This is a genomic window from Glaciimonas soli (genome assembly GCF_009497155.1).
GTDB classification, from domain to species: Bacteria; Pseudomonadota; Gammaproteobacteria; order Burkholderiales; family Burkholderiaceae_D; genus Glaciimonas; species Glaciimonas soli.
Map to the genome: position 1 here is coordinate 115,343 of NZ_WINI01000003.1, position 57,671 is coordinate 173,013.

Below are 57,671 nucleotides of genomic sequence, written 5' to 3' on the forward strand. Positions count from 1 at the left end.
TCAACCATCTTCCAGCTCGCCAGATTGTCGAGCGCAGTTCCCCACAATAGCGCTTTTTTACCACCCGCATTCATGGCGATATTGCCGCCTATACAGGATGCTTCGGCGGAAGTCGGATCAACCGCAAACACGAAACCAGCTTTTTCAGCAGCATCGGAAACACGTTTGGTAACGACACCCGCACCAGAAAAAATAGTGGCGTATTCAGTCTCCAGACCCGGCAAGATTTTCATCTCCACCGCGCCTAATTGCTCCAGTTTTTCAGTATTGATCACCGCAGATAACGGTGTCAGCGGAATCGCGCCGCCGGTGTAACCAGTGCCGCCGCCGCGTGGGATGATGGTCAGCCCAAGCTCGATACAGCCCTTAACCAAGCCCGCCATTTCATCTTCACCATCCGGTGTCAACACCACGAACGGATACTCAACCCGCCAGTCAGTGGCATCCGTCACATGCGAAACACGCGACAAACCGTCAAACTTGATATTGTCCTTAGCGGTGTAACGGCCCAAAATTCTGTTGGTACGTTTACGTAAATCGTAGGTTTGCTTGAATTCATCAGCAAACGAGGCAATCGCCTGGCGCGCGGCCTTCAGCAGTGCTTCCACCTTGGCGCTACGAATATGCCCGTCAGCATCGTCGCCTTCGGCCAATTCGGTATCCATCCGTCGCTTATCGACTTCCGCCAGACGATGGTTAAGCGCATCGATCAAGGCCTGACGACGCTTAGGATTATCAAGCAAATCATCTTGCAAATACGGATTACGCCGCACCACCCAGATATCGCCCAACACTTCATACAACATGCGCGCCGACCGACCGGTCTGGCGCTTGCCGCGTAATTCATCGAGTAATTTCCATGATTCCTCGCCGAGCAAGCGGATCACGATTTCACGATCGGAAAACGACGTGTAGTTATAGGGAATCTCACGCAAACGCGTAGGAGTGGCGCCGTTAGGGGCATCAGACATCAGGGCTGGAATTTGTACGGGGGCGTTCATGAGTTTGAGATGGTGGAATACCGCTAAAAACGCATTTTAGCGCATCGCAACAATTTGCGATGACAAGGTGTTATTTACTGCGTCTTTTTTGAGTGAATTTATCAGAATTACTTAAAAAGCATCAATTAAAGTCGTTACATTCGAACCCGGCATAACTAACATCAGAAAGTTACACACAATCATTTGTTTTTATAACAAAATTTCCAATTGGCAATTATACTGCCGGCCTCTCAATAGAGTCATGGCTTACATGACCAAATTATAAAAAAGGGGATTTTATGCAAAAACTGTTGTCGGTACTTTTGATTACGTTATGTCTCACTGCTTGCGGCGGCGGGGGTGGTGGAGGTGGCTCGGCGTCCTCAGCTTCAGCAAACAATGCAGCAGCAACCCCGGCATTAACATTTTCGCCAGCCAGTATCACACAAACTGTGCCGGAAGGCGCCACAAGTACGATCAATATCTTAGCCACCGTAAATACGCCCTCAAATTTTAGCGGCGCTACTGCAGTTTATGCTTATGTCGTCGACGGTACAGGTGTACTGCTTCCGACTACCCAAATCATTCAGAATTCACCAACGCAATACAGTGTCATTCTGCAAACGGCTGCAACACTGGCACCAGGCGCTCACCAAGGTAATTTTACGGTTGAGTTGTGTAAAGACAGCAAATGCGCGAGCCAATTTCCCGGTTCCCCTATGCAGTTGCCTTATGCGATTCAAGTCACTTCAGCTTCCGCGCCTTTTAGTGCCAGCGCGGCTATGCCTGCCAACGCTTTCATGAGTGAAGGCGGCGCATCACCTTCCCCGACAGTCATCAACGTCGCAACGACCGGTCTGACATGGACAGCCACCAGCACTCTTAACTGGGTATCAATAACTAACCCAACAGGATCAGGCAACGGCAGCTTCACCTTACATTATGACGGCTCGCAATTGGGCGCGGGGCAGTATAGCGGCGTCGTGACGGTGACCGCTAGCGATGGACAGGTTTCTACGATCCCTGTCGCACTAACGATACAGGGTGGAGAACTCATTACAAACAGCTCCAGCGTCTATTTCAACGCTATTAACGGTGCCCCGATTCCATCGCAAAACATCACTTTTGGCCTCGCTGATGGCGCTGCAGATAGTTGGACGATAAGCAGCGACTCAATTTGGCTTACAGTTACCCCGCAGACAGGCTCAATGCCTGGACTTGCTACATTCAGTGCCAATCCGACTTTGGGCAAGCTCAGCAGTGGTACTTACACCGGAAATGCGCGACTAAGCTCATCAGCAAGCACATCAAGTCTGATACCGGTTCAGTTGCAATTGACTAAACCTACACTGTCGTTATCAACTAACAGTGTGGCATTGGGAGGAACTTATGGGCGAGACTTCACAACACCACAATCGCTCACATTGGGCTTAAACACTGCCACCAATGCATGGCCTTGGACCTTATCTCAATTGCCACCATGGGGCAAAGCCAGTGCATCAAACGGGACGGTTAATCAAGCAGGTTCAAGTGTGAATTTCACGGCGAATGCCAGTGCTCCAGTGGGAACAACGACGGCGATATTCAATGCGGTTGTTGCGGTCAATGGTGACACGCTAAGTACACCTGTCGCATTGACGATCAACAAAGATCAGCACAAGATTCTAGCGTCACAAACAGGCGTTGCATTTGCATCGACACCGACATGGTCGCGTCTGACAAAGTCCCTGACAATCAGTGACAATTATGGGCAAACGCCAAACTGGAGTGCTACGTCGAATCAATCTTGGATAAACATTAGCCAGAGCGGCAATACCCTTACGCTTAGTGCTGATCCGACCAGTCTGCCTATCGATACGACTAACTATGCCACGATCACACTTAGTTCTAGCGATTCGACGATTAGTGCGCCTGAACCTATCAAAATTGCGTTGTGGAAGGGATCAACAACACCAACGGCGATGACGCAAATACAGCAGGCTTACACCAATATCATTGCAGACCCAATACGGCCATTTGTATACGTAAATAATGGTGGCAATTCCGTAGATGTTTATAACATTTACACAGCGCAAAAAACTGCTACCGTCAGTGCCCTTGGAACATCCCTAGACAATATGACCATCAGTTCTAACGGCGATCATCTTTATGCTTTAGACACCAGCAGCAATAATCTGATTGTAGTTAATCTAATGACCCCGACACCGACCAAAATCAATTCCTGGTCTTTGAATAGCTCTTTACCCGGTCAGGCGGTGAATATGGCGCCAAATCAAATACTGTCGATTAGACCGAATGGCGTTGAAATCATATTAACGAATAGTGGCACTGAGTATCTGGCATCAAGCGGAAAACCTCTCGCCACTATCAACACTAATCCTAGTAGCGCTTGGTACGATATGGCCGCGTCGGCGGATGGTAAACGCGTTTATCTTCAGGGGGATACATCACCTCAAATCAGCACTGTGAGTTCCTTTGTTTATAATCTTGATTACTCTGAGATGGGCGGGGGTACTCTGTTTTTTGCACAGGAAGCGGCTATTGCTTATGACGGATCGGACATTGCAGTTAGTGCCGACGGCAGCCGTTTATACTCTACCGCTGGCGGCACAAGTCAATGCCATCAAATTGTCCCGGACGATCTACTTCTTGTAAGTTCACTGCCTTCTACTGGAGGTACATCTCCAAACAATGTCAAAGTTGGCAGCGATGGTAGGGTCTACTGTGGCATCACTAGCTCTGGCAATACTGCAACTGCCATCTGGGTCTTTAGTATCAATGGCACCTTATTGACAAGCTTCAACATTATTGGGCATGGTGATTTGCTTGATCGGCAAATGGCTGTATCGGGAGACGGCTTAATTGTGACCGCCCTTGCCGGCAATTCAGTTCTGAGCATCATCCCAGTTGGCCCTTAAACCGCTTCTGACTAGTCTCTAAAAAAATAGCGTACGCATTGCGTACGCTATTTTTATTTGCAGCGATCTTGCCGTTGAACTCTATCGTTTTTTACTCTTATCCATCAACAATCAAAATCCCCCCAGCACCCAAAACTGCCATCCAAAAAACACCGCCAGCCCAACCGCAATCGTCAACAACTGCCGATGCGTTACAGCGCAAATCAATATCGCCACGCTAGCTGCAATCAATTGCGGATTACGCCAGGTCAACTCCAATCCCGTACCATGCGGCGACAAGATCATCGGAACGATAATCGCGGTCAGCACCGTTACCGGCACGAAAGCGAGTGCGTGTTTCAATAACGGTGGTAGCACCACGCGTTCACCCAATACGAAGATTGCGGCTTTGATGGCAACGGTAATCAGTGACATGCCAATAATCATTAACGTGTAGCTCATTTCGCCACCTCCTCTTTATTTTTCCAGCGCGACAATATCACCCCAACAATCACGCCTGCGAACACCGCAGCCATCAAGCCTAACTTGTACGGCAAATCTTGCAGCAGATAAGCACTGGCACCGGCGACTAAAGCTGCACCCAGTTGCGGCATCTGTTTGAGTTGCGGAACGATGATGGAAATGAAAGTGGCAACCATCGCAAATTCCAGACCTAATGATTGCAGTTGCGGGAAAGCGATGCCGAACAATAATCCGATCAAGGTCCAGAACTGCCAGTTGGCGTACATCGCGACGCCCGATCCCAGAAAATACCAGTGACCTAACGGTTGATGCGGATGTTTGACGTAATGACTATTAACCACCGCGAAGGTTTCGTCGGTCAATAAAAAACCCAATCCGAAACGCCAGCGCAAAGGCAATTGCGCGACATGCGGCAACAGCGTCGCTGCGTACAACATATGGCGCAAATTGACGATCAGGGTCGCCAACAAAATCACCGGCAGGCTCGCTTGTGCAGCGACCATGCCGAGCGCAATAAACTGACTGGAGCCGGCAAACACCGACAGCGACATCAATTGCCCCTGCCATGCTGCCAGATTGGCGCTCACCAGCGAACCAAAAATCACGCCGAATGGTGCAGCGCCAACCAGCATAGGAATCGTATCGCGCGCACCGGCGGAAAATTGCGACATTCGTGTGGGTTCTGACATGAAACTATCTCTCGTTAAAGATTATTGATATGGATGCAAATACTCTATTCACAACCATTCCGTATGGTCGTGCACTATGCCAGCCACTGCCCCACCTGATGCCAAAATCCATCAGGCACTTTAAGGAGCAACCAGACCATCGCAACATAACGCAAGAATTTACCTATCGCCATATAACCCACGCAAGGCCAGAATGGCAACTTTAACCAGCCGCCCAAACTGCACATCGGGTCGCCGATTCCCGGCAACCAGGCAAGCAACATCGATTTGGCGCCAAACCGCTCCAACCATGGAAACCAGCGGCTATGTCGTTCTTTGGCGAATACTTGCTTGGCACCATAACCCATCCAGTAATTGACCACACCACCTAAGGTATTGCCAATCGAAGCAACGACGATCACCGCCCAGAACATGGCAGGATTTGCTTTGATCACGGCGAAGACAGCGGGCTCCGATCCCATCGGAATCAAGGTGGCTGCGACGAAGCTGATGATAAAAACAGAACTCAAACCCACTGTTGGAATAGCGAGTGTTTTCAATAACCAAAGGACAGCAGATTCAAACATTAGGAGCAATTCGTGAGGGTGTCGGTGATAATCAGAGCGCTTTATTATAATGGAGTGCATATTTCGGTTATATTTCTATAACTTAGAAACACTTATTTCCAACCCTGTTACGCGCATCTTCTCCCAAGCTGATCATGACCATAGATTATTTACAGAAAATATTAACCGCCCGTGTCTACGATGTTGCAGTTGAGTCGCCCTTAGAACTGGCGCCAACGTTGTCACAGAAAATAGATAACCAAATATATTTGAAGCGAGAAGATATTCAAGCCGTATTCAGCTTCAAGCTGCGCGGTGCGTATAACAAAATGACCAGTTTGACGCCTGCACAGATGAAGCGCGGTGTGATTTGCGCATCGGCGGGCAATCATGCACAAGGTTTGGCGCTGTCTGCCGCAAAACTGGGTTGCCGTGCCGTGATTGTGATGCCAACGACTACCCCGCAAGTCAAAGTCGATGCAACCCGCGCACGTGGCGGTGAAGTGGTGTTATTCGGCGATTCGTATACCGACGCCTACAACCATGCGTTGACACTGCAGAAAAAACACAAGCTGACCTTTGTCCATCCATTTGATGATCCAGAAGTGATCGCCGGGCAAGGTACCGTCGGCATGGAAATTTTGCGTCAGCATGCAGAACCGATACACGCGATTTTTGTACCGATCGGTGGCGGTGGTCTGATTGCTGGCGTGGCGGCGTACGTAAAAGCAGTGCGTCCGGAAATCAAAATCATCGGCGTGCAAACCGTCGATTCCGATAGCATGGCGCGCAGCTTAAAAGCCGGTCGCCGCGTCACGTTAGGTGATGTTGGTCTATTCGCAGATGGCACTGCCGTCAAACTGGTAGGCGAAGAAACTTTCCGCCTCGCCAAGCTGTACGTCGATGAAGTCATTTTGGTCGATACGGCGGCAGTGTCTACGGCAATCAAAGATGTATTTCAAGATACCCGTAGCATTTTAGAACCATCTGGCGCGCTGGCCGTGGCTGGTGCCAAGGCTTATGTAGAACGCGCCAAAGGCACACGCAAACCCATCAAAAACCAAGCGCTGGTGGCGATTACATCTGGTGCCAACATGAATTTTGATCGCTTGGGTTTTGTGTCAGAAATGGCCGATCTCGGGCAATCACGCGAAGCCGTTTTTGCAGTGACGCTACCCGAAGAGCGCGGCAGCTTCCGTCGACTTTGTGAGTTAATTGGTGATCGTAATGTGACCGAATTTAACTATCGCATCAGCGATGAAAATGCGGCACATGTTTTCGTCGGCCTGCAAACAGCGACGCAAAATGAGTCAACGCAGATTGCGAAGAATTTCGACAAGCATGGCTTTAAAACACTGGACCTGACGCACGATGAACTGGCAAAAATTCATATCCGTCACCTGGTTGGTGGTAAGAGCCCGTTGGCGAAAAATGAATTACTCTATCGTTTTGAATTTCCGGAGCGCCCAGGCGCGTTGATGCGCTTCTTGAATAGCATGGCACCAAATTGGAATATCAGTCTGTTCCATTACCGCAGTCAAGGTGGCGATGTTGGAAAAATTTTGATTGGCTTGCAAGTGCCGAAAAATGAAATGAAAGTCTTCCGAAGTTTTCTGGATGGATTGGGTTATCGCTATTGGAATGAGAGCGACAATCCAGTGTATAAATTATTTTTGGGGTAACACGAAAAAAGACGCCATTTCTGGCGTCTTTTTTTACATCAATTTAAATTTCCGATATCTTATCTTCAGCGCACAACCATGTAAGTAAACGGCACCACATATGCTTGCAGCATCACCACAAATCCTACCAGCGATGCCAGTGCGATCGAGTGGAAAAACACATAACGCAAAATTTCTCCTTCATGGTTCACCCAGCGTGTCGCGGTAGAAGCTACCACGATAGACTGCGCATCGATCATCTTGCCCATCACACCCCCAGAACTGTTAGCTGCGCCCATCAAGTTGTGGGATAAACCCAATTGATCTGCTGCGACCTTTTGCATGCCGCCGAACAGAACGTTGGATGCCGTATCCGAGCCGGTTAACGCGACCCCCATCCAGCCCATCATGGTCCCGAAAAACGGATAGAGCCAACCCGTATTCGCAAAAGCCAAACCAAGCGTAGAGTCGCTGCCGGAATAACGGGTTAATGTCCCGATACCAAGCATTAACGCGATAGTCAGTAACGAAAAACGTACCAGCCAAATCGTGCCGCCAAAATTCTTGACCAGCTGCCATGGACTGTACTTCATGATCAAGCCGCCAACGAACGCTGCCAGCAGAATACCGGTACCGGTAGCTGATAACAGACTGAAGGAATAGACCGCATCTTCAACTTTCGGCATTTTGACTACTGGCGGCATTTTTTGTACCAATTGATGCAAACCGTGAATCGGAAATGCCGGTGAGAACAGGCCGTTTAACCACACCTTCACGGGAGGCAAACCCCAGAGAAAAACGAATACCGTCAAAATGAACCATGGCGTCCATGCACGTATCAGCGCAGCGCTATCATGCTTCTGCGGAGCGCTAACTGACTGCGCGGACTCTCCTTCGTGATGGCGTCCCTTGAGAGAGACTGAAGTCCAAATCGTTTTTGGTTGCCAGATGCGAAGAAATAGCACCAGCGCAGACATAGACACGAGAGAAGAAATTACATCGACCAATTCCGGCCCAATATAGTTGGAAACCAAAAATTGTGAAATGGCGAAGCTGGCACCAGTAACCAAAATAGCGGGCCAGACATCCCACATACCTTTGCGTCCGGCAAAGGCCCAGATCAACCAGAACGGAATCAGCAACGAAAAAAACGGCAATTGACGTCCTATCATCGCCGATAGCGCCATGACATCGTAACCATGTACTTTCGCCAGCGTCAGCACCGGTGTGCCGAGCGCGCCAAATGCGACTGGCGCAGTGTTGCCGATCAACGACAAACCGGAAGCGGCCAGAGGCGAAAAACCGAGTCCGATTAAGATCGCTGCCGTCACCGCAACCGGCGTGCCGAAACCAGCTGCGCCTTCAAAGAAAGCCCCGAAGGCAAATGCAATCAATAACAATTGCAAACGCCGATCTTGTGTAACCCCGGCAATGGAATCCTGGATGATTTTGAAATTGCCGTTTTTCTCGGTAAGTTGGTATAGAAAAATGATGTTGAGGACAATCCAGCCTATCGGCAACAAACCGGTAAGTATCCCCAAAAATGCAGCATTAGCAGCCAACCCCGCTGGCATGCCATAGGCAAAAATGGAGATCACCAGTGCCGTTATCAATCCGGCAGCGGCAGCGATATGGGCCTTCCAACGCAAAAACCCCAAACCGACCAAAAGAACAACTACCGGCAAGGCGGCCAGCAAGGTCGAAATCACCATATTATGAAATGGGTCGTATATTTGTTGCCAAATCATGATTGTCTCCTTGTTTTTCCTTCTTTATTATTTCTTGTTGGAAACTATAGATTAGCCCTATTTCGCATCTTTCACACGGAATTTGCAGCCATCCTTCATAAGAGCGCGTCTCGCCAGATCGGTGTGGGGTAAGCCTCTTTTTTGTTGAAAAAAACTGACTAGCGCAAAACATTCACGGCAATCTGGCAAAATACGGTCTTTCCGCAAAAAGCCATCCATCATGACCGTTCCTCACACTCCCGACGCTTCGCCACTGGGCAAACCGGCAACTTACATTGCGCAATATGACCCCTCTCTATTGTTTCCGATTGCCCGTTTAGGTAAACGGACAGAAATCGGCATCACTGGAACCTTGCCATTTTTTGGTGTGGATATCTGGAATGCATATGAAGTGTCATGGTTGAATTCGCGTGGGAAACCGCAGGTCGCGATTGCGACAATTACAGCCCCGGCAGATTCGCCCAACATCATTGAGTCGAAGTCATTCAAACTCTATTTGAATTCATTCAACCAAACTAAATTAGCCAGCCCGGAAGCACTACTGGAGTTGCTGCGCACAGATTTATCCGCAGCTTTCGGCGGGCCTGTCCAAGTTGTATTAACCGGGGCTGACGCCTTTGTCAACATGCAGTTAGAAGAACCGGAAGGTTTGTTGTTGGATCGACTGGATATTGAGGTAAGTGACTATCAACCTATGCCGAGCCTGCTCAGCACCGATCGCAATGCGGTGCCAGTCGAGGAAACGCTGGTGTCGCATTTGCTTAAATCGAATTGTCTGGTAACCGGCCAGCCCGATTGGGGTAGCGTACAAATTCACTATGTCGGCACACCGATTAATCAAGAAGGTTTGCTGAAATATTTGATCAGTTTCCGTGATCACAATGAATTTCATGAGCAATGTGTGGAGCGTATCTTTATGGATATTATGCAACGCTGCGCTCCGCAGAAACTGGCTGTGTATGCACGCTATACACGCCGCGGCGGTCTTGATATCAATCCTTGGCGGAGCAATTTTTCGACTGGAAAGCCGCCGTCAAATGCGCGCCTGGCGCGCCAATGATGGCTCAATCAATCTGACAAAATAGCTTGTTTTGATGTTTTTATTGTAACAATACGTGTAAATCAAGGAAAATATGGCCCAAATCGTCATACTTCCTTGAGTAAGCACCGTACCTCTTCAATGAGGTTCACACATTTTCTTCTTAATAAGCCCATATTTATAAGCCCATATGTCCAGAACTACCTCTTCTTTCTGCGCAGCTTTTATTGCGGCAGCCTTAGTTTCAGTAAGCGCTTATGCGCAGACCTATACCAGCGTAGATACCCAGCAAAGCAGCACCGCCACTGCACCACCATCCGCACAACCGGCCACTTATGGGCCGCTAAACACCAGCACGGATAGCAACGTTAATCCGGGCTGGTGGAAACAAACCACCAACAGCATTCTGGATCGCCTGGACTACATTACGAATAACGGCTCGATGGAATTATATGTTCCGGGCTATTCTTATCATGGTCGCGGCACCTATACCCGCGAACGAATCGACGAACTGAATGAAGAAGCTTGGGGTATCGGTGGCGGTCGTACTATCCGTAATGCTAGCGGCAATGATGAATCGGTCTACTTCCTCGCCTTCGCAGACTCTCATTCAAAGCCTGAGCTACATCTTGGCTATGCTTATGAATGGGTATTTGGCATTCCCAAAACTCCGCTTGAAATCAGCGCTGGCTATACGGCGATGTTGATGAGTCGTGCCGATTACTTCCATCATTTCCCGTTCCCAATGGCACTGCCACTGGCAGGTATCGGTACGAAAAAAGCAAAATTAATGTTCAGTTATGTGCCTCGCCTGTCTAAAAACAAAGGCAATGGCGATGTATTGTTTATCTTTACACGTTTCCAGGTTGATTAAGCCAGATCAGCAAGGTATCTTTCCATGCTGACAATCAAGTGTTGCACTTATGAATTAGGCCTATAATTACAGGGGTCAGGATACGGATGACAAATATCCAGTAGTCAGCCCAGCTGATTACTAAACTTACCCTTTGATTATTGGCCTTCATATGGCCTGCCATTTTCATGGTGCTCAACGCAAATTTGTATAATGACTAATCTTGCAAAAATCCTGCCGGCACAAAATGTCGTTCTGGATCTGGATGTTTCCAGTAAAAAACGTGCCTTCGAACAAGTTGGCCTGATCTTCGAAAACAACTGCGGCATCGCCCGCTCCACCGTCTCTGACAATCTGTTTGCGCGTGAACGTTTAGGCTCTACCGGACTGGGTCATGGCGTCGCAGTGCCGCATGGCCGCGTCAAAGGTTTAAAAGCGCCATTAGCCGCATTTGTACGCTTGGCCGAACCCATCCCATTTGAATCGCCGGACGGCGAACCAGTGAAATTATTGGTGTTTCTGCTGGTTCCTGAACATGTCACCCAGCAGCATCTGGAAATTTTGTCTGAAGTGGCAGAAATGTTTTCCAGCGATGCCTTCCGGGAGGTTCTGAAAACAGAAACCGATCCGCTATCTGTTCATGCGAAATTACTTGAATGGCAGCCAGACAATGCCGAGCATACACATTGATGCAGATGGTGTGTCGTTACGCAAGTTATGGCGTAATCTCCACCAGGTGCAACGCTGACCGCTGGTGAATAGAGAGAGCCACATAATCCATGCTCATTGCGATCCATCCTACTTTTCTTTACCTATAAGCGCCATCAGCGCCAGACACTATGCCCTCATCCACGCCGCTATCGATTCAACAGCTTTATGAAGACAATCGCGAGTCGCTGCAGCTCGGCTGGTTTGCTGGTTTCCCTGGCGGCGAACGCTTGATTTCTGGTGATGCAGCATCCGCCGCCGATCAGGTTGGCCATTTAAATTTGATACACCCCGGACGCATTCAGGTTTTCGGTCACCAGGAAACGCAATACTACAAACGTTTATCAGAAACATCGCGCGCCTATCAAACCGCGGAATTGGTCGGCGGCGAGCCACCGGCATTTATCATCGCGCAAGGATTGGAAACGCCAGCCGACATTCTCGATATTTGCGACGCCAAAAATATTCCGCTGTTTTCGACACCATTGCCTGCTGCGCAGGTGATTGATTATTTGCGCGTTTATTTGTCCAAAAAACTCGCTCAGCGTATTACCATGCATGGCGTTTTTATGGACGTGCTGGGAGTTGGCGTTCTGATTACTGGCGAATCCGGTTTGGGTAAAAGTGAACTTGGGCTGGAATTGATTTCACGTAGTCATGGATTGGTCGCTGACGATGCCGTTGAATTCGCTCGCATTGCGCCGAATATGATCGAAGGCCGTTGTCCGTCACTGCTGCAGAATTTATTGGAAGTACGCGGCCTTGGTCTGCTCGATATCAAAACCATCTTCGGTGAAACCGCGGTACGACGCAAAATGCGTTTAAAGCTCATCGTCCATCTGGTTCGCCGCGCAACGCTGGAAGAAAATTATGAGCGACTGCCGCTAGATGCACATTACGACGATGTGTTGGGACTGCCGATACGCAAAGTGATTATTCCAGTTGCCGCAGGTCGCAATATTGCGGTTCTGCTTGAAGCAGCGGTACGCAATACGATTTTGCAATTACGCGGCATTGACACACTAAAAGACTTCATTGCACGACAACGTGCAGCGATGGATTACGATAGCGATGCATGATTTAGTATCTATGCAAAATTGTCATTAGAGCGTCATGATGACGTGACAATACTTACGGTATTATCTGTCTATGCACATAATTCTTATCACTGGTATATCTGGCTCTGGCAAATCGATCGCTCTTCGCGTGCTCGAAGATGCCGGTTACTTTTGCATCGACAATTTACCGCCGAAACTGTTACGCGCTCTGGTTACTAACAGCCTGCAAGACGGCGTAGAAACGCTGGTGGTCGCCACCGATGCGCGCAGCGCAGATTCACTCGCAAGCCTGCCTTCCGACATTGCACAACTCAAAGCCGAAGGACATGATGTCAAAGTACTATTCTTGACCTCATCCACCGAAGCACTGGTTGCACGCTTTTCAGAAACGCGTCGTAGCCACCCACTATCGCATCGTATTCGCCCGGATCAAAATCCGGCTGATCGCCTGACCTTGATTGAATGCATACAGGCTGAACGTGAACTATTGGTTGAGATTGAGGGTTTAGGCCATACCATAGACACGTCGGATCTAAGTACGAACAAATTGCGACGTTGGGTCAAAGATCTGATCGATACGCAACATGCATCGCTGACATTGATGTTCGAATCATTTGCTTTCAAACATGGCGTTCCATTGGATGCTGATTTGGTGTTTGACGTGCGTACGCTGCCGAATCCACATTACGATCCACTGCTACGTCCGTTCAGCGGTCGCGATCAGCCTGTCATCAATTTTCTGAATTCTCAACCACAAGTGGCGGATCTGCTAAACGATATCAGTACCTTCGTTGCCAAATGGCTGCCGTCTTTCAAACAAGACAATCGCAGCTATCTCACCGTCGCCATAGGTTGCACTGGCGGACAACATCGTTCTGTGTATATGGTGGAACAACTGGCAAAACAATTCGCGGAAACAGAGCAAGTGGTCGTCAGGCATCGTCAGTTGAATTATTGAATTCTTCCGTCTCCCATCAGCAGGGAGCAGAGCAAAACGCCATCACTTGCCAAACAGCCCCAGCAATAATTTCTTAACTGGCGCTGGCAACGGCGCATCAGCCAATTTATCTACGTCATACCAAACATGCGACGATTGCGCGATCATGGCAAATCGTCGTTCCAGATGAACCTGAAACGGCGAAATATGCAATTTGAAATGCGTAAAAACATGCGAGAACGACGGCAAAATGTCGCATGCAGCAAGATTGCCAAACATGGCGGTAGCTCGCGTCAATTCAATATCCAGATCTGCGGTCATGTCGATTTCCGGCAACGACAACAAGCCGCCCCAAATACCACTATCAGGTCGCTGCTCCAGCAACACTAGCCCTTGATCGACAATGATCAGCATACCGGTTTGCTTCTCCGGAATCGCCTTCTTAGGCTTACGAACCGGCAGTTGCGCCACTCTGTCAGTGGCCAGGGCGACGCAGCGCTTTGCCAACGGACATGCGTCGCAAGATGGCTTGCTGCGCGTGCAGAGTGTCGCCCCCATATCCATCAAGCCTTGCGTGTAGGACTCGACACCCTGCTCCGGCAACAATGCCTCTGCCCGCCGCCACATCGGCTCTTCCACTTGTTTTGCGCCGGGATAGCCATCTATGCCAAATACGCGAGCAAAAACGCGTTTGACATTACCGTCCAAAATCGCCGCGCGTACGCCGTAAGAAAATGCAGCGATGGCTGCCGCGGTGGATCTGCCTATGCCAGGCAGGTCTTGCAGCAAAGCAGGATCGCGTGGAAAGACTCCAGCATATTCCGCAACTACACGCTGCGCGCAACGATGTAAATTGCGTGCGCGGGTGTAATAGCCGAGGCCACTCCAATGCGACATCACTTCTTCGCTGCTTGCTTGCGCCAAACTTTGCACATCAGGAAAGCTGGCCAGGAATTTTTGATAATATGGAATCACCGCCGTCACCTGCGTTTGCTGCAGCATGATTTCCGATAACCAAACCCGATACGGATCGCTGGTATTTTGCCAAGGCAAGCTATGTCGCCCATGTTGCTTTTGCCAGCTAATCACGGCATCTGAAAAAGACGGATCGACAAATTCTGCCCGATCTGCCTGCGCCGGAATTTTATTTGCCCGTTGCTTTTTCTCTGTAATCTCTGTATCTACTGAATTGCCAGAATTTCCAATTACACGCTTCATCTATGCCGCATTTCTCAATGATCTCGTTTTCGATCCATGCTCTGGATTTATCACATCCTTTAATGCAAGCTCATGTGCCGTCAATGTTTTATGTTGCGCATCAAGCGCCGCATGCAATGTTTCTATCGTCGCGATTTTTTCTTCCAAACTGTCAATCGCGACATGCACGCGCGCTATCGAATCCAGTCTTTGTTTGAGTTGCCCATTGTGCGCACGGATTTGCTCTTCCAGTGGTGCCATCACTACTTTCAACCATGAATCAACATCACGATTAGCCTGCAAGAAATTCATTTTGACGCGAGAAGCTATCGAGTCAAAGAATTTTTGCATGATCACTACCTGGCTGGTTTTGAGCAATGTCACTGCGCCAAATTGACGTTGGTATGCGCCTTCAATCAACCTTAATTCTTGCTGATATTTATCTAGCGAAAATGGCATAGGTGTCGACAATGCCAAACCATGTTCGGTCGAAAATTTACGATACATGATGCTCATCATTTCAGAAATTTCGTCGGTTTTTTGACTGGAGGCGACCAGATTAGCCTGGGCTTTTTCAAAAAACGTTTTCACCGCAGAACGAAAGCCGGCAGTAAACATACTGCCTTCCATCTCTTCCTTAGTTTGCCGAATTTCTTCTTTGATGATGCTCATACTCAAAGTGGTAAACACTTCAGATGACAGGCGCGAAAATACCATGCGCGTCCCCTGCAATTTTTGCAGGCTTTCATCGAACTCTTTTTTCTCAATATCGATGCGCTTCATCATATGCGTGATGATGTTAGTGTTTTTCCCGCGCAGACTTTTAAGCTCCATCAATTGTTCTACGATATTACGCTTGCGCGCAGCCATGACGGCCTGTTTGGCTGCCGTCAAATCGTCAATATCAGCCATCAATTGAGAGCAAATGATATTGCGCTTGGCAGGAATCAATTCATGACTAAGCGCATTTTCGAATGCGGGCAAACGGCTTCGCTCCAGCAATGCGCGCTCGTCGTTGATTTTTCCTACCAAGCCCTTTTGCGCCGACACGGGATATATTTGCGACGCGGATAAACCTAAGGTTTGGGCAACGGAGCTGATCTGATGATTAATCTGACTTTCTATTTCCGCTTCTGAACGCAGCTCATCCCACATACTGTCGATCTTATTGAGCACCACCATACGCCCTGCGCCGCTACCGATATGATTGCGCCAGACATCAATATCGCTCTTGGTCACACCCGTGTCAGCAGCAAGAATGAATAGCACGGCATGTGCATTCGGAATCAGGTTCAAGGTTAACTCTGGCTCGGTACCGATAGCGTTTAATCCCGGCGTATCGATAATCACCAAACCTTGTTTTAGCAAAGGATGTGGAAAATTGACGATGGCATGGCGCCATTGTGAAATTTGCACGCGACCAGCATCGTCAGTCGCCAGCGCCGCATCCGGATCATCTTCATCAAATAAACCGTAGCGCTTAGCTTCTTCTTGTGAAACCCATTTGGTCAGACTCACTTGTTTAAAGGCTTCCAGCATCCCGTCCGCAGATGAAATGTCGAGTGGCAGTACCGTCCAGACATGCTGACTGTTTTTATAGTCGCTGGTTGACAGAGCATCGGCGCGGGTTTCGATCGGCAGTAAACGTATGCAAGCGGGGAACGATGGATCGTACAATAATTCAGTCGGGCACATCGTGGTGCGACCAGCAGATGACGGCAAGATACGTTGCCCGTAATCGGCGAAAAATAAGGCGTTGATCAATTCCGATTTGCCGCGTGAGAATTCCGCGACAAAAGCAATCGTCAATTTATCATCATCCAAACGCGCCAACGCTTTGTTGATGCGCTGAGCGCTTACGCTATCGGACAAATTTGCTTCTGTCGTCCACTCCTGATAGCGCTGTAAAGCCGCTCCCACTGCAGCACGCCAATCGCTATATTGTTGAAATTTTTGTACCAGATTACTGGTTGCGCCCATTGCGTTCATTGTGCTCACTGAATCAACTCCTGATTTTTATTTTATTTTTGACAATTTTTACAATAAAACGTTGACCGCTGCCCTTGTTTTATCTGCTCTATCAACGCACCGCATATTTTACAAGGTTGCCCCGCACGATCATAAACGAAATAGCTCTGTTGGAAATAGCCAGTTTGCCCATCTGCACCAATAAAATCACGCAAGGTGCTGCCACCTTTTGCAATCGCCCGCGCTAAAATTTCTCGTATGGCGGCCGCCAATTTATCATATCGCGCTAAACCGATACGATGCGCTGCGGTCTTGGGATTGATTCCGGCTTGAAACAGGCTTTCGGAAGCGTAAATATTACCAACGCCAACCACGATATCGCCAGCCAGTAAAACCTGTTTGATCGGGGCACTGCGGTGACGTGTTTGCTGATACAAAATCTGCCCCGAAAATACATCTTCCAGCGGCTCTATCCCCAAACCACGCAATAACGGATGCTGCTCAACCGGTCCTTTTTCTGCGTCATGCCACAGCACCGCACCAAAGCGGCGCGGATCAGTCATACGCATCACCTGCTGCCCCACGACTAAATCGAAATGATCGTGCTTTTTCGGGATGGTTTCCAATGGAAGAATACGCAAATTTCCCGACATCCCCAAATGAATAATCAGGCTGCCATGATCAAAGTGAATTAACAGGTATTTGCCGCGCCGGCCTGTGCCGCGCACCCGGCAACCGATTAGATGATTCGCCAGATCCAGTGGAAATGGCCAACGTAAACCGCTGTGCCGAAAAATGACAGCAGTGACAATCTGCCCCTCAAGATAAGGCGTAACGCCACGCCGCGTGACTTCAACTTCTGGGAGTTCTGGCATAGTGCAAGGTAAATCCTATGAACTTGTTAAGCAAATACAACTCGAACATCACCATCTACGCGACGCGAACGGCCCGTTTCAGCGTAAAATCAACTTACTTCGACAACCACCTTCGATAATACAAATATAGGAACAACAGACGTTATTTCTATATTTGTCAGCCGGGATATTCTCTTGAAAAAAACTCTTGCTATTGTAACGCTCTCGACCATGCTCACGGCAGGTGTCAGCTTTGCTCAAACCAATAATGACAGTAAAAATGCCAAGCCCCCAGTAAAAGAGAGTACGCAGGATGCGGCAACAGCACCAAAAACTGACGATGCTAAAGATGACGCAAACGACAGTGCCGGCGCTCCAACCTCGGGCAAGATCGCTCACGAGCATCTGCCTTCAGCCAGTTTAAGCCCAAGAATTTTGGCGGGCATACTCAATGCTGAAATTGCCTTCCAACGTGGCAATTGGCAGGCAGGTTACGTCACATTGTTAAGTCTGGCACAGCAAACACGCGATCCACGCCTGGCTCGCCGTGCGGCGGAAATGGCGCTGACCGCTAAACATCCTACCGAAGCATTAACTGCGATTCGCCTCTGGCGAGAATTGGCACCCGACTCAGAAGAGGCTGCGCAGTATTATCTCGGCTTCGTCATGCTCAGCAATCATCTGGAAGAAGCGCAACCGTTGCTTGCCCAGCGCCTGAAAAATTCGCCACCAAAAGATCGGGGCGTATTAATGCTTCAGATTCAACGTTTGTTAACACGCAGCGAAGATAAAGCCGGTGCTTTTAAATTACTGGAGAATTTGGTAGCACCTTATGCCGATATGGCGGAAGCACATGTCGCATTGGCACAAGCTGCGTTCGCCAATAACGACAGCGCCCGCGCCAATCAGGAGGCTGCGCGCGCATTGCAACTGAACCCGGAGTCTGAGTTGGCCATCCTGACTTCAGCGCAAGTATCTCCGGATAAGCAAGCTGCAGAAAAAACGATAGCTGACTTTCTGGCGCAACATCCCAAATCGCATGAAATCCGCATTGCCTACGCACGCACCTTGATAGAGCAAAAGCAATACGAAAAAGCGCGTGCTCAGTTTGATATTTTATATAAAGACAACAAAGAAGATGCAACGACGCTGCTGGCATTGGGGCTATTGAATGCGCAGATCGGCGATACCAAAGCGGCAGAACAATTCTTAAGCGATTACGTCGATGAATTGGCGGCACATCCAGATCCTCGACGCGACAACTCGCAAGCATTGATGATTTTGGCGAAGTTGGCAATGGATCGCAAGGACAACGCTAGTGCCCTTATATGGTTAAGTCGGGTCGGCCCAGGGGATGCGTATCTGGATGCCCAATTAAAGCGCGCTGAATTGACCGCCAGAGGTGGTGACGTCGACGGCGCCCGTACGATATTGTCGGAAATAGAAACATCAAAAGAGTCTGACGAAATTCTGGTCGCTCAGGTGGAAGCACAAATACTGCAAGATGCGCACCGCTATATGGATGCTTTTAATGTGCTGGAAACCGCACTGAAAGCGCATCCGGAAAATATCGATTTACTATATGACTACGCCCTCATCGCCGATAAATTGAATAACACCAGTGTCATGGAAACTGCGTTGCGCAAAGTAATGAAGCTATCCCCCGATAGTGCGCAAGCCTACAATGCACTGGGCTATTCATTTGCAGTGCGCAACACCCGCTTGCCGGAAGCACTGACACTGGTCAAGAAAGCCTCTGCTTTAAGCCCCAAAGATCCGTTCATTATGGATAGCCTGGGCTGGGTAGAATTCCGCATGGGTAATCTGGTTGATGCAGAATCGCACTTGCAAATGGCTTACAGCACGCTGCCAGATCCTGAAATCGGGATACATTTGGGTGAAGTGTTGTGGGCGCAGGGAAAAAAAGACGCCGCGCAAAAAGTATGGCGTGAAGTACGCAGCAAAGACCCGAAAAGCACAACCTTGAATGAAACGTTAAAACGTTTACAGGTTGTCTTGTGATGCATTTTCTCCGTAAAAGTGCAACGATGGCGACAATCACGATTGCCGCGTTATTTAGTGCGGGTTGCTCGAGTTTATCAACGTCGCCAGCCCACATCAGTGAAACAACTCCCGCCATTGCAACAACTGCTGCAATGGCGGCACCAGCGCAACGACCATACTATAAGGCTATAGATTTAGGCGGTCGCTTGTCTGTTCGTTACGAACAAAACGGTAAAGAGCAAGCAGTATACGGCAGCTTTACCTGGTCACAAACCTTGGATCATACCGTGGTCACGTTGCTGTCCCCGCTCGGCCAAACACTGGCAACTATCAACATCACCCCTGACCTGTCGACGCTGCAACAAGCAGGCCAACCCATACGTACCGCTGCGGATGTCGATCAATTGACGAGTGAGGCGCTTGGCTGGCCGTTACCTATAGCGGGAATGCGGGATTGGTTGCAAGCATTCGGCAATGACAGCAAAGATCAACGTTTTAACCTTAACCCGACCAGTGATAGCAGCGCGGTTACTTCGGTTACCACTTCTGATCATTGGTTGATTCAATATACGAATTGGCAAACTGGCACTGATAACAGCGGCTATGCAAAGCGCATAGATTTAAGCCGCAATACCGAGCAAGCAGGTCCGGTTGCCATCCGCATCGTGATTGATAACTGGCAACCGCATTAACGCCAGCCTCGCTAACTCCAACCTTGTTCAAGCCACGCATCACCATGAACCATGAAATTCGCTCGCTAGATAACTGTCTGGCACCAGCCAAACTCAATCTCTTTTTGCACGTCAATGGCCGGCGCTCAGATGGTTATCATTTATTGCAAACGGTATTTCAACTGCTTAACTATGGCGATCTGCTCGATTTCGAAACGCGCAACGATGGCGTTATTCGCCGCATCACCGATATCCCCGGCGTCGCGGAAGAAAGCGACCTAATCGTTCGCGCAGCCAAATTGCTGCAAATCGCGGCGAAAAAAAAAGATGGACAAGCTAAAGCCAGCCTCGGCGCAAATATCGCCATCAAAAAAATATTACCTATGGGCGGTGGATTGGGTGGCGGCTCTTCAGATGCGGCAACGACATTGATGACCCTAAATCATCTCTGGCAAACGGGCTTTTCACGCACGGAGTTGATGGAAATCGGCTTGCAATTAGGTGCTGACGTACCTTTTTTCGTCTTTGGTCAAAATGCATTTGCCGAAGGCGTTGGTGAAACATTGCAAGCAGTTCAGACCCCTGCGGCCTGGTACGTCGTCATAGAACCGGGCGTCAGCATTCCGACTGCTTTAATTTTTTCGTCAGAAGAATTGACACGGGACACAAAACTAGTCAAAATAGCGGACTTTTCAGGGCATCAAAGATGTTTTGGAAAGAACGATTTAGAAATCGTTGCTACCAAGCTGTTCCCCGTTGTTGCTGAAGCTATTTCATGGCTGAAAAAATATGGGGATGCCAGGATGACTGGCTCCGGCGCTTGTGTATTTTGTGCTTTTACAGACGAAGAACAAGCTGATGTGGTTTTAATGCAATTAAAAACGCAAAAAAAACACTGGAAAGCATGGAAAGCGAGCGCGATAGAGTGCCATCCGCTAAAAGATTTGATATAATTCGTGCTCCAAATTTCGTTGCTTATTTTTTCAGTGCATTTCATAGTGCACGTAAATAAACAACAACAGTTTGCGTAGGGGAGTCGCCAAGTTGGTTAAGGCACTGGATTTTGATTCCAGCATGCGAAGGTTCGAGTCCTTCTTCCCCTGCCATTAGTTTTAAAGCGTCAGCAGTCGCAAAATAAGCAAAACATAAAAATAAGCCGCAACGCAAGACTCATAGTCAAGCACGCGGCTTTTTACTTTGTCTGCTTAGTATTCACTTTTTGTTCACATTAACCGATCGCATTCAGGACTCCCCATGGCACTCGAAAACCTCATGGTTTTTACCGGTAACGCAAACCCGGAACTCGCTAAAGGAGTAGCCAAACAGCTTGGTATTCCACTGGGCAAATGTAAGGTCGACAAATTTTCTGATGGTGAAATCGCCATTGAAATTAATGAAAACGTCCGCGGCAAGGATGTTTTTGTTCTGCAATCAACCTGCGCACCGACCAATGACAATTTGATGGAAGTCATTTTGATGGTTGATGCATTAAAACGGGCTTCTGCCGGTCGCATTACTGCCGCAATTCCTTATTTCGGTTACGCCCGCCAAGATCGTCGTCCGCGCTCAGCTCGCGTAGCGATTTCGGCAAAGGTTGTTGCCAATATGTTGCAAGAAGCCGGTGTTGAACGCGTACTGATTATGGATCTGCACGCAGACCAGATTCAAGGCTTCTTCGATATCCCGGTTGATAATATTTATGCCTCGCCTATTTTGCTGGGTGATTTGGTCAATAAAAAATATGATGATCTGCTGGTGGTATCACCAGATGTCGGCGGTGTTGTTCGTGCGCGCGCGCTGGCAAAACGTTTGAATTGTGATCTGGCGATTATCGACAAGCGCCGTCCAAAAGCAAATGTATCTGAAGTGATGAACATCATCGGTGAAGTTGAAGGCCGTAACTGCGTGATTATGGATGACATGGTCGACACGGCAGGCACGCTGACCAAAGCTGCGGAAGTACTGAAAGAACGTGGCGCCAAGAAAGTCATTGCTTATTGCACACATCCGGTATTGTCAGGCCCCGCGTTGGAACGCATTACTAATTCGCCATTAGATGAATTAGTCGTAGTAGATACGATTCCATTGTCTCCTGCAGCCAAGGCTTGCAGCAAGATCCGCCAATTATCATGCGCGGAATTGCTGGCAGAAACCTTCAAACGGATTAGCCAAGGCAATTCTGTTATGTCGATGTTTGAAGAGTAATACCCATAATGGTGCCTCGAAAAACCGTAGCGAGCGGCGATAAATTGCGTTGAGAAGCGCAGCCGTACGCAGGTACGGTGAGCATCGCAAATGCAAGTTAACGTTGCGCAGTAGGTTTTTCGAGGTGCCCAGAATTTACGCCTTCATTTAGAAGGCGTTCTTAAATCTCCTGGTCGCGGGAGATTTTAACAAGTAGGGCAAATGCTCTACGCTATTGGAGAAGTAAAATGAAAGTTATCGCATTTAAACGCGAATTACAGGGAACCGGAGCGAGCCGCCGCCTGCGCAATGCTGGTCAGACACCAGCGATTGTATACGGTGGTACAGAAGCGCCAGTTAATTTGGCATTGGATCACAACGCGCTGTACCATGCGTTGAAAAAAGAAGCATTCCACTCATCGATTCTTGATCTGGAAATCGACGGTAAATCGCAGCCAGTACTGTTGCGTGACTTCCAAGTCCACGCTTACAAACAATTGGTATTGCACGTTGACTTCCAACGCGTTGATGCTACTCAAGCTATTCACGTAAAAGTGCCATTGCACTTTGTTAACGCTGAAGTTTCACCAGCAGTTAAATTGTCGGCCGGTATCATCAGCCACGTAATGACTGATCTGGAAATTTCTTGCTTGCCAACTAATTTGCCAGCGCACATTGAAGTTGACTTGTCTGGTCTGGAAGTTGGCCATTCGATTCACTTAGCTGATGTTAAATTGCCAAACGGCGTTACTGCTGTTAGCCAAGAAAATCTGACTCTTGCAACTGCTGCAATTCCAGCTGGTAAAGTTGAAGCTGAAGCGCCTGCTGCTGCACCTGCTGCTGACGCTGACAAGAAGTAATTTAGCCTTTTGGCTAACAAAACCCGCCTTCGTGGCGGGTTTTTTATTATGATCACAGCATCTATTTGCTATTACTAACAAACACCATGTCAATACGCCTCATCGTCGGCCTAGGCAATCCTGGCCCGGAATACGAACAAACCCGCCATAACGCTGGTTTCTGGTTAGTCGACAATCTGGCACAAGACTTGGGCTGCAATCTGGCACGTAAAACCGACTTCAAAGCACTCGTCGGTAAAGTTAACATTTCAGGCGAAGAAATCTGGCTGCTGGAACCGCAAACGTTTATGAATATTTCCGGTCAGTCGGTCGCGGCGCTCGCGCGCTTTTATAAAATCAATGCCGAAGAAATCCTGGTTGTGCATGATGAACTAGACATGATGCCCGGCGTAGCCAAACTCAAAAAAGGTGGCTCTTCCGGCGGACATAACGGCTTGAAAAGTATCACTGCCTCACTCGGCACGCAAGATTATTGGCGCTTACGGATCGGCATTGGCCATCCACGCACACTGAATTTATCGCAAGGCGTTGCTGATTTTGTATTGCATAGACCGCGCAAGGAAGAGCAACCTCTGATTAATGATGCTATTGCCGATAGCGTAAAAATTATTCCACTATTGTGCGAGGGGAAATTCTCCGAAGCGACAATGCAATTGCATACGGCAAAATAATAACAAACGTAACTCGGCGCAGTGGCTGGCAGCGCATGCTGCGCTCAATAAGGTGAATCTCAAAGAGGCAGAAATTAACAGGTGCGATAGTCGTGCAAGCATAACCCTCTCTCCGATATCTGCGCCATGAAACCGTGCGCAGAATATGCGCTACCAGCCACTGCTGCGCGTATATCAATAACAGTCACCGCTTCCGGTAAAATAGCGGATTAATTCAAACAGCTTTAATTACTTGTAAAGAACCTATCATGAGTCTCCAATGCGGCATCGTCGGCCTTCCTAACGTTGGCAAATCTACCCTTTTCAATGCGCTGACTAAAGCCGGAATCCCTGCGGAAAACTATCCGTTTTGCACGATTGAGCCTAACGTTGGCGTGGTCGAAGTTCCTGATCCGCGTTTGAATGCTTTAGCTGCCATCGTCAAACCAGAGCGCATCCTGCCGGCGACAGTGGAATTTGTTGATATCGCAGGTCTGGTGGCTGGCGCGTCCAAAGGTGAAGGCTTAGGCAACCAATTCCTGTCACACATTCGCGAAACCGATGCCATCGTCAACGTGGTGCGCTGCTTTGAAGACGATAACGTGATTCACGTCAACGGCAAAGTCAGCCCGCTAGACGATATCGAAGTGATTCAGACAGAACTCGCCCTTGCCGACATGGGTACGGTTGAAAAAGCGATTCATCGCGAAAACAAAAAAGCGCGCTCTGGCGACAAAGATGCCGCCAAGCTGGTCGCAGTATTAGAACGTTTGATGCCAGAACTGGACAATGCCAAACCGGTACGCGCCTGCGGTCTGGACGCCGAAGAAATGGCCCTGATCAAACCACTGTGCCTGATCACTGCCAAACCGGCAATGTATGTTGCCAACGTTTCCGATAGCGGTTTCACGAACAATCCATTGTTGGATCAACTGACTAAATACGCAGCCTCGCAAAACGCACCGATCGTTGCTATCTGCGCCGCCATCGAATCTGAAATCGCTGAATTAGATGACGCGGATAAGAAAGAATTTTTATCTGACATGGGTATGGAAGAACCTGGCTTGGATCGTCTGATTCGCGCCGCTTTCAAACTGCTCGGCCTGCAAACCTACTTCACCGCTGGTGTAAAAGAAGTGCGCGCATGGACCATCCACGTCGGCGACACTGGCCCACAAGCGGCAGGCGTCATCCACACAGACTTCGAACGCGGCTTTATCCGCGCCCAAACCATCGCCTATGAAGATTACATCACGTTCAAAGGTGAGGCTGGCGCGAAAGAAGCTGGCAAGATGCGGGCCGAAGGCAAGGAATATATCGTCAAGGATGGTGACGTGTTGAACTTCTTGTTTAACGTGTAAATAATCGTTAGTACTTACCTACTTTAAAAGCCTCGATATTTCGAGGCTTTTTTATTTGTTGCTGAACTTTCTTGATGGTAATTTTTCAAGAATCCGTTATATCTTTACTTCGAAACTATATTGGACGCATAGAAGGTACATTTGCGATACTTCCCGGCTATTTAATATTCAGTACTGCGTAATCACTTATGAAAATCTTCTCTCTCTGGTTCCGTATTCCTTTTTGGCAACGCGTTCTTGCTGGTTTTATCCTTGGCGCTTTAGCCGGTTGGCTGGTCGGCGCTCCGGCCGAGGCGTGGTTTGGCCCGCTGGGTAAGTTGTATGTCACCTTAATTAAAATGATTGCAGTGCCGCTGGTATTTTTTGCGGTGGTCAATAGTGTCTCCAGCCTGCATGGCGTGCAAAGCATGGTCAAACTGGGTGGCAAGACTTTTCTGTGGTTTGCGGTCACTGCGATTCTGGCGGTCGGCGTAGGCTTGGTCGTGGCGCATACGATTAACCCGGGTTTAGGGGTTGGAAAATTGCAGATGGCTGCTGACTATACCGTGCGCGAAGTGCCGACGCCAATCCAAGTGTTGCTCGATGTCGTCCCTGCCAATCCATTCAAGGCACTGTCAGAAGGCAAAATTCTGCAAGTGATTTTCTTCGCCGCATTGCTGGGTATCGCTTTAGTCAAACTGGGCGACAAGAGCGTACGTTTACGCGAGCTATTCAATGAAGGTAGCAGCGCGATGATTCAAGTCACGCGCTTTGTGTTGGAAGTGACGCCATTCGGTACTTTCGGTTTGATTGCGGCACTGGTGGGTACTTACGGTTTTGAACGCTTACTCCCATTAGGTAATTTCGTTTTTGCGCTGTACCTGGCTTGCGCCTTGCATATTGTCGTGGTGTACGGCGGTTTATTGCTGACACATGGGTTGAATCCAATACGCTTTTTCCGTGCCGCCTTCCCGGCGATGCAAGTTGCTTTCACCAGTTCATCAAGCTTCGCGTCAATGCCCATCGCGTTGCGTAGCGTGGTGCATAACATGGGCGTCAAACAGGAATATGCTGCGTTTGCTGTACCGTTAGGTGCATCTATCAAGATGGATGGCTGCGGCGCGATTTATCCGGCAATTGCGTCTATCTTCGTTGCCCAGTATTTCGGCTTGCATTTGGAAGCCTCGCAATACTTCATCATTTTGCTGGCATCTGTGCTTGGCTCCTTTGGTACTGCCGGTGTTCCCGGTACAGCAATTGTGATGGTCACGTTAGTGCTCAGCTCTGCTGGCTTGCCGCTGGAAGGTATCGGTTATCTGGTGGCGATTGATCGCATACTCGACATGATGCGCACGATGACCAATGTCACTGGCCAAATGTTGGTGCCAGTGCTGGTTGCAAAAGAGGAAGGCTTGCTTGATCTGGCTGTTTACAACGCCGCCAATAGCGATGTTGGGTTAGATGAAAATGCGAATGCAGCTGCTTAACGCCATAAAATAAAAAGGCGCTGAATCTTCAGCGCCTTTTTTTATCCTACTGTCCGAAACGTCGTTCCGGCAATCCAGGAATCGCGACTTGCATCGCAAATACACTACCTGATTGAGGATACTGCTGCAATTCAGTTTCTGGTCGCCCCGCACGCGCAGTAGTTACATATAAAGTCCGCAAATCATCGCCACCAAAAGCGCACATGGTTGGACAGCGCGCTGGTAGCGGATAAGTCTCGACTATCTTCCCCTCGGGCGAAATTCGCACTACGCGCCCGCCTTCATATAAAGCACTCCAGTAATAACCCTGGCTATCAACCGCTGCACCATCAGGGCGGCCGCGATCACTTTCTGTCGGAGTAAAGCGCACCCAGTCTTCGCGCTCACCTAAGGTACCAGTCGCTTCATCATATGCATGACGATAGATGGTGAATTTAGGTGTATCTGAGTGATACATCCAACGCTGATCAGGGCTAAAGGCTGCGCCATTGGAAGTTAACAAACCGCCGTCCATTGATTTTAAACCGCTCGCGTCAAAGCGATAAAGATGCGCCTTGCCACCCGCTTTAGGTTCATCCAGCGTACCTGCCCAAAAACGCCCCTGACTATCGCAACGCCCGTCGTTAAAGCGGCTGTGCGCCTGATCTTCGGGATTGTCTGCCAACTTCCTGAGTTGCTTGCCATCGGCACCCAGCAGCCATATACCGGAACGCATGCCAGCAATAAACTTGGCATCATCGCCGTCATTCACCAGCGAAAAACAGCCGATATGCTCAGCGACTTGCAAGGTTTGCTGCTGCCCGGTATCGGGACTAAAAACGTGGATTGCTGGTGCCAGAATATCGACCCAGTACAATTTTTTTTCGACTTCATCCCAACGCGGGCATTCACCTAGCTGTGTGGATGTGTTGCTAAGGCACTCAAATTTGCTCATGATTTTTCCTACGAATTTTCTTATAAGGGATTCCGCAAAACTGTTTCGACCAGGCGTCCTGACGCAGACAGTACGATAGTACGGCAAGCCGGAGGCAACGACCTATAAACAGTTATGCGGGATTACGTACTGTGGATGATGTATGCGTCAGCCACTCTCGCCCTTGCAACAAACCGTGCCAGTAAACTACAGGAAAAACGGTGGTTTTCAAAAACCAGGCGCTGCGCCGTGCGATAGTAGGATCCAGTGCAAAGGTCGGTAATAATTTTCCACCATAGCCGAACTCTGCCAAAATCACCTTACCTTTTTCAACCGTCAATGGACATGCGCCATAACCGTCGTACTTATTCGACAGCATTCGCTCTTCACGCGCAGCAATCAGGTTTTCCGCCACAATCACCACTTGTTTGCGCACCGCCGCTACGGTTTTGGCATTCGGGGCAGAGCACGCATCACCGAGTGAAAATATATTTGGATAGCGCAGATGCTGCAAAGTAGCGTGATCCACTTCGCACCACCCGGCACCATCGGCAAGACCACTATCGCGGATAAAATTCGGTGCAACTTGCGGTGGCACGACATGCAGCATATCAAACGACTTGCTGACACGTGTCACATTGCCATCGGCATCTTTGACATCAAACCACGCCAGTCGCTCAGCACCGTCGACTTTCACCAAATTGGAATTGAATGCAAGTTGAGCCTGATATTTTTTCATGTATTCCATTAGCGGCGGCACAAATGCGGCAACACCAAATAGTGCAGCGCCAGCATTATTAAATTCCACCTCAATCTGAGATAGCACACCAGATCGCAACCAATAATCACATGACAGATACAAGGCTTTTTGCGGTGCGCCGGCACACTTGATTGGCATAGCGGGCTGAGTGAAAAGCGCTTTCCCTTTTTTCAATTGCGCCACCAGCTCCCAAGTGTAAGAAGATAAATCGTAGCGATAATTTGACGTGACGCCGTTCTTGCCTAATGTCTGTTCCAAACCTTCGATTCTCTCCCACGCCAGACGCAGGCCGGGGCAAACGATGAGTTGATCGTAACGGATTTCTCGCCCATCTTCACAGAACACAGAGCGGCGATCAGGCGCTACTTTTGTTGCCGCAGTTTTTATCCAGGTCACCTGCGCGGGTATCAACGTTGCCATGGCCCGCCGGGTTCGGGTTACATCAAATTCACCAGCACCAACCAGTGTCCATGCCGGTTGATAGTAATGAGTATCGCTAGGTTCAACAATGGCAATACGTAAATCTGGACGACGTCGCAACAAACTCGCCGAAACACCGATGCCAGCAGCGCCGCCACCAATAATCACAACATCAAATATCTCTGCCGACATCAATATTTTTTCACCCATGGATTCTCCTTTTATACTTAAGCCCTGATATATTGCTACATCGCCTCTTAGGACTCACGCATGCGTCCCTGCAACGAATTTGCAAACCCTGCCATATAATGACACGGCAAGCAGCGCACTACGCTGCTCAGGCAATTTTCGTAAGCGCTAATTCTAACCTCTGATGACCAACTGATAATCTTATGTCCCTACCCGTTGTCCAAAGTTTTTTTGATACAGCGACATGCACAGTCACTTACATTGTCTATGCAGGCCCCGGAACGCCCTGCGCCATTATCGATCCAGTATTGAATTACGATGCAAAATCAGGCACTACTTCAACCGCTTCCGCTGATCAGATTATCGATTTTGTGCGAGAACAAAAACTGACAGTGCAATGGCTATTGGAAACACACGTACATGCTGATCATATGTCTTCAGCGCCTTATTTGCGCCAACATCTCGGTGGGAAAATTGCGATAGGCGAGCAAATTCGTAGCGTTCAACATATATTCAAAGACATCTATCATTTGGAGCCGGGATTTGCAGCAAATGGTGCGCAGTTTGATTATTTATTCGCGCCGGACGAGGTTTTTCATATTGGTAATTTGTGCGCGCAAGCGTGGCATGTGCCTGGGCACACCCCTGCTGACATGGCGTATTTAATCTACGCTGATGATTCGGCAGAAGAAAAAATCATGTTTGTCGGCGATACGCTATTCATGCCAGATGTCGGCAGTGCGCGCTGCGATTTTCCCGGTGGTAGCGCGCAGATGTTGTATGCATCCATACGGCGCATATTAAACCTGCCTGGTGGCACACGTTTGTATATGTGTCATGACTATCCGCCAGAAAATCGCGCAGTCGCATGGGAAACCACTGTCGCGCAACAACGCGCGGAGAATATCCACGTCGCCGATGGCATTTCGGAAGAGCAATTCGTCAACATGCGCAAACGACGCGACGCCACACTCGGCATGCCGACCTTGATGCTGCCTGCAATTCAAGTCAATATTCGCGCTGGTGATTTGCCACCAGAAGAAGAAAATGGCGTGCGGTATTTGAAGATTCCGTTGAATCAATTTTGATTCGTTTTCACTTCAAACTCTATGTAAAACAGGGCTGAGTATGGCATTTATGCAAATGCTTACTCAGCCCTGTTTTACGTCAGTCAGACGAACTCAACTTATCGCAAATTCCCTGTATGTCCCAACGAGTAGCGACCTGGTTGTGGCCATACTGTCAAGCCATGCGGCTCACGTCCGACCTTAACTTTGTCAACCACACCAGTCGTCGTATTTATGCGATAGACAACATCATCAAAGCGACCGGACAACCACAGATATTTGCCATCAGCACTGACGTTACCCATGTCCGGGCTGCCGCCGCCAGGAATCGGCCAATTTGTGATGACCTTGCGAGTGGCAAAATCAATCACTGAAATACTTCCTGGGCCACCCCGTTTACCGTGAATTTCATTCGAGCCGCGATTAGCAACATATAGATGCTTACCGTCGCGACTTGGATATAGGCCGTGTGCGCCAACGCCAGTAGGAATGAAGTCAATCTGCTTGAACGACGCACCGTCCACTACATGCACACCATCGGCCATCATATCGGCAACATAGAAAATTTTGCCGTCTGGCGATGCACGTACATCTTGCGGCATGCCTTTGGTCGCGCATATCTGCCCACCCAATTTACTTGGATCAGGAATTTGCCTGAACTTCTTACTTTCCCCACCAGCTTTTGAAATGGCCTCAAGTGCATCAGGACGATCAAAGTATTTACTCAATTTTAGCGTGCCGATCACACTGTGATTGACCATATCAATTTTGGTGACCGCACCATCAAACTCACAGGTAAATAATGCGAACTTGCCATCAATCGAGAAATCGGCGTGATTGATACCGCCGCACTCTGGCGTAGCGATCGAAAACTTCAATGCCATGGTGTGTGGATCCCTGAAGTCGAGACGTTTCTGTGCTTCGACCACCACAATTGCTGATTGACCGTCGGGCGTCCAATACAAGTTGTAAGGATCTTCTACCGGAATCGCAGTGCCAGGCTTGCCAGTCAGGGGATCAATCGGCGTCAGGCTGCCATCGGGACGGCCTTCAGCATTATTGGCAACCCACAAGGTACGCAAATCCCACGATGGCACAATGTGTTGCGGGGTGTTGCCGACCTTGAAAGTATCGACTACCTTCAGCGTCGTCGGATCAATCACGGACACGCTGTTACCACTATGGTTGGGCACATAAACGCGTTCCAGAGCACCAGCAACTGCCGCACTCATGTGGCCAGATGCGGTCTCGCTATATAAATTATTTTTATCAATCACCGCTGGCATGCCAGGCACCGTAACCACGGCATCAGTTGTGGCAACTGGCGCAGCATCAGCAGTCGTCAGTACATTGGCTGGCGCTGACGCGCTGTTCGATTTAGCAGAAATACCCCACCATGCAGCCGATCCCAACAGGATGAGTGCAATGGAAGCGATTGTTATACGACTTTTATTCATAGTTACTCTCACAATTCTTGTTTATACGTGCTTTACTCTTTGCTTAATTGCTTAACGTGGTGCTGCTACAGCAGTGCGAATTGCCGCTACCGTTTTGGAGATAATCATATCGACGCCCAACTGACCCAATGCCGCAGTTGAAGGACGTGGATCGCCATTATCCCCGTTGTTTTTCTCAGGACTACGTTGCATTTGATTCAACCTGACCAACGACGGATCAACGGCCAGCGTCAACGACGTATCGGCGGTGCCGGCATGCACGCCGATCTGCTCGTTCGTAAAGCCTTTGCTGCGCAAGAGCTGCGCAAAATCACTGTCGGCAGCTTTGTAATAGTCGGCAATATAAAACGCACGCGCTGGTGACGAGGCCCAATCATGATTCAGACGTGTCGCCACTGCTTTTAGTTGCGTTTGATAACCACCGTGATCGCCGATCAGTATCACATTCACAAAACCATTTTGTTTGAAACTACGCGCTGCCGAAGCCAAAATACTTTGAAAAGCATCGTCCGACACCGAAATCGTACCGACAAAACGCATATGCCCACTCGGTGGCGTGATACTTCCCTCTGGTACGTAAGCGATGACTGGCGCCACCAGAGCATTGCCCAATATCGAAGCGATCTTGCCTGCCAATACCTTGGCACGCACATTGTGTTTGCCCAGTGCCATATGCGGGCCACTTTGTTCAGTGCCGCCGACGGGAATGATGATGGTGTTTTTACCTGCCTGGATGTCGTCGTGCACTTCAGTCCAGGTCAAATCTTCAAGATAGACGCTGTTAGGAGCAGCCCATACAGTTGGGCTAATGGTGACTAAAGTGACTAGACTGAAAAACAATGCATTGCATGTTTTACGGAATGGATTACTGCGCGGTTTAGCTATAACTTGATTTTCACTATTTTCCATGAGGTGTCTTATTTGTGGAACTTATCCGGAATACTGGATAAGTCCTGAATTGCAGAATTCCTAAGTATGCCAAAAAAACCGTTTAAGCAAGGAACAACATAGCCTAAACGGCTTTTGAGGATACTTATAATGATAGCCGCATTACTAGTCAGACTGCACGACATTCTTGGCGGAGATATGGCTGAACATTTGAAAAATGATCCGCTATGCCATTCATCACACGGCCTCTCTCCCACAAGTTGCAGAAAAGAGCGCAGCCTTGTGCATTCCCGGTTTGCAGTACCAGGCAAAAGCACAAACCTGCACACCGATAGCAATCATCCAACTCATCTGATGTGCGCTCACCGCGTAGTGCATGCCTTGATGCGGCCAGGCATTGAGTAGCAAACCGAATCCATACTGCACAATAAATGCACCAATGAAAATTGTCAGCGTCAATCCGGTGCTGACGCGGCCGGCAAGTTCCACAGGAAATTCTTTGGTCAGCGATGCATACGGCAAAACTCCTGCCGTGCCAAAGACGCCGAACAAACTCCATAACAACCATGCCGGTAACGGTACTGCGAGCAAGATAAGCAACTGAGTTAACATAAATGCCAGCATCCCCGCGCCAGCAGTAACGTGCAATGAAATACCCTTAACCTGCAGACGACGCGCTAACCAACCAAACCCCGCCGCTCCAGCCACCATCGCCAAGCCAATAATCGCAATGATATTAGCGGCAGCGGCGGCGGACATATGCGCCACATCACGCAAATACGGTCCGGCCCACAATCCTTGCACACCCATGAACACCCCTTGGCTGACCATCACCAACGGTGCTGTGCGCCAAAAAATCGGGCTGCGGAAAACTTGAGTTATCCCGCGCAATTGCGATGTGAATGTGTTTTTTGCTTGCGGCTCCTTTTTCTCCGGCACGAAAAAATATAATGCCAGCACAATCACACAGATGATCGCAGCCAATATCATAAACAAAACACGCCAGCTAGTGAGGCCCAGCGCCCAGGCAATCGGCGTTCCTGTCACTACCGCACCGAGGCCGCCGATCGCATATAAAGCACCATTCATCAACGGCAAATATTCATGGTGAAACCAGGTGATGATGGCTTTCAATCCCGCCATCATGCAAGCGGAAGTGCCAACTCCTAGCAACAAGCGACCAACTAACAGCATGCCAAAGCTATGCGCATTAGCCGAAACCAATGCGCCCATTGCTGCCAGCAATAACATTGAAGCGAGTACTTTGCGCGGACCGAAACGATCCAGGAAAATTCCCAACGGCAACTGACAAGCCGCAAATGCGAAAAAATACACGCTGGTCAACAATCCCAGCTGCGCTGGCGACAATCCGATTTCGCTACTGAGCAATGGTGCCAACGGCAAGTTGATACCGCGGGCTAAGTACGAAACGAAGTAGCCAAATGAAAAAATAGCGAAGATGCGTAGAGGTAAAGTTAAATTCGACTTCATGTTGCCTGGCCCATATAAAAATATATAGCTTCATCGTATGATGCGTTAACTGCAAACACCAACGAAATGTTTTATCCTTATATGTGAATAAAACTAACATATAACGAATTAAATTTCTAAAAGTCATGTTTGAACGCTTACCACCAATACAATCATTACGCGCGTTTGAAGCTGCAGCTCGCCTGGAGAATTTCACTCGTGCGGGCGAAGAATTGAATATTACTCACAGTGCGATAAGTCACCAAATTCGTGCTTTGGAAGACAATACAGGACGTAAATTATTTCAGCGGCAAGGGCGGCAAATGATACTGACTGAAGCTGGCCGCCTGTTATCTGAACAAGTCCGTTTGGCGTTGGAAGATCTGGACAGAGCACTCAGACTGACTCGGCATGAGCGCAAGCATAGTGTACAAACCTTACGCGTCAGCGCTCCACCCTCATTTGCCGGTGCGTGGCTGGTGCCGCGACTTTACGCGTTTCACGCACAACACCCACAACTACAAATCAGCCTGCGCACCACGCACGAACTCAGCCCTCTTGACTTCGAGGAAGCCGATGTCGCGATCTGGTATGGTCGTCGCAAAACTGCCGGATTGGCGTATGAAAAATTGCTGGATGAAGTGACTTTTCCGGTGTGTAGTCCAGCATTTTTAGCTGCTCACCCCAAACTCACACCAAAAGATTTCTTGCGACTACCGCTATTGCGTTACGCTCATTACAATGGCTGGGAAGTCTGGTTTAAAGCCGCTGGCATGACAGCACGCGAACCACAAAGCGGCCCCGTGTATGACGATCCCATGCACTTGCTGGAAGCTGCAGCGGCGGATCAAGGGATTGCGCTGGCACGCTCCTGCTTAGCGCAACATCACCTTGCTACGGGGCGCTTAGTGCGCTTATTTGATGCCGATAGTCGATTCAATACAGAAGCACCAGCACGCGGCGCTTATTTCGCGGTCTGGTCACCGAACTCGGACTCTGAGAAAATAGCCGAGATCGCTTTACTGCGGGAATGGCTGCATCAGATTCTCGGCAACACACCTCCAGACACCAGATAAACGCTATGCCTATCGTTACCGCTCTCACTATTTATCCAATCAAATCCTGCGCAGGAATTGCGTTGCAAGAAGCGAGATTAACTGCCGCTGGCTTGCGTCATTTTCAAGCCAATGATCGCGAGTGGATGGTAGTTGATTACGCCGGAAATTTTTTAACGCAACGCGACTATCCGCAGATGGCATTAATTGTGCCCAGCCTTGATAAACAAGGTATGCACGTTAACGCACCAGGCATGCCGACATTGAATATTGCGTATCAGGGCGCTGCAGAAAACTCAGCATCCTCCAACAAGCGCGATGTGGTGATATGGGATGACGCACTTGAGGCCGATGATTGCAACGAAAATGCCGCCAACTGGTTCACACAAGCGATCGGTATACCTTGTCGCCTGGTGCATTTTTCTGCTGCAAGCCAACGCTTTGCGAGCGCAAAATGGACACATGGACGTGCTGTCCCGACCTTATTCTCGGACGGCTATCCGATGCTGCTGATATCGCAAGCGTCACTGGATGATTTGAATCAGAAATTGCATGCGCAACAGCGTAATGCATTGCCTATGAATCGCTTCCGCCCCAATATTGTGATCGACGGCGTGGAAGCATTCGAAGAAGATTTTACGGAAACATTCAGTACGGATACCGTGCAACTGCAGCCAGTAAAACCATGTCCGCGCTGCCCTATGCCTTCCGTGGATCAAACCACTGGAAAATTTGGCCCTGATCCGCTAGAGATTTTACAAACCTACCGCGCCAATCCCAAAGTCGATGACGGAATTACGTTTGGCATGAATCTGATCTTGCTGAAAGGTGAAGGAGAAATATTGCGAGTTGGACAGGAGCTGGAAATGACGTTGGCGTTCTGAATACCATCAGGATGCTTTGGCTTTAGCCTCTGCTTGCAAGCGCTCATATTTTGCCTGCAATTGTTCCGGCGTTTCGCGCCATGCAGGATTGAATGGAATGCAGGCGACCGGACAAACTTGCTGACATTGCGGTTCGTTAAAATGACCTACGCATTCGGTGCATTTATGCGGGTCGATTTCGTAAATCTCCGGCCCCATATAAATCGCATCGTTCGGACATTCCGGTTCGCACACGTCGCAGTTGATGCAATCGTCGGTGATGATTAATGCCATAACTTGCTCACTTCCTTACTCACTTCCTTACTCACTTCCATCCTTCGCTCTCTACTTAATCCACCTGTGACTGCGCTTGCTGCAATTGCGCTTGCGCGATCAGTTTTTCTTTCAGCCATTTTTCAACTGAAGGGAACACAAATTTGGAAACATCGCCGCCCAAGGTCGCAATCTCGCGCACGATGGTGCCAGAAATAAATTGATACTGATCTGATGGCGTCAAGAATAAGGTTTCTACGTCCGGCAATAAATAGCGATTCATACCGGCCATTTGAAACTCAAATTCAAAATCGGATACCGCACGCAAACCACGCACAATCACATTGGCATCATGCTGACGTACGAAATCTTTGAGCAAGCCAGAAAAACTTTCTACCTGCACGTTGGGATAATGTCCCAGCACTTCGTTAGCAATTGATAAGCGCTCGTCTAGCGAAAAAAAAGGTTTTTTGCTTTTACCTTCGGCGACGCCAACGATCAATTTATCAAACAAACCCGATGCGCGACGCACCAAATCTTCATGCCCACGGGTGAGTGGATCAAATGTTCCTGGATATACGGCTGTGACCATCTTGTTTTCCTCGAGTGCTGCGCATCTAATTTACTGTTTTATGTGCCATCATTCAAAGCGCGCATTATGCCTGAATTTTACACAATGCTTGCAATGCAATTATGTCAATTGTCGTTGTAACAAATGATAAAACACCATCCCTGCTTTGTCACTTCGCACCACTTGCCAGCCGTCCATCCAACCAGGCAGTTCAGCGCCATCATCTGGCTCTGCAAGTGAGAACTCAGCCTCAACATAAACCAAACCACCCGTTTCGAGCAAACGCTCACATAAAGGTAATGTTTTTGCTAGCCAATCCAGATGATACGGCGGGTCGAGAAAAATTAAATGAAAACGCGTATTTTGCGTTCCGGCGTTCTGCAACGCGGATAAAGCATCAGTACGTTGAATCTGCACCTGCGCCGCGTCCAGCTTGGCTTTGGTTTGCTCCAATTGCCGCACTGCCGGCGTATTGTGCTCAACCATCAGCACTTGCGTCGCACCGCGGCTCGCAGCCTCAAATCCGAGCGCGCCAGTACCAGCAAATAAATCCAGACAGCGCACCTGCGACCAGCGACCATCCAATAAATGCGTTAGCCAATTGAATAAGGTTTCACGTACCCGGTCTGGCGTTGGGCGCAAACCTTCGCTGTCGATGACGGCCAGAGGAGTGCGCTTCCATATGCCGCCAATAATGCGGACCTGGCGTGTTTGAGATGGTTTCTTAGGGCGAATGCTTTTACCTTGCTTCATTACTTTCCTGTGATTGGCTTAGTGCGTCATCTTAATTTGATACGCGTTGCTCTGATAGAATGCCGAGATTGTACCTTGAGCATCTATGTCGCCTCCTCTTGTAGGGCGTTACTTCTCCCGACGATCTTTATAAATATTTTTTAACACTTAGCCACTGATGTTTAGCTTCTTCAAAAAAAAACCGAAAACAGACCCAGCAGTATTGCCTGAAGTGCAAGCTGAAGTCGTCCCTGCCTTACCCGTATCGCATGAAGCGCCAGCGACAGTTGATGTCATTGTTGGAAGTGCCGCAAGCATGGCGCCCGACATGCCAGAGCCTGTGGCTGAAGCCAAGCGCACTTGGCTAGATCGTTTAACCGGCAAAACTGTCGCAACCGAACCGTCCGAGAAAGACTACACGGAACCGGCCATCGATGCCGACGAGCCAGTCCTGACCGATGAAAATGTTGTCGAGGAAGAAGAAATTATTGAGGCAGCGCCTATTCCGGCAGAACAAAAGCGTTCATGGCTGACTCGTCTCAAATCCGGTTTAAGCAAAACATCCTCCAATCTCACCACATTATTTATCGGCGCAAAGATCGATGATGATCTGTATGACGAATTGGAATCAGCGTTACTGGTTTCAGATGCCGGCGTGGAAGCGACGCATTTTTTATTGGCGTCGCTGAAAAAGAAAGTCAAAGACGAAAAATTAACCGAAGCACAACAAGTAAAAGCGGCATTACGCACGCTGCTGATCGACTTGCTGACGCCGCTACAAAAACCCATGATATTGGGCGAGCATCAACCAATGGTGATGATGATCGCTGGCGTCAATGGTGCCGGAAAAACCACCACCATCGGCAAACTTGCCAAACATTTGCAGGCACATAAACAATCCGTACTACTGGCCGCGGGCGATACTTTCCGTGCTGCCGCGCGTGAACAACTTACTATCTGGGGCGAGCGCAATAACGTCACTGTCATCGCCCAAGAATCAGGCGACCCCGCCGCCGTCGCATTCGACGCCGTCCATTCCGCGCAAGCGCGTGGCACTAATGTTGTCATGGTAGATACCGCTGGTCGCTTGCCAACCCAATTGCATTTGATGGATGAGCTGAAAAAAATCAAGCGCGTTATTACCAAAGGCATGGCGACGGCTCCGCATGAAATTTTATTGGTCATTGATGGCAATACCGGCCAAAATGCGCTGGCACAGGTCAAGGCTTTTGATGATGCGCTCGGCCTGACTGGTTTAGTCATCACCAAGCTGGACGGCACGGCCAAAGGCGGTGTATTAGCCGCCATCGCGACCACCCGCGCGATTCCGGTGTATTTCATCGGGGTTGGTGAACAAATAGAAGATTTACAGCCGTTTGATGCGGTTGAATTTGTTGATGCTTTGTTGAGTTAAAAATTGATGCCATTCGTAGGGTCGGGAAAAGCATAGCGTTACCCATCCTACTTCGCTAAATTATTTGTCATTCCCATACATGATCGAATTCAAACAAGTTTCTAAACAATATACGCGTGACACTTTCGCCTTGCGTGACATCACACTCACCGTTAATAAAGGCGATTTAATTTTTCTGGCGGGGCCTTCCGGTGCGGGTAAATCAACATTATTGAAAATGATTGCCGCTATGGAGCGTCCGACTAGCGGCACGCTCACCGTTAGCGGTCAGGATATTGGCAAACTCAAAAATGCCAGCTTGCCGTATTTACGGCGCAATCTTGGTTTGATTTTTCAGGAACAGCGTTTGCTACTGGATCGCAGTGTTTTGGCCAATGTGATGCTGCCATTGCTGGTGACCGGAGCGACGAAAGCGGAAGCAGAAAAGCGTTCGCGCGCTGCATTGGACAGAGTCGGGCTAAGCGAAAAAATTGCAGCGAAGCCCGAATCCTTATCGGGTGGAGAGCAGCAGCGTGTGGCGATTGCCCGCGCAATTGTCAATCGTCCACAAATCATTTTGGCCGATGAACCGACGGCCAATCTCGATCGTGATAACGCCAATTATGTTCTCAGCGCACTACAGTCGTTTCATGCGGCCGGCGTGACTTGTCTGATCTCAACCCATGATGAGCAATTCCTGCAAAGCGCAAATCACGTAGTGTGTTTAGAACGGGGACAGATCGTCGATCGTTGGCACAAGGCCGAGGCAAGCGCGACACCAGAAATGGAAGGTGCAATATGAGGGCAATGGGAACGTGGGTACGACAACACATCGCCGCGATTGGCGACGCCTTTGGCCATGTCATTAAAACGCCTGGCAGTTTTGCGATGAATGTACTGGTGGTGGCAATCGCATTGATGTTGCCGATTGCAGGCTTAACCTTACTAGAAAACATACGTCCGGTTTCGGCACAACTGGCGGTCGAACCGGAAATCAGCGTGTTCCTGACGATGGACACGGCACGCGATAATGCCACCGCACTAGCAACGCCGATACGCGAGATTTTGCAAAAAAACGACCGCAATGCCAAGAGCGCAAAAATTAATTTCGTCCCGCGCGAAAATGCTCTGGCAGATTTGAAAGGTAAAACCGGCCTATCCGATGCACTCACGACATTGGGGCAGAATCCCCTGCCAGACGCTTATGTACTGACGCTATCCGGATTTCAGGATGCGACCGATGCCATGCAAGTTGATACGATTGCTGAGCAGCTGAAAGCATTGCCCGGCGTCGAAAGCGTGCAGGTCGATTCCGATTGGGTCAAACGTCTGGCCGCATTGCTACACATTGCGCATTTGATGTTACTGTTTTTGGCCGCCACATTAGCCATCGTCGTGGTAGCAGTGGTATTTAATACTGTCCGTTTGCAAGTACTGACACAACACGAAGAAATTGCTGTCGCCAAACTGGTCGGCGCAACTAATGCCTATATTCACCGGCCGTTTTATTACACCGGTGCGTTATTAGGCTTGTGTGCTGGCGCAGTAGCATTGAGTGTAGTGGCATTTGGTTTGTCTCCATTGAATCAAGTCATTGCCGAGCTGGCGAAACTGTATGCGTCTGAATTTCAATTGCAACCCTTAAACTGGATCATTACCCTGGCTTTGCTGGCACTCGGCGCGGCACTCGGGTTGATCGGTGCGGTGTTGTCGGTGCGACGACATCTGGCGCGGCTGACTTAATCTATCTATGCTTACTGGAATTCTCTTTGCCTTAGGTGCTGGTTTAGTATGGGGAATGGTGTTTGTTACGCCATTACTGCTCGACGACTATCCCGGTATTGTGTTGTCGTTTGGGCGTTATCTTGCCTTTGGCTGCATCGCGTTAGTCCCGGCTTTGCTTGATCGTCGACGGATTGCGTTGCTTACGCCCGCAGACTGGCGTGCTGCAATGAAATTATCGCTGGTTGGCAATCTGATTTATTACGCGGCGTTGGCGACGGCGATTCAATTAGCCGATGCACCGTTACCGACCATGATCATTGGCACGTTGCCGGTGGTGATTTCAGTTTGTTCAAACTGGTCGCCGGCGCACGGAACCAGAAGTATCGCCTGGCGTTTGCTGTTGCCATCTTTGCTCGTCATTTTGATTGGCTTATTGTTCGTCAACAGTGCGGAATTGGCGCACATGAAACTGGCTGGCGATCACCAGCGTTCGCTCTCTGATTATGCTTTGGGTTGCTTGATTGCACTGGTTGGGGTGGCTGCCTGGACGTGGTATCCGATTGTCAACTCACGATATCTGAACGCCCATCCGCATATCAGTCCCTCCACTTGGGCGACCGCGCAAGGTTTAACTACCCTACCGCTGGCGTTGCTGGGTTTTGCCGGCTATTGGATCTATCTAAAATTATCTGGTGGCGCGTATGACTTTCCGCTCGGTCCACGGCCGACGATGTTTATCGGTTTGATGTTGTTGATCGGTTTGTGTGCATCATGGCTTGGAACGTTATTCTGGAATAAAGCCAGTCAGCATTTGCCGACTGCCTTATTGGCGCAATTAATTGTTTTTGAAACGCTGGCTGCATTGCTGTACGCTTTTATTTTGCGCGGTACGTTGCCTGGCTGGCAGGTGCTGACCGGCGTCGTTCTGCTAGGTATTGGTGTTATTTTGGGCGTGCGCACCTTCCAGCATCAAATACCATAACCTTGCTCTTTTTTGAACTGTAATCATTGTGCTCAAAAAATCCCTATCTTCTGGTCGTAAAATAGTACTGTGCACATGTGCCGCGCTAAGCGCTGCTTTCCTATTAGCCGCATGTTCGCCCACATTCAATTGGCGCCAAGTCCACGGCAGCAATGCACCTTATAGCGTCATGTTGCCGGCTAAGCCCGCTACCTATACGCGCGAAGTGGATCTGGACGGTGTCAAAGCCAATATGACAATGACGGCGGCCGAAGTGGACGATACGGTCTTCGCGGTCGGCAGCGCCAAGATGGCTGACGCAGCACAAGCTACTGCAGCACTACAAGCGATGAAAACTGCCTTGCTAAAAAACATTAACGGCAAAGTCAAAGCAGAGAGCACGAGTGCACAAACGAATAGTGAGGGTACGAGCACCGACATGCAAATAGAAGCCATCGGCGAAGTGAACGGTAAACCAACGCTGCTAGTCGCGCGTTTATCCAGCAAAGATCAACTCATTTACCAAATCATCGTAATCGGCCCGGAAAAAGCTATTTCGCGCGAGAATATTGATATGTTTATGAGCTCTTTTAAGGCGAATTGATGATTGCAGATACTTTGCGAATGATTAAGTAACACATTACTAATTTGACAGTTTCACTCGTCATTCACAATTCATCGCTATAATTCGTGCTTTAATTTGCTGGTGAAGTATAAAATCGCTAGTTAATCACACTCTGTTCGCAGTATGTTTTCATCAATAACAATATGTTGAGGTCTTATGTTAATCACCTTTAAATCCAAAGCCGCTGCTGACGTTGTGATGCTTCAAGCGCACGCCGAGCCAATTCTGTCGCTATTACACAAAGAAGCAAAAATCGGTGTCATTACTGCCGCTGAAACCAGCTCAGTCATTGAGACATTAGAAAAATCTGTTGCGGCCAACAAGCACACCGCTTCCGATGCAATTCAGCATGACGTGATTTTGCACCATGGCGATCAAGGCGATGACCATGATCACGAGAAAATTGAGCACGTCAGCTTCGGCGCCCGCGTCACTCCTTTATTGGAGATGATCAAAGCTGCAAATAAAGAAAAAGTAGATATTCTTTGGGGTGTTTAAGTCGTTATAGACTTAATCTGTACCGCAATAAAAAAAGCTGCTCAAATGAGCAGCTTTTTTGCTTTAAATCTATTCAGTGATGTCTTTTGCGCCTGAGCAAAATCGATCTATATAAGTTCCATTCTTAAAGACAGATGTTAAGTAATCGCAAATCATCAATTTGAAAAAATGCAACCGTCATTTTCAAATTGATTATTTGATCTTACTTACGCAGAACCATCCACTAAGAAGTTGATTTTTTAGCTTTGCCTTCAGTAAAGTAATACAGCATTGCCAGCAGCGGCATCACAAAACCGCACCACGACACTAAGTCCCAACCACCGTGCACGTAAGCCCAGGCTCCCAAAGTCGAACCGATCGCGCCACCGGCAAAAAACATCGCCATATACAAACCGTTCAGACGGCTACGCACTTCTGCTCCTAATGCATAAATAGCACGTTGTCCTAGCACCAAATTAGCCGATACCGCCATATCCAATAACAACGCGGATAACAACAACATCGCCAGCGAAAAATGCGATCCGGTCGCGCCAATATGAGCAACCGGATAAGACACCATTGCCAATATCAATGCCAAACCGGTTGCTGGCTTAGTCCAGCCGCGATCAGCCCATCTCCCAGCCACCGGCGCGGCAATTGCGCCCATCACACCAGCTAATGCGAATAACGCGATACCGCTTTGCGATAAATGAAACGTGTTGGTCAATACCATCGGCACCACTGTCCAAAACATACTGAAAGTGGCAAATAGCAGCGCGTGATACAGACCACGACGACGCAATATCGGCGTAGTCCTCAATAGTCCCAGCATGGACTGCAACAAGCGCCCGTAATGCATACCTGCAGTGGGATGGCGGGTTGGAAGATTACGCGCCAGCACCATCGCCAGCACCGCAATCACACAGGCTGACATAGCAAACACCGCGTGCCAACCAAAAAAATTCGCGATCAAACTGGCCAATGGACGCGCTGCCAAAATACCCAGCAGCAAACCGCTCATCACATTACCAACCACACGGCCGCGCATTTCCGGAGCCGCCAGATAGGTTGCATATGGCACCAGCACTTGGGCAGCAACCGAGCTCAGTCCTATCACTAACGCAGCTAATAAAAACTGCCAGGCAGTTTGCGCCAGCGCTGCAGCAATCAATGCCAACACCGTCACGCAGAGCGCTGTTACTACCAGACGCCGGTTTTCTACCAGATCCCCCAAAGGCACGATGAACAACAAACCCAGACAATAGCCAATCTGCGCTAAGGTCACAATTAATCCCGCCGCCGACGGTGACAAATGAATCGACGCGCTGATCAAGCCAATTAGCGGCTGTGCGTAATACAGATTGGCAACAATTGCGCCGCAGGCAATCGCTAACAATAAAGTGATCCAAGTCGGAATAACTAATTGATGCGTTGCTAAATTTGCATTGACGGATGATTCAGATGCTGTAGGCGCGTTTGCCATAGTCATAGCTTTTTCTCAAAAAATTTTAGCGAATACTGCGTTGCCGCATTATGCATTACAGAATTTTTCTTTGCCGCGACGCACCATTTTTGTCTTACAAGCGACATACTTGAAGGGAAACCACCAGTCTTTGTCCTCAGCATAGGCGCATGCCGTTACAATCATGGCTATAGACAGTACTTCCATTTCTAAATCAAGATTTAGAAATGGAGCAGCAAGCCCCCTAATTCAGATATGGCCTAATGGACAAAACTAAAATTCGCGTTGCAAAAAAAGCACCGACATCGCCCCCGGCAAAACCGGCTCAAGCAAGCAGACAAGCAGCGGTGCAAAACAAGCCACGCTTCTCCAATTTAAAAAATGATTCACTGGCCTTCGCTTTACTCGGCGCAGGCCAAGCCGTTGCCATGGTGCGCGATGGCGCCTCGTTGCCGCAGGCTCTGGCACAAGTATTCGCCCAAGCAGGCGCACCGGCGCCAACACGCGGTGCGATACAAGACATCGCCTATCGCACCATGCGTGGCGCCGGACTGGCGGAAACTTTACTCACTACATTAGCCAGTAAAGCACCTGAGCCGCCTTTATTGCACGGCTTGTTATGCTGTGCACTGTGCTTATTGGCTGAAGTTGATGATCCTGCCTATGACAGTTTTACTGTGGTCGATCAAGCGGTAACGGCTGCGGCATCAGACCTCAATATTGCGCATGCAAAAGGAATGGTTAATGCGGTGTTGCGTCGCTTTTTGCGTGAGCGTGAAGCGCTGGTCGCTGACGCCATCAAACAGCCGCTGGCACTGTGGAATTATCCGGTATGGTGGATAGATGACATGCGTGCTGCGTATCCTGAGCATTGGCAAACCATTCTGACGATCGGCAATCAACCGCCACCGCTGACGTTACGCGTGAATCAACGCAAAACTTCGGTCGAGCAATATCTGCGGCTATTGTCTGAAAATGGTATCGCCGCACAACAAATCGGCACTGTTGCAGTACGGCTGGATAAGCCATTGCCTGTCAATCAAATTCCCGGTTTTGAAGATGGATTGGCATCAGTACAAGATGCCGCAGCACAATTAGCGGCGCCATTGCTAGATGCACAAGATGGGATGCGGGTACTTGATGCCTGCGCCGCGCCTGGCGGCAAAACCTGCCATATTCTTGAAATCGCCGATGTGGCATTGACAGCGCTTGATCATGATCCCAAGCGCTTGCAACGCATCACCCAGAATTTGCAACGACTGCAATTACAGGCGAATTTACAGGTTGGCGATGCTCGAATTGGCGTTGGCGCCGGGTCTGAAAGCTGGTGGGGTGGCAAGCAATTCGACCGCATTTTAGCCGATGTACCTTGTACTGCCTCTGGCATTGTGAGACGTCATCCTGATATCCGTTGGCTGCGACGCAAAACCGATACTGATCAACTTGCAACACTTTCGGCAACTATTCTGGACAATCTTTGGCAGATGCTAGTGCCGGGTGGTAAATTGTTGCTTGTAACGTGTTCGTTATGGCCGCAAGAGTCTGAAGCCCAGGCAGCTGCGTTTGCTGAGCGCCATCAAGCAATTCGATTGGCGGCTCCCGGCCAGTTGTTGCCGGCTTCAGGAGCTGAGGATGATAATAAAAATGACAATAAAAACGACAACGACGCCTTGTTTTATGCTTTGTTTGAAAAACCTGCGGCGGGTTAATTAAACATTGCAGATTGATAAGTGGGCTTGCATAATTATCTAGACTAGGCGTCCGGCGAGGGGGCAACAAAGTATAAATAACTATCCAAGGCTACTTAGTCAAAACATAGCGAATGCACCGATAACCCTAAAATCCGGACTTTGAGCCGCCCCCAGAACAGTGACGCGACCATTGCCTCAGTTAATTACGCAATTCATCTGGCCATTCTTTCGAAACTGGCTGCTAGCGCTCTCAATCATCGTCCTGTCGCTGTGTGCGATCGCGGCACCATCCGCGTATGCTGCCGATGGCGCGGAAATCACTAAAGCCAGTATAGAAACCAGCGATGAAGGTTATCGGCTATCAGCAGCCTATTCTTTTGAGTTAAATAGCGGCTTAGTAGATGCAATCAATCGCGGTATTCCACTCTACTTCAAAACCGAAGTCGAACTGACGCGCCCCCGCTGGTATTGGTTTGATGAGCAAGCGATTGATGCCTCACAAACTGTTCGTATTTCCTATAACGTCCTGACACGTCGTTATCATGCTTCTATCATTAATAAGCAAAATGCCAATTCACCGAATCTGCAACAAAGTTTCAGCTCGTTAGATGACGCACTATCTTTGGTACGTCGCCCTAACCGTTGGGTCATTGCAGAAAAAGATGCGTTGAAGGCCGGTGAAACTTACAAGGTATCGGTGCGCATGGGTTTAGACCTATCCCAGCTACCAAAGCCGTTTCAGGTCAATTCATTCAACAACAGCGATTGGCGCCTGTCTTCCGACTGGAAGAACTTCAATTACAAGGTCGAGTAAGTATGTTCCAAAAATTGGGTAGACTCGCCGTACCGGACACAGACAGTACGACTGATGTAGCAAAGAATTCGAACTGCATGCAGTTCGCCTGCACAACGGGTTGCGCATACAGACACAACCGTGTCCTCCAAGGACGGCAAATCGGCACAACAACCTATAAACGTTTTTTCGGACATATTTAACGTGTCACGCGTATTACGATACCTACTCATCGTCGGCGGCGCAGTCATCAGTATTCTTTTATTTTTGCTCGCTTCCGCCTCCGAAAATTCTGCCGTTTTTGACCAACACTACTCTTTGTTGCTAGGCGTTAATGCTTTCGTAGCGTTTGCGTTGCTGGGGTTGGTTTGCCTGCTGCTGGGAAGGCTCTACAGTCGCTACAAGCGCGGCAAGTTTGGCTCGCGCTTAATGGCGAAATTAGTATTGCTGTTTACCCTGATAGGAATTTTACCCGGCATTGTCATTTATTTAGTTTCCGTACAATTCGTTTCCCGCTCGATTGAATCCTGGTTCGATGTGCGGGTTGAATCGGCATTGGAGTCGGGCTTAAATCTTAGTCGTGCGGCTCTCGATTCCTCGCTCAATGATTTGAGCGGCCGAGCTAAAACATTGGCACTTGAACTCTCTGAACAATCCAGCTCCGGCCAAATCACAATGCTGTCACGTTTGAGTGATCAGAATATTGAAGCCTCGATTATTTCTGGCAGCGGACAAGTAGTGGCATCGGTTGGTGGGCGGCTAGCTACCCTCTCCCCTAATTTACCGACACCAGCGATATTGCGGCAAGCGCGCTCCCCACGCGGTTTCAGCATCATCGAAGGTGACACAGAGAATCGCGACGAAAGCGTCTCCGACCTGGCTTCAGCATCCGGTGCGTCGACCGCACCGGGTTATCCGTCGTTGCCAATCGAAGAGGAAGCCAATAACGATTTACGTCTGCATGTCGTGGTTGAGATTCCCACTCAGTCTAAAACGTTGTCGCTTCAGAACGAACCCCTTTTCTTGCAATTGCTGCAACCGGTTCCCAGCTACCTTGGTACCAATGCCGAGACGCTGCGTGCGGCATATAGTGAATATCAGGAACGCTCTTTGTCGCGCTCTGGCTTACGCAAAATTTATATAGTGACGCTGACATTAACTTTACTGTTAGCCATTTTTGGCGCCATCGTGAGCGCATTCCTGATCGCCACTGATCTCGCCAAACCACTATTGCTTCTGGCAGAAGGCACCAAAGCGGTTGCCGAAGGCAACTTGTCACCTCGACCAATTGTGGCAACTTCAGATGAACTTGGCACATTGACACAGTCATTTAATATGATGACACGACAGCTTTCTGACGCCAGGGCTTCAGTGGAGCGCAATCGTTCCGAATTAGAAAATGCGAAAGCTTATCTGGAATCAGTGCTGGCCAATATGTCAGCTGGCGTAATGGTATTGGACGATAATTTCCGACTAGTTACCAGCAATCAATCGGTACAACGAATATTGCAGTACGACCTGACTCCTCATATCGGCCAGCCACTCAACATTATCGATGGGCTATCGCACTTCGCTGAAGTTGTAAGCCATGCTTTTTCTGAGCAAAATGCGCAATTTTCCGCTGGAAAAATCGATGAAGATGTGCAGCATTGGCAACAACAAATTGAAATTCCACGCCGTATTAATGCCAACAATCTGAGTAACAGTCTCGACAGCAACGCAGATGGCGGCGGCGATAGCGATGAAATTGCACTGTTGGCACGTGGCTCACGTTTGCCGGTGGAAAACAGAACTGGCTACGTCATCGTGTTCGATGATATTTCCAACGTGATATCCGCCCAACGTTCGATTGCCTGGGGCGAAGTTGCACGCAGGCTGGCACATGAAATCAAGAACCCGTTGACGCCGATTCAGCTCTCGGCGGAACGTCTGCAGATGAAGCTGGAAGATAAGTTAATGACGCAAGACGCGGCGATTTTGAAAAAAAGCACCACCACTATCGTCAATCAAGTCGCAGCCATGAAACGCATGGTTGATGACTTCCGTGATTATGCGAAGACTCCGCCAGCGGTATTGACCCCGCTAAACATCAATACCTTGATCAGCGAAATTTTGCATTTGTATGTGGCCGGCGATGGCCGCGATGTGATTCATGCATCACTGGCACCGGATCTCCCAAAAATCATGGGCGATGCGACGCAATTGCGTCAGGTAATTCATAATCTGTTGCAGAATGCACAGGATGCAGTGCTTGATCCTGGCGCAGAAGTGGCTAATCCGCGCATCGACCTCATCACCGAGCGCATTAGTTATCAAGGTGCAGACGGCCAGCCACGGGCGGCGGTACGCCTATCGATCACAGATAATGGCCCTGGGTTTTCGGCAAAAATACTGTCGCGCGCATTCGAACCCTATGTCACATCGAAGCCGCGCGGTACTGGTTTAGGTTTACCGATGGTCAAAAAAATCATTGATGAGCATGACGGACGCATCGATTTACAGAATCGAACCGACATAAAGGGCGCAAAAATATTAATTTTGCTGTTAAAGTTAGCACCACGCGATGGTGCAGTAAATTCGCTGAATAATGATGTACATTTATTTGAGTAAAATCTCACCAACATAGCTATAAAAATAATACATGGTAAATGTACATTCGCTACGTAAACTAGAACTGTAAAACGCGTTAATATTCGCAAAAAACAGTCTGCGATTTTTGATAAAACAAAGGACTTACACAAGACTACTCTAGCAACGATCTTGCCAAACCTTGCCGATGAAGGCAGTGCGACAAGGAGTCATAACGCCGCTAGGGTGATTTTGCGCAAGTCCTAATAATGGGAAGGCTACCGCATGGCTAATATCCTTGTTGTTGATGACGAAATGGGGATTCGTGAATTACTTTCGGAGATTTTAGGGGACGAAGGTCATGTTGTAACGACTGCAGAAAATGCGCAGCAGGCACGCGAATTTCGCCAAAATGGGATTCCCGATTTAGTGTTGCTCGACATTTGGATGCCAGACACTGACGGTGTCACACTGCTCAAAGAATGGCAACGTGACGGCTTGTTGACGATGCCAGTGATTATGATGTCTGGTCACGCCACCATCGACACCGCCGTCGAAGCTACTCGCATAGGTGCGCTTAATTTCCTCGAAAAACCAATCGCTCTGCAAAAGCTCCTGAAGGCAGTTCAGCAAGGTTTAACGCAAGGGCCAAAGGCTTCTCGCCCTGCTGTTATGTATACGCAGACAGCGCCAGCACAAACCGAACATCATGAAGCTATCATCGCTGGCAATTTCAATCCTGTAACCGTATCTGAAACACAGCATTTAGCTTCACAGCCAATTACCGCCATGTCCTCGGACAATCTGTTTTCTTCGTCTTTTGGTCTGCCATTACGTGAAGCGCGTGATGCTTTTGAGCGTGCTTATTTTGAATACCATTTGCTGCGAGAAAGCGGAAGTATGACCCGCGTGGCAGAAAAAACTGGCTTGGAACGTACGCATCTTTACCGCAAACTGAAGCAACTTGGTGTTGATCCGGGCAAGCTGGCTAAAAAAGGCGGATGAATCGGCATAATCAATCTGAAGACTCACCGTCTTTAGCTTTAGTAACCTTAGTCGTCGGTTCTACAGCGCATAAGCGTGAAGCCGCGATTTGGGCTACCATCGCGAACAATCCACGTTCAAACCGGCAATTAAGTGACGACGCCCAACCTCAGGTTGGGCTGATACTTGAAGGTTTGCCAGATGGCAAATCAGACAATATTTCTCCTCAACTTTCCGACACCAGTTTCCGCATCCAACGCATTGCGCCAGGCTGCTTATGTTGCACTGGAAATCTGGTCTTACGCGTCACCCTAAACCGCTTGTTACGAGAGCATTTACAACAAATTTATATCAGCATTGCAGACGCCAGCCATCTCGACAACTTACGTCTATTCCTGTCGCAACCACCTTATGACGCTTTTTTAAGGTTAGAAGCCGACCTTGTTGCTTGAAACATCGTTTAATGACCACAAATATTTGTAACTTTTCACAGACTTTTGCTGCAAACACTAGCAACTTTCTCTCTCGTATACACTCTAAATTCACGTCTTTATTAAATTAAAATCACTTCAACAATAGTAACAATCTATTACGGTGATTTAATAAAATCGATTAGCACTCTAAGATAGAGAGTGCTAATATAGCTGTTCAAATCAGTCCTCATTTTCAATGTAATGATCAAATCTGGTCTGATAAGCAAGGAGAATCTATGAAAAGTACACCGCTACAAACTGCCCTGCCAAGTGATAACCATGCTTTGGCGTTAGGTTTTTCTGGTACTTTAGGCAATATTGATGCCTATATTTCTGCCGTCAACCGTCTGCCAATGCTGTCGCACGACGAAGAAATCTCTTTATCGAAAAAATTACGTGAAAACAATGACTTAGCTGCCGCGCAAGAGCTGGTGTTGTCACATCTGCGCTTGGTGGTGTCGATTGCCCGCGGCTATTTAGGTTATGGCTTGCCGCATGCAGACTTGATTCAAGAAGGTAATATCGGCTTGATGAAAGCAGTTAAACGTTTTGACCCTGATCAAGGTGTGCGCCTGGTGTCATACGCCATGCATTGGATCAAGGCCGAAATGCATGAATACATCTTGAAAAACTGGCGCCTGGTGAAAGTGGCTACAACTAAGGCGCAGCGTAAATTGTTTTTCAATCTACGCAGTCATAAAGTTGGCCTGGATGCAATGACACCAGCCCAAGTAAATGAATTGGCGAAAACGCTGAACGTCAAGCAAGAAGAAGTCATTGAGATGGAAACCCGCTTGTCTGGACGCGATATCGCGTTGGAAGCACCGTCTGACAACGATGATGAGAAATTCGCACCGATTGCTTATTTATCGTCGGACATGCAAGAACCGACTAAAGTGCTGGAAGCCCAGCATTATGACAAACTGCAATCTGAAGGTTTGGAATTTGCATTAACCAAGCTGGATGATCGCTCACGTCGTATTGTTGAAGCGCGCTGGCTGGCAAATGACGACGGCTCTGGCGCAACCTTGCACGAGCTAGCTGCTGAATTCGGTGTTTCTGCAGAACGGATTCGTCAGATTGAAGCCGTGGCATTGAAAAAAATGAAAGGTTCGTTGGCGGCTTATGCTTAATATTTGTTAAGCCGATGTCACTGACCAGCAAATAAAAAGCGCTCCTCGGAGCGCTTTTTTTACGACCATCAGTTTAGAAGCAACTTTAAATCATGTACTAACGGCTCCGGGCCTTCTCCATTACGTACAAACAAGCGGATATGACCTTCTGGGTCAAATACATAACTACCGGCTGTATGATCGATTGTATAGCTACCGGCCTTACTTCCTGGTACCTTTTGATAGAACACACGGAATTCCTTCGCAACTTTGTCGGTGGCAGCCTGATCGCCATACAAGCCAAGGAAATGCGGATCAAATGCGGGTACATACTGCGCCAGTAAAGCTTGCGTATCGCGTGCGGGATCCAATGTGATAAACAACACCTGCACTTTATCTGCCAATGGTCCCAGCTCCTTCATCGCGTTGGCCATTTCCGCCATGGTAGTTGGGCAGACATCCGGACATTGCGTATAGCCAAAAAATACCACCACCGCCTTACCTTTGAAATCAGCCAACGTGCGTGGCTTACCAGTATGGTCGGTCAAGGCAAAGTCATGCGCGTAACCCAAACCAGTAACATCGGTATTCATGAACTGTGATACTGGCTGACTATCAGCGCTGGACTTACTGGCACTGCTATTTGCATCTTTTTCACCGCATGCAGCCAGTGAGAAAACGACAACAAGAGAGAGTGTGACATTTGATAAGACAGATAAAACACGCTTCATGCTGAGGTATTCCTTGATTGGCAAATAAGTGTAGTCAAAAAAAAGTTTTAGCAGCACTTACTAAAATTTGAGGTAGTGATCAACCAGCAAAGCTGCAAACAACAGCGACAGATAGATGATGGAATATGCGAAAGTTTTGCGCGCGATCAAATCGGTGTAATGCTTGTAAATTTGCCATGCGTACCATAGAAAAATCACCCCAAGAATGACCGCGCTGACCAGATAAATCAAGCCGCTCATACCCACCGCAAATGGCAGTATCGTGGTGGCAACCAATGCGATGGTATATAGCCAAACCTGAAGCTGCGTGAATTTCATCCCGTGCGTGATCGGCAGCATCGGCAAGCCCGACTTGGCATAATCGTCACGGCGATACATCGCCAACGCCCAGAAATGGGGAGGCGTCCAGACGAAAATAATCAATACCAAAATCCACGCCTGCATTGGCACATCGTTGGCAATCGCCGCCCATCCCAATGCCGGCGGCATCGCGCCTGATAAGCCACCGATAACAATATTTTGCGGCGTGGATGGCTTTAATAGCATCGTGTAAATCACGGCATACCCAACGAAGGTGGCCAGGGTCAGCCACATTGTCAGCGCATTGACAAAGTTAAACAGTACCCACATACCTGCGCCACCGATAACCCCGGAAAATATTAAGGTTTGCAGTACCGTAATTTCACCACGCGCCATAGGCCGACGCGCCGTACGCGCCATGCGCGAATCGATCTCGCGCTCAACCAGGCAATTTATGGCGAAAGCTGCACCGGCCAACAACCAAATCCCGATAGTTGCTGCGATCACCCGCTGCCAGTTTGGCAAACCTGGAGTTGCCAAAAACATACCGATAACGGCGCAAAATACCGCCAACTGCGTGACGCGGGGCTTGGTCAGCGCCCAATACTGGGCGAGACGATTAGGGTGAGCAATAGTTGTGGTCATGCAAATGTTGTGATTACTACGGTTTGACGGCGCTAAAACGGCTAGAAAGCCTAGCCTTATAGTTTAACATGACCAGCATCAACAGGATAAACGCGGCCCCACCGTTATGCATTACTGCAATGGCGAGAGGCCAATTTAAGTAGATCGTCGCTAATCCTGTCACCAATTGCACGCCGATGGCGATCAATAACAAACGTCCGGTGGTGCGTAAGCCTTCAACCCGTAGTGCTTTATGCGCCAGCCATGCTACAAAGGCAATGACGATGAACGCGAAAGTTCTATGCGTCCAGTGAATTGCGGTTAATGCCGAAAATGGTATGAAGTCACCATCTGCAGTTTTACCAAGATGTCGCCATAGCGTAAAGCCATTTTCGAAATCCATCTGCGGAATCAGTGCGCCATGGCATAGCGGAAAATCATTACAAGCTAACGCTGCATAGTTGGTGCTGACCCAGCCACCCAACGCAATTTGTATTACCAGCAGTAGCAACGCGATGCCTGCAGGAAGTATCAATCGACGCCCGGCTGGCGCAACCGGCTCATGATGATTTTGGCTTGCGCCCAGCCAGCCCAGCATTGCTAATAGGGTTAATCCTAATAACAAATGCGTCGTCACAATAATCGGTTGCAACTTCATCGTTACGGTCCATGCCCCGAATGCACCTTGCAAGCACACCATAAAAAACAAGGCGGTCGGTAACCACCGTGAGAATTGACTGCCAACTGAAGACTTTAATGAAACACCCGCATTACGCGCACTAAACCATTTTCGCCAGGTAATCACCATCAAGCCAATGATCAACACGCCGACACCCATTGCAAAGTAACGATGGGTCATTTCTATCCACGCTTTTGCTACAGTGACTGGACCAGTCGGCATCGCCTCTTGCGCCGCGCTGATATGGGCATGTGCTAACAAGGGATTGGAATGACCATAACAACCTGGCCAATCAGGACAGCCGAGGCCAGAATCGGTCAAGCGCGTAAATGCGCCAAACATGATCAGATCAAAGGTGATAAACAGCGTCACCCAGACCAGTTTGCGGTATTTGTTTGCATCCTTGGAAGCCCACACCACACACAGTGCCAACACGGCCACCAGCAATCCCATGGCACCTAACTGTAATAAATTTTTCATCGCCTATCTATCCTCATCCTATCGAGGAAGCGCGCAGCAATTTTGACAAATCTTTTTTGACCAGATTAGGGTCAGCATCTTTAGGGAAGCGCATCATCAAATTACTGCGGGGATCAATCAAATAAATATGATCCGCTACCGTGGTTCCTGCCTCTGTGGGCAACCAAGCCTGCAATTTTTCGGGGTTGACGCGCAACATGCGTGTGCCATCAAATGGCACCAACGCTTTACTATCTACCGGCTTATCGTCCGTAATCAACCAGACGCGCTCAATACGCTCCATTTCCTTGCCTTGCATCAGTCGCAATTGGCGCATTTCAAACAACTTCTCCTGACAGTCTTTGGCGCATGTGCCACTATCGACCTGCACCATCAACCATTTGCCTTTATACGCTTCCAATGTTGTTGGCGTACCATCCAAAGCCTTGCTGCTCAGGTCGGGAATCGCATACTGGCGCGGATCAAGCAAAGTTCCATAGTTGGTGCGTGATTGCGGTTTGATCACGTAATAAGTGAAATAAGAAGCAATGATCGGCGCTGCGCACACTGCAATAATCAAGAATAGTTTCCACCGACCGCCTTGCTGAGGAGATGCAGTCGCTGTAATGTTTTCGACGTTCTTGTTGCCACTTTTATTCACATCACTCATCACTTCCTGCCTTTGTTCCATTTTTGAATCCCGTTACAACAAAAAAGAGGAAGGCCATCGCAGCCAGTGCATACCACTGAAACTCGTAGCCACGATGTCGCTCTATTCCCAACGCCGGACTCGGCCAATCACGAACCAGTCCGTCTTTTGTATCATTCGATTGCTCGATCACCACCGGTTGAAATGGTAATTTAGTCGCATGCGCCAATTCAGCCACATCCAGATTTTGAACAATCGCCTTGGGTTGCAATGCAGTTGGCTGACCAAGCTGCATAACACGCCCAGGATTCAAGCGCGCCACGCCTTGCAATGTGATCTCGCCGGTCGGGGTTGAGTACGGTAATAATTTGCTGCGCGTCTGCAGATTGAGTGGCAACCATCCGCGTTCGACCAGAATATGGCTGGTAGAGTTCGCAATTTTAAACGGCATCAGCACATAAAATCCGGGATTGCCTTGATATGAGCGGTTATCCAGATAAACCGGCCAATCAGCGACGAATTCACCTTGCACAGTAATGTGTCTAAACTCGAGTTGTTTTGGATCTGCAGTCGATGCCATCACCTTGCCGTCGAGTTGCAATGGTGCTTCAACACCGCGCTCTTGCATCGCATTGGCCAAAGCCTGCTTTTGATCACCACGACGAGTTTGCCACTGCGCCAAAGATATGCCCAACACGATCAGCAATACCGTGGCGATAAAGGGAATTAGGCGAAACTTGAATCTGAGTCCTTGTCCAATCCGCATTACAATATGACCTCTATATTATTTACTACATTGTTCATTTACTGAGCCCCGTATGAAGATTATCGTTGCTATTGCTTTCATCCTCATCATTTCTAGTATGGCATCGGCATTGTTTTTTATGATGCGCGACAAAGGGAAAAGCAACCGTACCGTAAGAGCATTGACCTTGCGCGTCGCATTGTCGGTTTCACTATTTATTTTCCTATTGGTTGCCTACAAGCTCGGCTATATTCATCCTACCGGACTGCGTTAATTTATCTTAACGTATTCGCCACTGACCTCTACCAAAAAGAAAGGCCGCACCGAAGTGCGGCCTTTCTTTTTCATGCTGCTTTTATCTCGAATTACAGCCAATACACGACCACATACAAACCTAACCAAACTACGTCAACAAAGTGCCAATACCAAGCTGCACCTTCAAACGCAAAATGATGTTCCGGAGTGAAATGTCCCTTCAAGATGCGGAACAACACCACCGTCAACATGATCGCACCTATCGTCACGTGGAAACCGTGAAAGCCGGTCAGCAAGAAGAATGTCGAACCATAAATGCCTGAAGTCAGTTTCAGATTGTAATCTTGGTAGGCTTCCATATATTCATAAGCTTGCATCCCAATAAAGGTTGCGCCCAACAATATAGTGACGGCCAACCAAAAGGCTGTTTGTCCACGATGACCTGCACGTAGTGCATGGTGCGAAACTGTCAACGTAACGCCGGATGTCAGCAACAACAAAGTATTAATTGTCGGGATGAGCAAACCCATTTTCTCGAATGGCTCAACAGTGCCAGCCGGGCCAAGATTACCCCAGTGCGCGGCAAAATCAGGCCACAGGATTTTATGATCCAGATCTGCCAGCCACGGCATGGTGATCGTACGGGCATAAAACAAAGCGCCGAAAAATGCCGCGAAAAACATGACTTCAGAGAAAATGAACCAGCTCATACTCCAGCGGAAAGAGGTATCGATGCGAGCGTTGTACTTGCCGCTTTCGGACTCGCCAATCGCATCACTGAACCATTTAAACAGCACCGTCAAAAATGAGAGCAAACCCACGCCACAAAGAATCGGGCCCCATGGTTCACTGTTGACCCACGACGCTGCGCCCAACATTGTCGCCAGCAACGCTGCGCCACCCAAGAAAGGCCATTTAGATGGTCCTGGGACAAAATAGTACGGCGCATTACCTTGTTGAGAACTCATTTCCATCTCCCGATACAAATTGAATAATTATTTGTTGATGTTATTTATTTCTTAGCTCTTCGTTTTTTGACGACTACTTTGCGACAACCAACTTCACTATTGTGAGAAGTATCGCAATAAAAATTGCTGCACCAATAATCCCGGCAATCACGACATGCACCGGATTCAAACCTGCCGCATCACTTTCGTAATCTTCCTTTTTTCGCACCCCAAAGAACGCCCACAAAATAGCTTTAACAGTGGCTCCAAACGAAGCCTTGCGCTTGATGGGACTGACATCTTTCGGATCAGACATACATACCTTTCGCTTTCGTGCGGTGTTAAATTCCTTTAACCGGGTTCGCTATCGACGGCTTGGTAATTTCAAAAAATGTGTACGACAAGGTGATTTCTTTTATATCTTTTGGAATAGCTGGATCGACAAAGAAAACCACTGGGAATTCTTTCGCCTGATTCGGCGCCAAAGTCTGCTGCGTAAAGCAAAAACATTCTACTTTTTTGAAATACTCTTCTGCACGTTGCGGCA

At 48.8% G+C, this 57,671-nt stretch carries 56 protein-coding genes and 1 tRNA gene (2 of these 57 running past the window's edge); 32 read left to right on the plus strand and 25 right to left on the minus strand.

The features are described from left to right. Positions 1-1,001 carry the 5' portion of a DUF3683 domain-containing protein gene (locus tag GEV47_RS06645; RefSeq protein WP_153233960.1) on the minus strand. 3,019 nt of this gene lie to the left of the window's left edge, so the window shows 1,001 of its 4,020 coding nt (coding positions 1-1,001); its start codon is at positions 999-1,001; its stop codon lies beyond the left edge, outside the window. Between the two features lie 278 nt (positions 1,002-1,279). Between GEV47_RS06645 and GEV47_RS06650 the strand changes: the two genes are divergently transcribed. Further along, entirely contained in the window at positions 1,280-3,898 is a 2,619-nt protein-coding gene (locus GEV47_RS06650; RefSeq protein WP_153233961.1) for a BACON domain-containing protein, read from the plus strand. A 111-nt stretch (positions 3,899-4,009) separates the two neighbouring features. Here the strand turns inward: GEV47_RS06650 and GEV47_RS06655 are convergent, their stop codons facing one another. The 3 genes from GEV47_RS06655 to GEV47_RS06665 all read right to left on the minus strand — a co-directional run bounded on the left by GEV47_RS06655 (position 4,010) and on the right by GEV47_RS06665 (position 5,615). Beyond that, the gene (locus GEV47_RS06655; protein ID WP_153233962.1) at positions 4,010-4,339 is read right to left on the minus strand and encodes an AzlD domain-containing protein; all 330 of its coding nucleotides are present in this window, start codon (positions 4,337-4,339) and stop codon (positions 4,010-4,012) included. After that, positions 4,336-5,049 carry an AzlC family ABC transporter permease gene (locus GEV47_RS06660; RefSeq protein ID WP_153233963.1) on the minus strand — a complete coding sequence of 238 codons (714 nt, stop codon included), beginning with the start codon at positions 5,047-5,049 and terminating at the stop codon, positions 4,336-4,338. The genes GEV47_RS06655 and GEV47_RS06660 overlap by 4 nt, the downstream gene beginning before the upstream one ends. Positions 5,050-5,123: 74 nt before the next feature. Then, complete coding sequence (locus GEV47_RS06665) at positions 5,124-5,615, minus strand: YqaA family protein (protein WP_153233964.1); 492 nt, start codon at positions 5,613-5,615, stop codon at positions 5,124-5,126. 134 nt (positions 5,616-5,749) lie between these two features. Between GEV47_RS06665 and ilvA the strand changes: the two genes are divergently transcribed. Next, positions 5,750-7,276 carry a threonine ammonia-lyase, biosynthetic gene (ilvA, locus tag GEV47_RS06670; RefSeq protein ID WP_153233965.1) on the plus strand — a complete coding sequence of 509 codons (1,527 nt, stop codon included), beginning with the start codon at positions 5,750-5,752 and terminating at the stop codon, positions 7,274-7,276. Between the two features lie 65 nt (positions 7,277-7,341). On the opposite strand, the gene GEV47_RS06675 is transcribed toward ilvA, so the two are convergent. After that, complete coding sequence (locus GEV47_RS06675; protein WP_153233966.1) at positions 7,342-9,003, minus strand: L-lactate permease; 1,662 nt, start codon at positions 9,001-9,003, stop codon at positions 7,342-7,344. 220 nt (positions 9,004-9,223) lie between these two features. Between GEV47_RS06675 and queF the strand changes: the two genes are divergently transcribed. The 5 genes from queF (at position 9,224) to rapZ (ending at position 13,619) form a co-directional block, all read left to right on the plus strand. Continuing rightward, on the plus strand, positions 9,224-10,063 hold the full coding sequence (queF, locus tag GEV47_RS06680) for an NADPH-dependent 7-cyano-7-deazaguanine reductase QueF (RefSeq protein ID WP_153233967.1): 840 nt from the start codon (positions 9,224-9,226) through the stop codon (positions 10,061-10,063). 169 nt (positions 10,064-10,232) lie between these two features. Then, positions 10,233-10,916 (plus strand): hypothetical protein, encoded by a 684-nt coding sequence (locus GEV47_RS06685; RefSeq protein ID WP_153233968.1) that lies wholly within the window; start codon positions 10,233-10,235, stop codon positions 10,914-10,916. 192 nt (positions 10,917-11,108) lie between these two features. Then, positions 11,109-11,585, plus strand: coding sequence for a PTS sugar transporter subunit IIA (locus tag GEV47_RS06690; RefSeq protein ID WP_153233969.1), 477 nt, complete (start codon positions 11,109-11,111; stop codon positions 11,583-11,585). A gap of 149 nt (positions 11,586-11,734) precedes the next feature. Next, positions 11,735-12,682 (plus strand): HPr(Ser) kinase/phosphatase, encoded by a 948-nt coding sequence (hprK, locus tag GEV47_RS06695; protein ID WP_153233970.1) that lies wholly within the window; start codon positions 11,735-11,737, stop codon positions 12,680-12,682. Positions 12,683-12,752: 70 nt separating this feature from the next. Further along, positions 12,753-13,619, plus strand: coding sequence for an RNase adapter RapZ (gene rapZ, locus GEV47_RS06700; protein ID WP_153233971.1), 867 nt, complete (start codon positions 12,753-12,755; stop codon positions 13,617-13,619). Between the two features lie 42 nt (positions 13,620-13,661). Here rapZ and mutY read toward each other — a convergent pair whose 3' ends face one another. From mutY to mutM, 3 genes are read right to left on the minus strand one after another with little or no spacing between them, the layout of a single operon-like run. Continuing rightward, positions 13,662-14,816: an A/G-specific adenine glycosylase gene (gene mutY, locus GEV47_RS06705; RefSeq protein WP_153233972.1), complete on the minus strand. Its 1,155-nt coding sequence runs from the start codon at positions 14,814-14,816 to the stop codon at positions 13,662-13,664. After that, complete coding sequence (locus GEV47_RS06710) at positions 14,817-16,784, minus strand: dynamin family protein (RefSeq protein ID WP_228124625.1); 1,968 nt, start codon at positions 16,782-16,784, stop codon at positions 14,817-14,819. It abuts the gene before it with no gap. Between the two features lie 32 nt (positions 16,785-16,816). Continuing rightward, on the minus strand, positions 16,817-17,638 hold the full coding sequence (gene mutM / locus GEV47_RS06715; RefSeq protein ID WP_153233973.1) for a bifunctional DNA-formamidopyrimidine glycosylase/DNA-(apurinic or apyrimidinic site) lyase: 822 nt from the start codon (positions 17,636-17,638) through the stop codon (positions 16,817-16,819). Positions 17,639-17,812: 174 nt separating this feature from the next. Between mutM and GEV47_RS06720 the strand changes: the two genes are divergently transcribed. The 9 genes from GEV47_RS06720 to GEV47_RS06760 all read left to right on the plus strand — a co-directional run bounded on the left by GEV47_RS06720 (position 17,813) and on the right by GEV47_RS06760 (position 26,813). Further along, positions 17,813-19,639: a tetratricopeptide repeat protein gene (locus GEV47_RS06720; protein ID WP_228124605.1), complete on the plus strand. Its 1,827-nt coding sequence runs from the start codon at positions 17,813-17,815 to the stop codon at positions 19,637-19,639. After that, the gene (gene lolB / locus GEV47_RS06725; RefSeq protein WP_153233974.1) at positions 19,639-20,313 is read left to right on the plus strand and encodes a lipoprotein insertase outer membrane protein LolB; all 675 of its coding nucleotides are present in this window, start codon (positions 19,639-19,641) and stop codon (positions 20,311-20,313) included. The genes GEV47_RS06720 and lolB overlap by 1 nt, the downstream gene beginning before the upstream one ends. Before the next feature lie 44 nt (positions 20,314-20,357). Then, positions 20,358-21,245 carry a 4-(cytidine 5'-diphospho)-2-C-methyl-D-erythritol kinase gene (ispE, locus tag GEV47_RS06730; RefSeq protein WP_153233975.1) on the plus strand — a complete coding sequence of 296 codons (888 nt, stop codon included), beginning with the start codon at positions 20,358-20,360 and terminating at the stop codon, positions 21,243-21,245. 76 nt (positions 21,246-21,321) lie between these two features. Further along, a tRNA-Gln gene (locus GEV47_RS06735) sits at positions 21,322-21,398 on the plus strand. A 148-nt stretch (positions 21,399-21,546) separates the two neighbouring features. Next, positions 21,547-22,497 carry a ribose-phosphate pyrophosphokinase gene (locus GEV47_RS06740; protein WP_153233976.1) on the plus strand — a complete coding sequence of 317 codons (951 nt, stop codon included), beginning with the start codon at positions 21,547-21,549 and terminating at the stop codon, positions 22,495-22,497. A 227-nt stretch (positions 22,498-22,724) separates the two neighbouring features. Further along, entirely contained in the window at positions 22,725-23,336 is a 612-nt protein-coding gene (locus GEV47_RS06745; RefSeq protein ID WP_153233977.1) for a 50S ribosomal protein L25/general stress protein Ctc, read from the plus strand. A gap of 86 nt (positions 23,337-23,422) precedes the next feature. Next, the gene (gene pth / locus GEV47_RS06750) at positions 23,423-24,007 is read left to right on the plus strand and encodes an aminoacyl-tRNA hydrolase (protein ID WP_153233978.1); all 585 of its coding nucleotides are present in this window, start codon (positions 23,423-23,425) and stop codon (positions 24,005-24,007) included. Positions 24,008-24,255: 248 nt separating this feature from the next. Continuing rightward, positions 24,256-25,347 (plus strand): redox-regulated ATPase YchF, encoded by a 1,092-nt coding sequence (gene ychF, locus GEV47_RS06755; protein WP_153233979.1) that lies wholly within the window; start codon positions 24,256-24,258, stop codon positions 25,345-25,347. 188 nt (positions 25,348-25,535) lie between these two features. Then, positions 25,536-26,813: a dicarboxylate/amino acid:cation symporter gene (locus GEV47_RS06760; protein WP_153233980.1), complete on the plus strand. Its 1,278-nt coding sequence runs from the start codon at positions 25,536-25,538 to the stop codon at positions 26,811-26,813. 46 nt (positions 26,814-26,859) lie between these two features. On the opposite strand, the gene GEV47_RS06765 is transcribed toward GEV47_RS06760, so the two are convergent. Together GEV47_RS06765 and GEV47_RS06770 are read right to left on the minus strand one after the other, a co-directional pair. Further along, positions 26,860-27,747: an SMP-30/gluconolactonase/LRE family protein gene (locus tag GEV47_RS06765; protein WP_153233981.1), complete on the minus strand. Its 888-nt coding sequence runs from the start codon at positions 27,745-27,747 to the stop codon at positions 26,860-26,862. Positions 27,748-27,859: 112 nt separating this feature from the next. Continuing rightward, positions 27,860-29,116, minus strand: coding sequence for an NAD(P)/FAD-dependent oxidoreductase (locus GEV47_RS06770; protein WP_153233982.1), 1,257 nt, complete (start codon positions 29,114-29,116; stop codon positions 27,860-27,862). Between the two features lie 182 nt (positions 29,117-29,298). On the opposite strand from GEV47_RS06770, the gene GEV47_RS06775 reads away from it, so the two are divergent. Continuing rightward, the gene (locus GEV47_RS06775; RefSeq protein WP_153233983.1) at positions 29,299-30,183 is read left to right on the plus strand and encodes an MBL fold metallo-hydrolase; all 885 of its coding nucleotides are present in this window, start codon (positions 29,299-29,301) and stop codon (positions 30,181-30,183) included. 98 nt (positions 30,184-30,281) lie between these two features. On the opposite strand, the gene GEV47_RS06780 is transcribed toward GEV47_RS06775, so the two are convergent. The 3 genes from GEV47_RS06780 to GEV47_RS06790 all read right to left on the minus strand — a co-directional run bounded on the left by GEV47_RS06780 (position 30,282) and on the right by GEV47_RS06790 (position 33,998). Further along, entirely contained in the window at positions 30,282-31,448 is a 1,167-nt protein-coding gene (locus tag GEV47_RS06780; RefSeq protein ID WP_228124626.1) for a YncE family protein, read from the minus strand. Positions 31,449-31,670: 222 nt separating this feature from the next. Further along, positions 31,671-32,528: a creatininase family protein gene (locus tag GEV47_RS06785; protein WP_153233985.1), complete on the minus strand. Its 858-nt coding sequence runs from the start codon at positions 32,526-32,528 to the stop codon at positions 31,671-31,673. A 216-nt stretch (positions 32,529-32,744) separates the two neighbouring features. Next, entirely contained in the window at positions 32,745-33,998 is a 1,254-nt protein-coding gene (locus GEV47_RS06790) for an MFS transporter (RefSeq protein ID WP_153233986.1), read from the minus strand. A gap of 125 nt (positions 33,999-34,123) precedes the next feature. Here GEV47_RS06790 and gcvA point away from each other — a divergent pair, with 125 nt between their 5' ends. Both gcvA and GEV47_RS06800 read left to right on the plus strand, forming a co-directional pair. Then, a complete protein-coding gene (gene gcvA, locus GEV47_RS06795; RefSeq protein WP_153233987.1) occupies positions 34,124-35,053 on the plus strand; it encodes a transcriptional regulator GcvA in 930 nt (309 codons plus the stop codon). A 5-nt stretch (positions 35,054-35,058) separates the two neighbouring features. After that, entirely contained in the window at positions 35,059-35,916 is an 858-nt protein-coding gene (locus GEV47_RS06800) for an MOSC domain-containing protein (protein ID WP_153233988.1), read from the plus strand. Positions 35,917-35,922: 6 nt separating this feature from the next. Here GEV47_RS06800 and GEV47_RS06805 read toward each other — a convergent pair whose 3' ends face one another. The 3 genes from GEV47_RS06805 to rsmD form a co-directional block, all read right to left on the minus strand. Further along, the gene (locus tag GEV47_RS06805) at positions 35,923-36,189 is read right to left on the minus strand and encodes a YfhL family 4Fe-4S dicluster ferredoxin (RefSeq protein WP_153233989.1); all 267 of its coding nucleotides are present in this window, start codon (positions 36,187-36,189) and stop codon (positions 35,923-35,925) included. Positions 36,190-36,244: 55 nt separating this feature from the next. Then, positions 36,245-36,760: a pantetheine-phosphate adenylyltransferase gene (gene coaD, locus GEV47_RS06810; RefSeq protein WP_153233990.1), complete on the minus strand. Its 516-nt coding sequence runs from the start codon at positions 36,758-36,760 to the stop codon at positions 36,245-36,247. A 99-nt stretch (positions 36,761-36,859) separates the two neighbouring features. Beyond that, positions 36,860-37,492: a 16S rRNA (guanine(966)-N(2))-methyltransferase RsmD gene (gene rsmD / locus GEV47_RS06815; protein WP_153233991.1), complete on the minus strand. Its 633-nt coding sequence runs from the start codon at positions 37,490-37,492 to the stop codon at positions 36,860-36,862. A 157-nt stretch (positions 37,493-37,649) separates the two neighbouring features. Between rsmD and ftsY the strand changes: the two genes are divergently transcribed. From ftsY to GEV47_RS06845, 6 genes are all read left to right on the plus strand, one after another. Continuing rightward, positions 37,650-38,885, plus strand: a complete 1,236-nt coding sequence (ftsY, locus tag GEV47_RS06820) for a signal recognition particle-docking protein FtsY (protein WP_153233992.1) — start codon at positions 37,650-37,652, stop codon at positions 38,883-38,885. Positions 38,886-38,964: 79 nt separating this feature from the next. After that, a complete protein-coding gene (locus GEV47_RS06825) occupies positions 38,965-39,666 on the plus strand; it encodes a cell division ATP-binding protein FtsE (RefSeq protein WP_153234264.1) in 702 nt (233 codons plus the stop codon). A gap of 5 nt (positions 39,667-39,671) precedes the next feature. After that, positions 39,672-40,607, plus strand: coding sequence for a permease-like cell division protein FtsX (gene ftsX / locus GEV47_RS06830; RefSeq protein WP_153233993.1), 936 nt, complete (start codon positions 39,672-39,674; stop codon positions 40,605-40,607). Between the two features lie 7 nt (positions 40,608-40,614). Then, positions 40,615-41,571 (plus strand): DMT family transporter, encoded by a 957-nt coding sequence (locus GEV47_RS06835; protein ID WP_153233994.1) that lies wholly within the window; start codon positions 40,615-40,617, stop codon positions 41,569-41,571. Between the two features lie 28 nt (positions 41,572-41,599). After that, positions 41,600-42,154 carry a hypothetical protein gene (locus tag GEV47_RS06840; protein WP_322741576.1) on the plus strand — a complete coding sequence of 185 codons (555 nt, stop codon included), beginning with the start codon at positions 41,600-41,602 and terminating at the stop codon, positions 42,152-42,154. 177 nt (positions 42,155-42,331) lie between these two features. Then, positions 42,332-42,673: a DUF1840 domain-containing protein gene (locus tag GEV47_RS06845; protein WP_153233995.1), complete on the plus strand. Its 342-nt coding sequence runs from the start codon at positions 42,332-42,334 to the stop codon at positions 42,671-42,673. Between the two features lie 223 nt (positions 42,674-42,896). Here GEV47_RS06845 and GEV47_RS06850 read toward each other — a convergent pair whose 3' ends face one another. Next, positions 42,897-44,141 carry an MFS transporter gene (locus GEV47_RS06850; RefSeq protein WP_153233996.1) on the minus strand — a complete coding sequence of 415 codons (1,245 nt, stop codon included), beginning with the start codon at positions 44,139-44,141 and terminating at the stop codon, positions 42,897-42,899. A 236-nt stretch (positions 44,142-44,377) separates the two neighbouring features. On the opposite strand from GEV47_RS06850, the gene rsmB reads away from it, so the two are divergent. The 6 genes from rsmB to rpoH all read left to right on the plus strand — a co-directional run bounded on the left by rsmB (position 44,378) and on the right by rpoH (position 51,756). Then, entirely contained in the window at positions 44,378-45,823 is a 1,446-nt protein-coding gene (gene rsmB, locus GEV47_RS06855; protein WP_153233997.1) for a 16S rRNA (cytosine(967)-C(5))-methyltransferase RsmB, read from the plus strand. A 160-nt stretch (positions 45,824-45,983) separates the two neighbouring features. Continuing rightward, the gene (locus tag GEV47_RS06860) at positions 45,984-46,619 is read left to right on the plus strand and encodes a DUF4390 domain-containing protein (protein WP_407646207.1); all 636 of its coding nucleotides are present in this window, start codon (positions 45,984-45,986) and stop codon (positions 46,617-46,619) included. 183 nt (positions 46,620-46,802) lie between these two features. After that, a complete protein-coding gene (locus tag GEV47_RS06865) occupies positions 46,803-49,208 on the plus strand; it encodes a sensor histidine kinase (protein ID WP_322741577.1) in 2,406 nt (801 codons plus the stop codon). A gap of 243 nt (positions 49,209-49,451) precedes the next feature. Next, on the plus strand, positions 49,452-50,171 hold the full coding sequence (locus GEV47_RS06870; protein WP_153233998.1) for a response regulator: 720 nt from the start codon (positions 49,452-49,454) through the stop codon (positions 50,169-50,171). Further along, complete coding sequence (locus GEV47_RS06875) at positions 50,168-50,602, plus strand: GTPase (protein ID WP_153233999.1); 435 nt, start codon at positions 50,168-50,170, stop codon at positions 50,600-50,602. Before GEV47_RS06870 ends, GEV47_RS06875 begins: the two co-directional genes overlap by 4 nt. Positions 50,603-50,859: 257 nt before the next feature. Continuing rightward, positions 50,860-51,756 (plus strand): RNA polymerase sigma factor RpoH, encoded by an 897-nt coding sequence (gene rpoH, locus GEV47_RS06880; RefSeq protein WP_153234000.1) that lies wholly within the window; start codon positions 50,860-50,862, stop codon positions 51,754-51,756. A 68-nt stretch (positions 51,757-51,824) separates the two neighbouring features. Here the strand turns inward: rpoH and GEV47_RS06885 are convergent, their stop codons facing one another. The 5 genes from GEV47_RS06885 to GEV47_RS06905 are packed head-to-tail and all read right to left on the minus strand — an operon-like array spanning position 51,825 to position 55,874. Next, the gene (locus GEV47_RS06885; RefSeq protein ID WP_153234001.1) at positions 51,825-52,466 is read right to left on the minus strand and encodes an SCO family protein; all 642 of its coding nucleotides are present in this window, start codon (positions 52,464-52,466) and stop codon (positions 51,825-51,827) included. Between the two features lie 60 nt (positions 52,467-52,526). Beyond that, complete coding sequence (gene cyoE / locus GEV47_RS06890) at positions 52,527-53,411, minus strand: heme o synthase (RefSeq protein ID WP_153234002.1); 885 nt, start codon at positions 53,409-53,411, stop codon at positions 52,527-52,529. A gap of 16 nt (positions 53,412-53,427) precedes the next feature. Beyond that, positions 53,428-54,549, minus strand: coding sequence for a COX15/CtaA family protein (locus GEV47_RS06895; protein ID WP_153234003.1), 1,122 nt, complete (start codon positions 54,547-54,549; stop codon positions 53,428-53,430). 13 nt (positions 54,550-54,562) lie between these two features. Further along, entirely contained in the window at positions 54,563-55,219 is a 657-nt protein-coding gene (locus GEV47_RS06900) for an SCO family protein (RefSeq protein ID WP_228124606.1), read from the minus strand. After that, entirely contained in the window at positions 55,191-55,874 is a 684-nt protein-coding gene (locus GEV47_RS06905; RefSeq protein WP_322741578.1) for an SURF1 family protein, read from the minus strand. Before GEV47_RS06905 ends, GEV47_RS06900 begins: the two co-directional genes overlap by 29 nt. Before the next feature lie 121 nt (positions 55,875-55,995). Between GEV47_RS06905 and GEV47_RS06910 the strand changes: the two genes are divergently transcribed. Then, positions 55,996-56,196, plus strand: a complete 201-nt coding sequence (locus GEV47_RS06910; RefSeq protein ID WP_153234005.1) for a twin transmembrane helix small protein — start codon at positions 55,996-55,998, stop codon at positions 56,194-56,196. Positions 56,197-56,287: 91 nt separating this feature from the next. Here the strand turns inward: GEV47_RS06910 and GEV47_RS06915 are convergent, their stop codons facing one another. The 3 genes from GEV47_RS06915 to GEV47_RS06925 all read right to left on the minus strand — a co-directional run. After that, positions 56,288-57,145, minus strand: a complete 858-nt coding sequence (locus tag GEV47_RS06915; RefSeq protein WP_153234006.1) for a cytochrome c oxidase subunit 3 — start codon at positions 57,143-57,145, stop codon at positions 56,288-56,290. A 73-nt stretch (positions 57,146-57,218) separates the two neighbouring features. Continuing rightward, on the minus strand, positions 57,219-57,440 hold the full coding sequence (locus tag GEV47_RS06920; protein ID WP_153234007.1) for a DUF2970 domain-containing protein: 222 nt from the start codon (positions 57,438-57,440) through the stop codon (positions 57,219-57,221). 25 nt (positions 57,441-57,465) lie between these two features. Then, a protein-coding gene (locus GEV47_RS06925) for a cytochrome c oxidase assembly protein (RefSeq protein ID WP_153234008.1) crosses the window boundary here: on the minus strand, positions 57,466-57,671 show its end. The gene runs 391 nt beyond the window's last position; the window shows 206 of its 597 coding nt (coding positions 392-597); its start codon lies beyond the right edge, outside the window; its stop codon occupies positions 57,466-57,468.

Bases quoted from the DNA above. Each gene is read 5' to 3' on its own strand.
- GEV47_RS06650 (WP_153233961.1), top strand. From the start codon at position 1,280: ATGCAAAAACTGTTGTCGGTACTTTTGATTACGTTATGTCTCACTGCT.
- GEV47_RS06655 (WP_153233962.1), bottom strand. From the start codon at position 4,339: ATGAGCTACACGTTAATGATTATTGGCATGTCACTGATTACCGTTGCC.
- GEV47_RS06660 (WP_153233963.1), bottom strand. From the start codon at position 5,049: ATGTCAGAACCCACACGAATGTCGCAATTTTCCGCCGGTGCGCGCGAT.
- GEV47_RS06665 (WP_153233964.1), bottom strand. From the start codon at position 5,615: ATGTTTGAATCTGCTGTCCTTTGGTTATTGAAAACACTCGCTATTCCA.
- ilvA (WP_153233965.1), top strand. From the start codon at position 5,750: ATGACCATAGATTATTTACAGAAAATATTAACCGCCCGTGTCTACGAT.
- GEV47_RS06675 (WP_153233966.1), bottom strand. From the start codon at position 9,003: ATGATTTGGCAACAAATATACGACCCATTTCATAATATGGTGATTTCG.
- queF (WP_153233967.1), top strand. From the start codon at position 9,224: ATGACCGTTCCTCACACTCCCGACGCTTCGCCACTGGGCAAACCGGCA.
- GEV47_RS06685 (WP_153233968.1), top strand. From the start codon at position 10,233: ATGTCCAGAACTACCTCTTCTTTCTGCGCAGCTTTTATTGCGGCAGCC.
- GEV47_RS06690 (WP_153233969.1), top strand. From the start codon at position 11,109: ATGACTAATCTTGCAAAAATCCTGCCGGCACAAAATGTCGTTCTGGAT.
- hprK (WP_153233970.1), top strand. From the start codon at position 11,735: ATGCCCTCATCCACGCCGCTATCGATTCAACAGCTTTATGAAGACAAT.
- rapZ (WP_153233971.1), top strand. From the start codon at position 12,753: ATGCACATAATTCTTATCACTGGTATATCTGGCTCTGGCAAATCGATC.
- mutY (WP_153233972.1), bottom strand. From the start codon at position 14,816: ATGAAGCGTGTAATTGGAAATTCTGGCAATTCAGTAGATACAGAGATT.
- GEV47_RS06710 (WP_228124625.1), bottom strand. From the start codon at position 16,784: ATGAACGCAATGGGCGCAACCAGTAATCTGGTACAAAAATTTCAACAA.
- mutM (WP_153233973.1), bottom strand. From the start codon at position 17,638: ATGCCAGAACTCCCAGAAGTTGAAGTCACGCGGCGTGGCGTTACGCCT.
- lolB (WP_153233974.1), top strand. From the start codon at position 19,639: ATGCATTTTCTCCGTAAAAGTGCAACGATGGCGACAATCACGATTGCC.
- ispE (WP_153233975.1), top strand. From the start codon at position 20,358: ATGAACCATGAAATTCGCTCGCTAGATAACTGTCTGGCACCAGCCAAA.
- GEV47_RS06740 (WP_153233976.1), top strand. From the start codon at position 21,547: ATGGCACTCGAAAACCTCATGGTTTTTACCGGTAACGCAAACCCGGAA.
- GEV47_RS06745 (WP_153233977.1), top strand. From the start codon at position 22,725: ATGAAAGTTATCGCATTTAAACGCGAATTACAGGGAACCGGAGCGAGC.
- pth (WP_153233978.1), top strand. From the start codon at position 23,423: ATGTCAATACGCCTCATCGTCGGCCTAGGCAATCCTGGCCCGGAATAC.
- ychF (WP_153233979.1), top strand. From the start codon at position 24,256: ATGAGTCTCCAATGCGGCATCGTCGGCCTTCCTAACGTTGGCAAATCT.
- GEV47_RS06760 (WP_153233980.1), top strand. From the start codon at position 25,536: ATGAAAATCTTCTCTCTCTGGTTCCGTATTCCTTTTTGGCAACGCGTT.
- GEV47_RS06765 (WP_153233981.1), bottom strand. From the start codon at position 27,747: ATGAGCAAATTTGAGTGCCTTAGCAACACATCCACACAGCTAGGTGAA.
- GEV47_RS06770 (WP_153233982.1), bottom strand. From the start codon at position 29,116: ATGGGTGAAAAAATATTGATGTCGGCAGAGATATTTGATGTTGTGATT.
- GEV47_RS06775 (WP_153233983.1), top strand. From the start codon at position 29,299: ATGTCCCTACCCGTTGTCCAAAGTTTTTTTGATACAGCGACATGCACA.
- GEV47_RS06780 (WP_228124626.1), bottom strand. From the start codon at position 31,448: ATGCCAGCGGTGATTGATAAAAATAATTTATATAGCGAGACCGCATCT.
- GEV47_RS06785 (WP_153233985.1), bottom strand. From the start codon at position 32,528: ATGGAAAATAGTGAAAATCAAGTTATAGCTAAACCGCGCAGTAATCCA.
- GEV47_RS06790 (WP_153233986.1), bottom strand. From the start codon at position 33,998: ATGAAGTCGAATTTAACTTTACCTCTACGCATCTTCGCTATTTTTTCA.
- gcvA (WP_153233987.1), top strand. From the start codon at position 34,124: ATGTTTGAACGCTTACCACCAATACAATCATTACGCGCGTTTGAAGCT.
- GEV47_RS06800 (WP_153233988.1), top strand. From the start codon at position 35,059: ATGCCTATCGTTACCGCTCTCACTATTTATCCAATCAAATCCTGCGCA.
- GEV47_RS06805 (WP_153233989.1), bottom strand. From the start codon at position 36,189: ATGGCATTAATCATCACCGACGATTGCATCAACTGCGACGTGTGCGAA.
- coaD (WP_153233990.1), bottom strand. From the start codon at position 36,760: ATGGTCACAGCCGTATATCCAGGAACATTTGATCCACTCACCCGTGGG.
- rsmD (WP_153233991.1), bottom strand. From the start codon at position 37,492: ATGAAGCAAGGTAAAAGCATTCGCCCTAAGAAACCATCTCAAACACGC.
- ftsY (WP_153233992.1), top strand. From the start codon at position 37,650: ATGTTTAGCTTCTTCAAAAAAAAACCGAAAACAGACCCAGCAGTATTG.
- GEV47_RS06825 (WP_153234264.1), top strand. From the start codon at position 38,965: ATGATCGAATTCAAACAAGTTTCTAAACAATATACGCGTGACACTTTC.
- ftsX (WP_153233993.1), top strand. From the start codon at position 39,672: ATGGGAACGTGGGTACGACAACACATCGCCGCGATTGGCGACGCCTTT.
- GEV47_RS06835 (WP_153233994.1), top strand. From the start codon at position 40,615: ATGCTTACTGGAATTCTCTTTGCCTTAGGTGCTGGTTTAGTATGGGGA.
- GEV47_RS06845 (WP_153233995.1), top strand. From the start codon at position 42,332: ATGTTAATCACCTTTAAATCCAAAGCCGCTGCTGACGTTGTGATGCTT.
- GEV47_RS06850 (WP_153233996.1), bottom strand. From the start codon at position 44,141: ATGACTATGGCAAACGCGCCTACAGCATCTGAATCATCCGTCAATGCA.
- rsmB (WP_153233997.1), top strand. From the start codon at position 44,378: ATGGACAAAACTAAAATTCGCGTTGCAAAAAAAGCACCGACATCGCCC.
- GEV47_RS06870 (WP_153233998.1), top strand. From the start codon at position 49,452: ATGGCTAATATCCTTGTTGTTGATGACGAAATGGGGATTCGTGAATTA.
- GEV47_RS06875 (WP_153233999.1), top strand. From the start codon at position 50,168: ATGAATCGGCATAATCAATCTGAAGACTCACCGTCTTTAGCTTTAGTA.
- rpoH (WP_153234000.1), top strand. From the start codon at position 50,860: ATGAAAAGTACACCGCTACAAACTGCCCTGCCAAGTGATAACCATGCT.
- GEV47_RS06885 (WP_153234001.1), bottom strand. From the start codon at position 52,466: ATGAAGCGTGTTTTATCTGTCTTATCAAATGTCACACTCTCTCTTGTT.
- cyoE (WP_153234002.1), bottom strand. From the start codon at position 53,411: ATGACCACAACTATTGCTCACCCTAATCGTCTCGCCCAGTATTGGGCG.
- GEV47_RS06895 (WP_153234003.1), bottom strand. From the start codon at position 54,549: ATGAAAAATTTATTACAGTTAGGTGCCATGGGATTGCTGGTGGCCGTG.
- GEV47_RS06900 (WP_228124606.1), bottom strand. From the start codon at position 55,219: ATGGAACAAAGGCAGGAAGTGATGAGTGATGTGAATAAAAGTGGCAAC.
- GEV47_RS06910 (WP_153234005.1), top strand. From the start codon at position 55,996: ATGAAGATTATCGTTGCTATTGCTTTCATCCTCATCATTTCTAGTATG.
- GEV47_RS06915 (WP_153234006.1), bottom strand. From the start codon at position 57,145: ATGAGTTCTCAACAAGGTAATGCGCCGTACTATTTTGTCCCAGGACCA.
- GEV47_RS06920 (WP_153234007.1), bottom strand. From the start codon at position 57,440: ATGTCTGATCCGAAAGATGTCAGTCCCATCAAGCGCAAGGCTTCGTTT.